This is a genomic window from Cytobacillus kochii (assembly GCF_020171845.1).
GTDB classification, from domain to species: domain Bacteria; phylum Bacillota; class Bacilli; order Bacillales; family Cytobacillaceae; genus Cytobacillus; species Cytobacillus kochii.
Genome location: NZ_JAIVAM010000001.1, coordinates 57,672 through 115,342, shown reverse-complemented (window position 1 = coordinate 115,342; position 57,671 = coordinate 57,672). Strand labels below are relative to the sequence as shown.

Annotated in this window: 57 protein-coding genes (1 of these 57 only partly in view); 14 read left to right on the top strand and 43 right to left on the bottom strand. The window is 36.1% G+C overall.

Annotated features, from left to right (window positions below; genetic code table 11):
• The 3 genes from LCM23_RS00545 to LCM23_RS00535 form a co-directional block, all read right to left on the bottom strand.
• Positions 1 to 869: the 5' portion of an NtaA/DmoA family FMN-dependent monooxygenase gene (locus tag LCM23_RS00545; RefSeq protein ID WP_224934575.1), read on the bottom strand. It extends 442 nt beyond the left edge of the window; the window shows 869 of its 1,311 coding nt (coding positions 1-869); its start codon is at positions 867 to 869; its stop codon lies off the left edge, out of view.
• Between the two features lie 240 nt (positions 870 to 1,109).
• Complete coding sequence (locus LCM23_RS00540; protein WP_224934573.1) at positions 1,110 to 2,015, bottom strand: ABC transporter ATP-binding protein; 906 nt, start codon at positions 2,013 to 2,015, stop codon at positions 1,110 to 1,112.
• A complete protein-coding gene (locus LCM23_RS00535; RefSeq protein ID WP_224934683.1) occupies positions 2,016 to 2,693 on the bottom strand; it encodes an ABC transporter permease in 678 nt (225 codons plus the stop codon).
• A gap of 145 nt (positions 2,694 to 2,838) precedes the next feature.
• On the opposite strand from LCM23_RS00535, the gene LCM23_RS00530 reads away from it, so the two are divergent.
• Both LCM23_RS00530 and LCM23_RS00525 read left to right on the top strand, forming a co-directional pair.
• Positions 2,839 to 3,546: a response regulator transcription factor gene (locus tag LCM23_RS00530; protein WP_095370469.1), complete on the top strand. Its 708-nt coding sequence runs from the start codon at positions 2,839 to 2,841 to the stop codon at positions 3,544 to 3,546.
• Entirely contained in the window at positions 3,543 to 5,246 is a 1,704-nt protein-coding gene (locus LCM23_RS00525) for a sensor histidine kinase (RefSeq protein WP_224934571.1), read from the top strand. The genes LCM23_RS00530 and LCM23_RS00525 overlap by 4 nt, the downstream gene beginning before the upstream one ends.
• Before the next feature lie 94 nt (positions 5,247 to 5,340).
• Here the strand turns inward: LCM23_RS00525 and LCM23_RS00520 are convergent, their stop codons facing one another.
• The gene (locus LCM23_RS00520) at positions 5,341 to 6,102 is read right to left on the bottom strand and encodes a TerC family protein (RefSeq protein ID WP_224934569.1); all 762 of its coding nucleotides are present in this window, start codon (positions 6,100 to 6,102) and stop codon (positions 5,341 to 5,343) included.
• A 389-nt stretch (positions 6,103 to 6,491) separates the two neighbouring features.
• The gene (locus LCM23_RS00515; protein ID WP_224934566.1) at positions 6,492 to 8,174 is read right to left on the bottom strand and encodes a YrzE family protein; all 1,683 of its coding nucleotides are present in this window, start codon (positions 8,172 to 8,174) and stop codon (positions 6,492 to 6,494) included.
• A gap of 130 nt (positions 8,175 to 8,304) precedes the next feature.
• Between LCM23_RS00515 and LCM23_RS00510 the strand changes: the two genes are divergently transcribed.
• Positions 8,305 to 9,009: a polysaccharide deacetylase family protein gene (locus tag LCM23_RS00510; protein ID WP_224934564.1), complete on the top strand. Its 705-nt coding sequence runs from the start codon at positions 8,305 to 8,307 to the stop codon at positions 9,007 to 9,009.
• A 185-nt stretch (positions 9,010 to 9,194) separates the two neighbouring features.
• On the opposite strand, the gene LCM23_RS00505 is transcribed toward LCM23_RS00510, so the two are convergent.
• The 3 genes from LCM23_RS00505 to LCM23_RS00495 all read right to left on the bottom strand — a co-directional run bounded on the left by LCM23_RS00505 (position 9,195) and on the right by LCM23_RS00495 (position 12,750).
• Positions 9,195 to 10,151: a hypothetical protein gene (locus tag LCM23_RS00505; protein ID WP_224934562.1), complete on the bottom strand. Its 957-nt coding sequence runs from the start codon at positions 10,149 to 10,151 to the stop codon at positions 9,195 to 9,197.
• Between the two features lie 204 nt (positions 10,152 to 10,355).
• A complete protein-coding gene (locus LCM23_RS00500) occupies positions 10,356 to 11,273 on the bottom strand; it encodes a macrolide 2'-phosphotransferase (protein WP_224934560.1) in 918 nt (305 codons plus the stop codon).
• Positions 11,274 to 11,286: 13 nt separating this feature from the next.
• Positions 11,287 to 12,750 (bottom strand): Msr family ABC-F type ribosomal protection protein, encoded by a 1,464-nt coding sequence (locus LCM23_RS00495; protein WP_224934557.1) that lies wholly within the window; start codon positions 12,748 to 12,750, stop codon positions 11,287 to 11,289.
• A 390-nt stretch (positions 12,751 to 13,140) separates the two neighbouring features.
• Here LCM23_RS00495 and LCM23_RS00490 point away from each other — a divergent pair, with 390 nt between their 5' ends.
• Complete coding sequence (locus tag LCM23_RS00490; protein ID WP_224934556.1) at positions 13,141 to 13,524, top strand: nuclear transport factor 2 family protein; 384 nt, start codon at positions 13,141 to 13,143, stop codon at positions 13,522 to 13,524.
• 32 nt (positions 13,525 to 13,556) lie between these two features.
• Here the strand turns inward: LCM23_RS00490 and LCM23_RS00485 are convergent, their stop codons facing one another.
• The gene (locus LCM23_RS00485) at positions 13,557 to 14,081 is read right to left on the bottom strand and encodes a dihydrofolate reductase family protein (protein WP_373370937.1); all 525 of its coding nucleotides are present in this window, start codon (positions 14,079 to 14,081) and stop codon (positions 13,557 to 13,559) included.
• A gap of 175 nt (positions 14,082 to 14,256) precedes the next feature.
• Between LCM23_RS00485 and LCM23_RS00480 the strand changes: the two genes are divergently transcribed.
• The 3 genes from LCM23_RS00480 to LCM23_RS00470 all read left to right on the top strand — a co-directional run bounded on the left by LCM23_RS00480 (position 14,257) and on the right by LCM23_RS00470 (position 16,790).
• Positions 14,257 to 14,670, top strand: a complete 414-nt coding sequence (locus LCM23_RS00480; protein ID WP_224934552.1) for a VOC family protein — start codon at positions 14,257 to 14,259, stop codon at positions 14,668 to 14,670.
• Positions 14,671 to 15,067: 397 nt separating this feature from the next.
• Positions 15,068 to 15,598 carry a TetR/AcrR family transcriptional regulator gene (locus LCM23_RS00475; protein WP_224934549.1) on the top strand — a complete coding sequence of 177 codons (531 nt, stop codon included), beginning with the start codon at positions 15,068 to 15,070 and terminating at the stop codon, positions 15,596 to 15,598.
• Positions 15,599 to 15,665: 67 nt separating this feature from the next.
• Positions 15,666 to 16,790 carry an MFS transporter gene (locus LCM23_RS00470; RefSeq protein ID WP_224934547.1) on the top strand — a complete coding sequence of 375 codons (1,125 nt, stop codon included), beginning with the start codon at positions 15,666 to 15,668 and terminating at the stop codon, positions 16,788 to 16,790.
• Between the two features lie 936 nt (positions 16,791 to 17,726).
• On the opposite strand, the gene LCM23_RS25790 is transcribed toward LCM23_RS00470, so the two are convergent.
• From LCM23_RS25790 to LCM23_RS00440, 8 genes are all read right to left on the bottom strand, one after another.
• Complete coding sequence (locus LCM23_RS25790; protein WP_263624072.1) at positions 17,727 to 17,852, bottom strand: hypothetical protein; 126 nt, start codon at positions 17,850 to 17,852, stop codon at positions 17,727 to 17,729.
• 280 nt (positions 17,853 to 18,132) lie between these two features.
• The gene (locus LCM23_RS00465) at positions 18,133 to 18,375 is read right to left on the bottom strand and encodes a hypothetical protein (protein ID WP_224934545.1); all 243 of its coding nucleotides are present in this window, start codon (positions 18,373 to 18,375) and stop codon (positions 18,133 to 18,135) included.
• Positions 18,376 to 18,408: 33 nt separating this feature from the next.
• Positions 18,409 to 19,041 (bottom strand): HNH endonuclease family protein, encoded by a 633-nt coding sequence (locus tag LCM23_RS00460; RefSeq protein ID WP_224934543.1) that lies wholly within the window; start codon positions 19,039 to 19,041, stop codon positions 18,409 to 18,411.
• Between the two features lie 446 nt (positions 19,042 to 19,487).
• Positions 19,488 to 19,979: a GNAT family N-acetyltransferase gene (locus tag LCM23_RS00455; protein WP_224934541.1), complete on the bottom strand. Its 492-nt coding sequence runs from the start codon at positions 19,977 to 19,979 to the stop codon at positions 19,488 to 19,490.
• A 12-nt stretch (positions 19,980 to 19,991) separates the two neighbouring features.
• Positions 19,992 to 21,659 (bottom strand): FAD-binding dehydrogenase, encoded by a 1,668-nt coding sequence (locus tag LCM23_RS00450; protein WP_224934539.1) that lies wholly within the window; start codon positions 21,657 to 21,659, stop codon positions 19,992 to 19,994.
• Between the two features lie 34 nt (positions 21,660 to 21,693).
• Positions 21,694 to 22,086 carry a hypothetical protein gene (locus tag LCM23_RS00445; protein WP_224934537.1) on the bottom strand — a complete coding sequence of 131 codons (393 nt, stop codon included), beginning with the start codon at positions 22,084 to 22,086 and terminating at the stop codon, positions 21,694 to 21,696.
• Between the two features lie 322 nt (positions 22,087 to 22,408).
• Positions 22,409 to 22,543 carry a hypothetical protein gene (locus LCM23_RS25785; RefSeq protein ID WP_263624071.1) on the bottom strand — a complete coding sequence of 45 codons (135 nt, stop codon included), beginning with the start codon at positions 22,541 to 22,543 and terminating at the stop codon, positions 22,409 to 22,411.
• A gap of 120 nt (positions 22,544 to 22,663) precedes the next feature.
• Complete coding sequence (locus tag LCM23_RS00440) at positions 22,664 to 24,676, bottom strand: methyl-accepting chemotaxis protein (RefSeq protein ID WP_224934535.1); 2,013 nt, start codon at positions 24,674 to 24,676, stop codon at positions 22,664 to 22,666.
• A 225-nt stretch (positions 24,677 to 24,901) separates the two neighbouring features.
• Between LCM23_RS00440 and LCM23_RS00435 the strand changes: the two genes are divergently transcribed.
• On the top strand, positions 24,902 to 25,774 hold the full coding sequence (locus tag LCM23_RS00435; protein WP_224934533.1) for a glycoside hydrolase family 73 protein: 873 nt from the start codon (positions 24,902 to 24,904) through the stop codon (positions 25,772 to 25,774).
• Between the two features lie 162 nt (positions 25,775 to 25,936).
• Here the strand turns inward: LCM23_RS00435 and LCM23_RS00430 are convergent, their stop codons facing one another.
• The 6 genes from LCM23_RS00430 to LCM23_RS00405 all read right to left on the bottom strand — a co-directional run bounded on the left by LCM23_RS00430 (position 25,937) and on the right by LCM23_RS00405 (position 32,026).
• A complete protein-coding gene (locus LCM23_RS00430) occupies positions 25,937 to 27,100 on the bottom strand; it encodes a Ger(x)C family spore germination protein (protein WP_224934530.1) in 1,164 nt (387 codons plus the stop codon).
• Positions 27,097 to 28,539, bottom strand: coding sequence for a spore germination protein (locus LCM23_RS00425; RefSeq protein WP_224934528.1), 1,443 nt, complete (start codon positions 28,537 to 28,539; stop codon positions 27,097 to 27,099). Before LCM23_RS00425 ends, LCM23_RS00430 begins: the two co-directional genes overlap by 4 nt.
• Positions 28,517 to 29,617, bottom strand: a complete 1,101-nt coding sequence (locus LCM23_RS00420; RefSeq protein WP_224934526.1) for a GerAB/ArcD/ProY family transporter — start codon at positions 29,615 to 29,617, stop codon at positions 28,517 to 28,519. The genes LCM23_RS00425 and LCM23_RS00420 overlap by 23 nt, the downstream gene beginning before the upstream one ends.
• A gap of 563 nt (positions 29,618 to 30,180) precedes the next feature.
• Complete coding sequence (locus LCM23_RS00415; protein WP_224934524.1) at positions 30,181 to 30,498, bottom strand: hypothetical protein; 318 nt, start codon at positions 30,496 to 30,498, stop codon at positions 30,181 to 30,183.
• 300 nt (positions 30,499 to 30,798) lie between these two features.
• Positions 30,799 to 31,677, bottom strand: a complete 879-nt coding sequence (locus tag LCM23_RS00410; RefSeq protein ID WP_224934522.1) for a hypothetical protein — start codon at positions 31,675 to 31,677, stop codon at positions 30,799 to 30,801.
• A gap of 13 nt (positions 31,678 to 31,690) precedes the next feature.
• The gene (locus LCM23_RS00405) at positions 31,691 to 32,026 is read right to left on the bottom strand and encodes a hypothetical protein (protein ID WP_224934521.1); all 336 of its coding nucleotides are present in this window, start codon (positions 32,024 to 32,026) and stop codon (positions 31,691 to 31,693) included.
• Between the two features lie 415 nt (positions 32,027 to 32,441).
• On the opposite strand from LCM23_RS00405, the gene LCM23_RS00400 reads away from it, so the two are divergent.
• A complete protein-coding gene (locus LCM23_RS00400; protein WP_224934519.1) occupies positions 32,442 to 32,747 on the top strand; it encodes a putative quinol monooxygenase in 306 nt (101 codons plus the stop codon).
• 88 nt (positions 32,748 to 32,835) lie between these two features.
• Here LCM23_RS00400 and LCM23_RS00395 read toward each other — a convergent pair whose 3' ends face one another.
• Both LCM23_RS00395 and LCM23_RS00390 read right to left on the bottom strand, forming a co-directional pair.
• Positions 32,836 to 34,329 carry an FAD-dependent monooxygenase gene (locus LCM23_RS00395; protein WP_224934517.1) on the bottom strand — a complete coding sequence of 498 codons (1,494 nt, stop codon included), beginning with the start codon at positions 34,327 to 34,329 and terminating at the stop codon, positions 32,836 to 32,838.
• Between the two features lie 14 nt (positions 34,330 to 34,343).
• A complete protein-coding gene (locus tag LCM23_RS00390; RefSeq protein ID WP_224934681.1) occupies positions 34,344 to 35,507 on the bottom strand; it encodes a YhgE/Pip domain-containing protein in 1,164 nt (387 codons plus the stop codon).
• A gap of 159 nt (positions 35,508 to 35,666) precedes the next feature.
• Here LCM23_RS00390 and LCM23_RS00385 point away from each other — a divergent pair, with 159 nt between their 5' ends.
• Both LCM23_RS00385 and LCM23_RS25780 read left to right on the top strand, forming a co-directional pair.
• Positions 35,667 to 36,281 (top strand): TetR/AcrR family transcriptional regulator, encoded by a 615-nt coding sequence (locus LCM23_RS00385; RefSeq protein WP_224934515.1) that lies wholly within the window; start codon positions 35,667 to 35,669, stop codon positions 36,279 to 36,281.
• An 80-nt stretch (positions 36,282 to 36,361) separates the two neighbouring features.
• The gene (locus LCM23_RS25780) at positions 36,362 to 36,493 is read left to right on the top strand and encodes a hypothetical protein (RefSeq protein WP_263624069.1); all 132 of its coding nucleotides are present in this window, start codon (positions 36,362 to 36,364) and stop codon (positions 36,491 to 36,493) included.
• 10 nt (positions 36,494 to 36,503) lie between these two features.
• Here the strand turns inward: LCM23_RS25780 and LCM23_RS00380 are convergent, their stop codons facing one another.
• Entirely contained in the window at positions 36,504 to 37,349 is an 846-nt protein-coding gene (locus tag LCM23_RS00380) for a GNAT family N-acetyltransferase (RefSeq protein WP_224934512.1), read from the bottom strand.
• A gap of 1 nt (position 37,350) precedes the next feature.
• Positions 37,351 to 37,899 carry a GNAT family N-acetyltransferase gene (locus LCM23_RS00375; protein ID WP_224934510.1) on the bottom strand — a complete coding sequence of 183 codons (549 nt, stop codon included), beginning with the start codon at positions 37,897 to 37,899 and terminating at the stop codon, positions 37,351 to 37,353.
• 981 nt (positions 37,900 to 38,880) lie between these two features.
• Here LCM23_RS00375 and LCM23_RS25775 point away from each other — a divergent pair.
• A complete protein-coding gene (locus LCM23_RS25775) occupies positions 38,881 to 39,012 on the top strand; it encodes a hypothetical protein (RefSeq protein ID WP_263624068.1) in 132 nt (43 codons plus the stop codon).
• Positions 39,013 to 39,150: 138 nt separating this feature from the next.
• Here the strand turns inward: LCM23_RS25775 and LCM23_RS00370 are convergent, their stop codons facing one another.
• The 5 genes from LCM23_RS00370 to LCM23_RS00350 all read right to left on the bottom strand — a co-directional run bounded on the left by LCM23_RS00370 (position 39,151) and on the right by LCM23_RS00350 (position 42,567).
• A complete protein-coding gene (locus tag LCM23_RS00370; protein ID WP_224934508.1) occupies positions 39,151 to 39,525 on the bottom strand; it encodes a permease in 375 nt (124 codons plus the stop codon).
• Position 39,526: 1 nt separating this feature from the next.
• Positions 39,527 to 39,739: a helix-turn-helix transcriptional regulator gene (locus LCM23_RS00365; RefSeq protein ID WP_095370514.1), complete on the bottom strand. Its 213-nt coding sequence runs from the start codon at positions 39,737 to 39,739 to the stop codon at positions 39,527 to 39,529.
• 121 nt (positions 39,740 to 39,860) lie between these two features.
• Positions 39,861 to 40,088 (bottom strand): helix-turn-helix domain-containing protein, encoded by a 228-nt coding sequence (locus LCM23_RS00360; RefSeq protein WP_095370515.1) that lies wholly within the window; start codon positions 40,086 to 40,088, stop codon positions 39,861 to 39,863.
• 9 nt (positions 40,089 to 40,097) lie between these two features.
• Positions 40,098 to 40,571, bottom strand: coding sequence for a DUF2975 domain-containing protein (locus LCM23_RS00355; protein ID WP_224934506.1), 474 nt, complete (start codon positions 40,569 to 40,571; stop codon positions 40,098 to 40,100).
• Positions 40,572 to 41,274: 703 nt separating this feature from the next.
• Positions 41,275 to 42,567: an acyl-CoA thioester hydrolase/BAAT C-terminal domain-containing protein gene (locus tag LCM23_RS00350; protein WP_224934504.1), complete on the bottom strand. Its 1,293-nt coding sequence runs from the start codon at positions 42,565 to 42,567 to the stop codon at positions 41,275 to 41,277.
• A gap of 470 nt (positions 42,568 to 43,037) precedes the next feature.
• Here LCM23_RS00350 and LCM23_RS00345 point away from each other — a divergent pair, with 470 nt between their 5' ends.
• Both LCM23_RS00345 and LCM23_RS00340 read left to right on the top strand, forming a co-directional pair.
• Positions 43,038 to 46,124 (top strand): hybrid sensor histidine kinase/response regulator, encoded by a 3,087-nt coding sequence (locus tag LCM23_RS00345; protein ID WP_224934501.1) that lies wholly within the window; start codon positions 43,038 to 43,040, stop codon positions 46,122 to 46,124.
• Positions 46,125 to 46,336: 212 nt separating this feature from the next.
• The gene (locus LCM23_RS00340; protein ID WP_224934499.1) at positions 46,337 to 47,452 is read left to right on the top strand and encodes a response regulator; all 1,116 of its coding nucleotides are present in this window, start codon (positions 46,337 to 46,339) and stop codon (positions 47,450 to 47,452) included.
• Positions 47,453 to 47,467: 15 nt separating this feature from the next.
• Here the strand turns inward: LCM23_RS00340 and LCM23_RS00335 are convergent, their stop codons facing one another.
• The 11 genes from LCM23_RS00335 to LCM23_RS00285 form a co-directional block, all read right to left on the bottom strand.
• Positions 47,468 to 47,599: an anti-repressor SinI family protein gene (locus tag LCM23_RS00335; RefSeq protein WP_224934497.1), complete on the bottom strand. Its 132-nt coding sequence runs from the start codon at positions 47,597 to 47,599 to the stop codon at positions 47,468 to 47,470.
• A 314-nt stretch (positions 47,600 to 47,913) separates the two neighbouring features.
• On the bottom strand, positions 47,914 to 48,717 hold the full coding sequence (locus LCM23_RS00330; protein ID WP_224934495.1) for a nucleotidyltransferase: 804 nt from the start codon (positions 48,715 to 48,717) through the stop codon (positions 47,914 to 47,916).
• Positions 48,718 to 49,022: 305 nt separating this feature from the next.
• The gene (locus tag LCM23_RS00325; RefSeq protein ID WP_224934493.1) at positions 49,023 to 49,172 is read right to left on the bottom strand and encodes a hypothetical protein; all 150 of its coding nucleotides are present in this window, start codon (positions 49,170 to 49,172) and stop codon (positions 49,023 to 49,025) included.
• 26 nt (positions 49,173 to 49,198) lie between these two features.
• A complete protein-coding gene (locus tag LCM23_RS00320; RefSeq protein WP_224934491.1) occupies positions 49,199 to 49,351 on the bottom strand; it encodes a hypothetical protein in 153 nt (50 codons plus the stop codon).
• 694 nt (positions 49,352 to 50,045) lie between these two features.
• The gene (locus tag LCM23_RS00315) at positions 50,046 to 50,696 is read right to left on the bottom strand and encodes a protein kinase family protein (protein WP_224934489.1); all 651 of its coding nucleotides are present in this window, start codon (positions 50,694 to 50,696) and stop codon (positions 50,046 to 50,048) included.
• A gap of 252 nt (positions 50,697 to 50,948) precedes the next feature.
• Positions 50,949 to 52,082 (bottom strand): M20 family metallopeptidase, encoded by a 1,134-nt coding sequence (locus LCM23_RS00310; RefSeq protein WP_224934487.1) that lies wholly within the window; start codon positions 52,080 to 52,082, stop codon positions 50,949 to 50,951.
• Positions 52,083 to 52,102: 20 nt separating this feature from the next.
• Entirely contained in the window at positions 52,103 to 53,101 is a 999-nt protein-coding gene (locus LCM23_RS00305) for an ABC transporter ATP-binding protein (RefSeq protein WP_224934484.1), read from the bottom strand.
• A 7-nt stretch (positions 53,102 to 53,108) separates the two neighbouring features.
• Complete coding sequence (locus LCM23_RS00300) at positions 53,109 to 54,086, bottom strand: ABC transporter ATP-binding protein (RefSeq protein ID WP_224934482.1); 978 nt, start codon at positions 54,084 to 54,086, stop codon at positions 53,109 to 53,111.
• Between the two features lie 15 nt (positions 54,087 to 54,101).
• A complete protein-coding gene (locus LCM23_RS00295) occupies positions 54,102 to 55,010 on the bottom strand; it encodes an ABC transporter permease (protein ID WP_263624067.1) in 909 nt (302 codons plus the stop codon).
• Between the two features lie 15 nt (positions 55,011 to 55,025).
• A complete protein-coding gene (locus LCM23_RS00290) occupies positions 55,026 to 55,943 on the bottom strand; it encodes an ABC transporter permease (protein ID WP_095370522.1) in 918 nt (305 codons plus the stop codon).
• Between the two features lie 80 nt (positions 55,944 to 56,023).
• On the bottom strand, positions 56,024 to 57,586 hold the full coding sequence (locus LCM23_RS00285) for an ABC transporter substrate-binding protein (protein ID WP_224934480.1): 1,563 nt from the start codon (positions 57,584 to 57,586) through the stop codon (positions 56,024 to 56,026).
• Positions 57,587 to 57,671 lie beyond the last annotated feature (85 nt).

Below are 57,671 nucleotides of genomic sequence, written 5' to 3'. Positions count from 1 at the left end.
GCAAAAGCAGCACGATAAAGCGCATTTGCTTCAGCAGTTGTATTTCCTAAGAAAAGTGATAATCCTGGTAATACAACAATCTCATCAGCTTTTCTACCTTTTGACTTTGCACGATTGCGCAAATCTTGACGATAACTTATCGCTGATTCGATTGTAGGTGTGGCAGCAAAAATTCCTGATGCCACACCAGAAGCAAACTCACGCCCAGTATCAGAAGCACCTGCTTGAAATAATGGTAATTCTCCAGCAAGGTGAGCAGGTAAATTCAGTGGTCCTCTCACATCATAGAAATCACCTTGATAATCAATTGGATGAATTTTATCCTTATCAGCAAATATTCCTTCATCCCGATCAACTAATAAAGCTTCAGCAGGGTAACTCCTCCACAACCTACGAATAACATCTACGCTCTCTTTCGCACGATTATATCTTTCCTCTGAAGAAGGCATATTCTTATGGCCAAAATTATCTCCACCTTCAATGGAAGTGACAATGTTCCACCCTGCTCTTCCTTCACTTAATCGATGAAGTGTCTGTAATTGCCTTGCAATCACGTATGGTGGGTTAAAAGTAGTCGAAACAGTTGTGACTAATCCAATCTGACTTGTGTGCTCTGCCAGCATTGTCATCAACAATGTCGGATCTAATCCTCCCATCGCTGGTGAAACATTGACTCTTTCTGGATGCAAAAATAATGCATCTGGTTTGAATACAAAGTCCAACTTTGCTTCTTCTGCCTTTTTCGTCAGATCTATGTAAAAATCAGCAGAAAATATACGTTCTGCACTACTATCTTTTTTGCGCCAACCCCAGCCATTTAACCAAGTAGGTGATAATGATAAACCTATACAAAGGTGCTTCTCACTCATTACTATTCAACCTTCCCTGCAGTTGCTGCTACTAACATTCTCATATAAAAAAACGATTTTCATTCAGAGATTTAGTTTGATAATGAGAATCATTTTCATTATAGGATGGAATGAAAAAAAAATCTAGTGTTATTTTGAAATTATTTGTTAATTTTTTCTTTAGCTCAAATGTAAAAAATAAAAGGTAGCCCGAACCAAGAATGGTTTTATAGGCTACCTTTATGATACTTAAAATCTGGTCTATCCTTCTAAGAATACTTCCTCAAGGCTAGGCTCATCTACCTCAATACGAAAAATATCAATTTTATATTGGTTAAAAGCTCTTACAATTTGAGCAATTTGTTCCTCCTTTTCTAAAGTTATTATTGTTTTCTCATCTTCTCGTTGTATCTCTTCACTCATATTATTTAACCATTGGATGACCGTATGTTCTTGATCTTGCGGAAAAATTGAATGTTTCATTGTCACAATCAGCTTCGACCGGTAATACGCTTTAAGTTCAGCAATTGTACCAAGTTTCTGTAGCTTGCCATCTTTCATAATTCCAATTCTGTTACAGAGCTTTTCAACTTCATATAAATTATGTGAAGTTAAAAATATCGTTTTCCCCATTTCCTTTAACTTAATGATTAATTGTTGAATTTCTATCGCAGATTCAACATCTAATCCCGAGGTTGGTTCGTCTAAAAATAATACTTCCGGATCATGAATAATCGCTTGAGCTATCCCTAGTTTTTTCTTCATCCCAAATGAGTATTTACCCACTCTTTTATTCGCATCTAAACCAAGTCCAACCCATTTTAAGACACGTAAACATTCTGCAGTCGTCACTTTTTTTCCAGAAATATTGGCAAAATATTTTAAATGAGCAATTGCATTCATATGATGATAGAATGCCGTATAGTCAGGCAATACTCCGATTCTTTTTTTCACTTCTTCATTTGGTACCTTTTCTCCTAGAATACTAAATGAGCCAGAAGTTGGTCGAAGAATACCTGTTAATATATTTATAAAAGTAGATTTTCCTGCCCCATTTCTACCAAGAAAACCGAAAACCTCTCCTTCTTCTACTTTTAAGTTTATCCCTTTTACAATATCGACTTTACCAAAGCGCTTTACTATATCTCTCGTTTCTATCACATTCATTTAACAATCCGTCCTTTTAAAAATAAAATAAGTCATACTATACATAACAGCAGCTTGTAAAAAAACGATAAGAAACTTAAAATCTTCGTCTTGCATATAGAATAGCGGCATCAAATATTTTAGATAGCTATACCATGCTGTAGATTCTAATATAACCATTTGAAAGATTGAAAAGGCCATCCCAAAAATCACACCAATAAACATTGTATATTGTGGACTCTTAATGACACTTGATAACAATAATGTAATAACGACAAGGTAAGTTAATAAACTTACTGTTTCCAAAAATAATCGCCCATCAAATGACTTAGAATAAAACAACGTTATTACATAACAGACAGTAAAACAGACAAACCAAAAAATCCATACTCCTAAAAATTTACCAAACAGAATATTTGCTTTGGATGTCTTCGTGACAAGAAAGCGCATCGTACGCTCACTCAATTCTCGATTTAAGACATCATGTGATAATGACATCACGAATAATGGACCAAAAAGTAGCAAGATTATTAGTAGACCACCCGCATACCAACTTGAAGTTTGTTCTAACTCCAGAATTGGTACTAATTGCTCCGTATACTTTGCAAAATAATAAGAACTGACTAAAAGAACAACAATCATAATAATCGATTTCACACTTTTGAATAATTGAAAGAATTCCTTCTTTGTAATTGCCATCAATGTTATTCCCTCCTTACGAACTACTATAATAGACTCACCTTACCTAATGAGTAACATCACCTTAATTCTACCTTAAATTTCCACAATCGCCTCTTAAAAATGATATGATATATGCGGAATACTAGCTAGGGGATGATAGAAATTGTATGATAGCAGACTATTAATAGTAGACGATGAACAGTCAATCTGTACGATGTTAGTGACGATTTTAAAAAAAGAAGGCTTTAACCATATACATACGACTGGCACAGCAGAAGATGCTTTATCATTATGTGAAAATAACGAGTATGATTTAATCCTTTTAGATGTGATGCTTCCATGTAAAAGTGGTTTTGACATCTGTCCAAGTATACGTGCGATCACTAATGCACCCATTTTTTTTCTAACGGCGAGAGCATCCGATCTAGATAAGTTATCGGGTTTTGCCTTAGGCGCTGATGATTATATTACTAAGCCCTTTAATCCACTTGAAGTCGTGGCACGGATACTTGCCCATTTACGTAGACAACAAACTCATTTACCATCAAAAAAATTAAAGCAATTCAACTTTGGCTCCCTTGAGATCAACATTCATTCAGGTGAAGTATATAAGAACAAGACAAAAATCGATCTCTCAGCTCAATTATTCCAATTACTCGTTTTCTTATGTAAGCACCCTAATCAACTATTCAGTAAAGGACAGCTTTATGAGCAAGTTTGGGGGGAGCCTTACTTAGGAGAAGATAATACGGTAATGGTTCATATTCGAAAGTTAAGAGAGAAAATCGAAGACAATCCTAGTGATCCAAAATGGATTGTGACTGTACGAGGGCTTGGCTATAAGTTTGTTAGTAGGGATACCCCAAAATGAGTATTCATCGACGTTTTATTACTCAATTTCTTTTGCAGTTGTTTTTTTATTTTATCTTCATTTCTTTTATTCTTTTAACCTTTACTGTTTTCTTTGGTTATCATTTATCAAAGGCGGAGATTGAAGGGAATGTTGGTAAAGCTGACGAACTATTTTTAGAGGATCAAATACAACTAAACAATGGGCATGTCACCATCCAATCAGAGTTAAAAGAGCTAGTAAAAAAGCAATCTGGATGGTTATTAATATTTGATAATAAAGGGCAGCTAATAAAGCATTTATACTCGCCTAAAGAGTTAGAAATGAACTTCTCAGCTTTGATAGATCATAAGGAGGATTACGATCGATATTATAGTTGGCAGTTATATAATGATAGTGAACAGCCACTCATTGTCATGTTTGGGCAAAGAAATGAAGCTGAGAAGCTCATTGATGAAATCGCCTCACATATGAACTGGACAACAGATGAATTGCAATTACCAAGGGATCTTCAACATGAAGTAATGAGTGTAGATGGATCCGTGTTTTTATCTACACTGGATGGGACAGTCTTGAATACCTTCAACAATGAGCAGAGACTGTCTATTAAAGAACTTTATCAATTAGGTAACAATAATAGCTTTTTGACAAAGAGTATTTCCAATCAGGAATCTAATAAGACACTCATTGTCTCTGTCCCTAATCCGATAAAAGAGGATGTTGAAGCAACAACGTTTATATATCAATTAAAATATCCACTGATTGCTCTCCTAATCGCTTTATTACTCACTTTTATTATTAGTGGATTTTTATATTCGCGTAAGTTCGCATCACCTGTAACGACAGTGATCCAATGGATTGAAAATTTAGGGAATAAACAATATACGTCTCCTACAAATATTAGACATCAACAAAAGCTCTATCATAAGTCTGGAGTTATTAAGCATAAATATAGACTTTATAAAGAAGTAATGGAAACACTCTCTGCTGTAACCATCCAACTAGAAGAAAATGAAAAAATGCGAAAAAAACAAGCTAAAACAAGAGAAGACTGGATTAGTGGCTTATCACATGACTTGAAAACACCGCTTTCTTCTATTGTAGGTTACACAAAAATGTTAAATTCCGATCAATATCAATGGAGCCTAGATGAAAAAAAACATTTCATTGACACAATCGATGAGAAATCCCATTACATGATGGAGCTTATCGAAGACCTAACTTTAACTTATCGTTTACAGAATAACAGTTTACCTATTATACAAGAATCAATAGAATTGAACGAAACGATACGTAGGACAATTATTCAGACAATGAATATGCAAGATGAGTATGCCTATACTTTTGATCTGCAATCAGAAACAAAGCAATTGATTATTTCTCTCGATCCTAAATGGTTCCAAAGAATTTTAGATAATCTCATTATGAATGCTGTGAAATACAACCCAAAAGGAACGACTATAACGATTACGACGCAGACGTTAGAAGAGAGATTGGTCATCATTACCATTGAGGATAATGGAATTGGTATGGACGATGAAACATTAAATAACCTGTTTGATCGCTACTATCGTGGGACAAATACGACTGATTCTTCTACTGGTACCGGATTAGGAATGGCAATCACTAAACAACTCGTCAAACTTCATGGAGGGTCAATTAAAGTACACAGTGATGTCGGTATGGGGACAAAAGTGAGGATTATCCTTCCCATTAATTAAGACACAACAAATTTCTTAGTGGATATGAATACTTCATTATATCCACTGCTTTTCTTTTTTAGCATCTACTTAAAACATCCTCTATAAACACAACTCATGCTGGGTTTTTACTAGAAGAAAACCAACCTATTACTGCGATCGCAAGTAATATGCCATAAAATATGATTTGCCAAAGGGCTGAATGGGCAAATCCTTCAGGTAACCAAGCAATGGCTTCGTGTGAAAGGACCATTACGAGTAGCTTCACACCTACCCAACCGACAATCAGATAAGCGGCACCCTCAAGGTTCGGACGTTTATGAAGTAAATCAACAAAGATATTAGCAGCAAAACGCATGAGAAGGACACCGATTAGTCCACCAATAAATACAACAAGGAAATGACCTGTGTTCAGTCCACCAATATGACCCCAATCTGTTTCAGGTAAGGTTACACCTAAAGCAACGGCAGCTAAAATAGAATCAATCGCAAAGACTAAGTCTGCACATTCTACTTTAAATACAGTCCACCAGAACTCTTTCTGTGTAGCGTCTTCTATGATTTCTACCTGTTGTTGAGAATGATTGTTCTTTTTCATTCTCAACCAAGTATATAGATTTTTAATTGACATGATTAATAAATATATCGCACCTAATGCTTGAACTTGCCAGACGTTCACTAAGAAAGAAATAATAAATAATGACCCGAAACGAAGGACCATTGCACCAACTAAGCCATAAAATAAGGCTTTTTTCCGTTGTTTCTCAGGTAAATGACTGACCATTAATGCTAATACGACCGCATTATCAGCAGCAAGTAATCCTTCAAGACAGATAATAACGAATAATACACCTAAATATGGTAATAACAATTCCAATCCTTTCGACTCCCCTTTTTTGCATTTGCGTAACAAGATTTTGTTCACAGATGAAGCAGTAGCAAAACAAAGAAATCCCATAGCGAGATATTCAGGATGGGCGGAGTCCCATGTTCTCTCCCCTAAACGGCAAAATGTCTCAGGCAGTTACTGCATACTTATTTTTCCTAAGTTCCTCGATTTCAACCTATTAATCCTCTATAAATTTGTTATTCATAAAATAATTTAGTAATTAACGGGTGAAATACCCTCCTCAGAAAAGAAAGAGTAAAAAATAGTTAGGCAATGGTTAAATAGATGAAAGATGGCTACCAAAAATCAAAACAATAAAAAACGCACCCAAATTCTGTTTTCATAACAGAATGGTGCGCGTTTTAAGTAAAGCATTGTTATTCTAATCCATTAATGGTCATTTCTTTAACAGGTAAAAACATTTCACCTGTATTTAAATAGGTCATCTCTACCTCATCATCTTCTTGCAAATAGATCGCTAGCGGATTGTTTTCAGTAGAGGCAATGAAATTCTTACCATCTTCCAAAAGGAAGGATACGTTTGTCGATTCTCCTACTCTTTCTTTATATACCCTAACTACTTTTCCTGTTAATTGGACTTCTTCTGCACTAGAGCTTCCTTCAACACTTCCACTTCCACGTTGTAGAGCTGTTTTATATTGCTTCAATGCATCATTTGGTGTACTAGCATAAACAGCAATTTCCGGGTTAGCAGCTGAAACGATAAAATAGTTTTGCAAGAAGCCATTTGTATCTAATACCGGTGTTAACCAGCTTGCTTCACCATAGAAATTATATAGTATTGGCATTTTACCATACCATTTTTTCTCAATGAATTTCTTTTCGATAATTTGTAATGCCCCTTGTGAATCCATATAAGACTCTTCAAGATTACCCGTATAATAAGTCGCTTCACCTGTTCTAGAATTCGTCAAAGAATATCCTAGCATAGAGTCAACGCCCTCTTTCGGACTGGTGAAATCAGTGAAATAATACATATCGCCTTTTTCATCAAAAATAGGACTCACATTCGCTTCTGTACCTTCATCTGATGGTAACTTCACATCAGATTTTCCAAATAAACTATTCCAGTAGCCATTCACATATTTTCCGAAGTAGCTATTATGCAAGCTAACTGTCTCCGGCGAAACAGCTCCGTCAATAAAAGCAGGTACATCTTTTAATTTATATTGCTTAGCAGCTCCTGTTAACGGGTCAACCATCACTATCCCCAATGGATTAAAACCGTTTCTTGCGCTAATAAATTCACCATACGTGCGAATATAAAAAGGCTTACCATCATCATCAATTTCTAATTGCACATCACCATAGAAAATATAATCAGGGTATTGCAATCGAATTTGGCGATAAATATCTTTATTTAAGAAAGAAGATGGTGTATAAGCCATTTCCGATTTAATAAACTTTGGATTGGCACTAGAGTCTGTTGCACTTACAGTAAAATATCCTGGTGTAGTATCACCTTGAATCCATTTAAAGAAACCGGAAAATTCAACTGGTGCAATATACACATATTGACCATCTACTTTTTGTATTTGTAAACTCCCTAATTCATAATAGCTCGTGTTTGGCACTTGCCCAAAAGCTTTCTTCATTTTATTACGAGCAAAATCAGGCGGCACACTTGCTGGTGTCTCATTTTCATCAAATGTTTCAATTTCTTCTTCGACCTGCATTTGTGCTTTTTCAAATTTTTTATCTGCATTAAAGACAAATGCGAAAGACATATAAGCGATAGCTATGATACCTATTAAACCTAATACTAATTTAACCTTACGTTCTATACCTTTAGCAAAGAAACCGCCTAGTACAGCTAACACTGTTAAACCGATAACAAGACCATTCATGTTGCGATCTAAATTAGTGAAATAATAAATACTAAAGATAATAATAAAGAGGAGAACGAAGATAAAAAGGAACCCGTTAAATGAAGGGCTTTTTTTCTTTTCTTCCCCCTTTTGAAATAAAGATAAGACTGGAAACAAAATAACTGCGCTTACCACAGCGATTATGAGTGAGAATATAAATAGTTCTCCCATGGAGTATCCCCTTTCGTTATTGCAATGTTCTACTATGTTATACGAATCTACACAGAAATAGTTTCAGTCCTTTTTCATTTTTTTGTTATAATCAAGACTAATGAAATCTAAAATGTGAGGAAATAGTAATGTGAGAAAAAAAACATACCTTAAAATCATTTTGTCGTTACTGTTACTTTGTCTGCTTTTATTCGGTAGCTATGAATTAATGAATGCAAGATCCTATCAATTATTCGGAAACATAACAAATAGCATTGAAACCGATGAAAAAGTAGTTGCCCTTACTTTCGATGATGGTCCAACTAAAAATGTGGAACAGGTTCTTCACTTATTGCAACAATACAATGCAAAGGCCACTTTCCTTCTGATTGGTCAAGATATAGAGAAGTTTCCCGAAGAAACGAAAGCAATTATTGAAGCTGATCATCAAGTTGGTAATCATACATTTTCACATGCAAGAATGATTTTTAAGTCACCGATATTTATTAAAGAGGAAATTGATAAAACCGATGCGCTCATCCATGAAGCGGGGTATAAAGGCGAAATAGACTTTAGACCACCAAACGGCAAAAAATTAGTTTTCTTACCTTATTATCTCAAACAAAAAGAAAAAGAAACGATTACATGGAATATTGAACCTGATACTTTTTTCACTACACCAGAGGAAAAAATCGACTATGTATTAGAAGAAATCCACCCTGGTTCTATTATTCTCCTTCATCCAATGTATGATCAATCTGGTGACGAACTTCAAGTGATCGAAGAAATTTTAAAAGCTTTAACAGAAGAAGGCTATCGATTTGTTACTGTCGATGACCTACAAGAATTAGAATAAAGTTTATAAAACTTTCGCTTCAAGAAGTTTTTTCACCTTTCATTCTATCTATGAAAAAACTTGTACTAAAATAAAGGGCTGGTATACCAATGACTAGATAAAGCCAGCTCTTTGGCATCAAAAGGTTATAGAAATAACTAAATAATACAACCCAGCTAAATAAAAGAATAAAATAAGCTAACTTTTTAAAGACTGTTCTTACCTCCTGTCCTTAACCCTTTCAACATATCTGTATGTTGACAATATAGCTTTCTCCCATATTGACAGATTTCCTTATAATGTATATTCAACCATTTATTCATATCTTTTTGTTCATTTTTCCTGAAAAAGTATGTAGATAGCTGCTGCATGATTTGATAAGATGCATAGTTATGTGGAATATCATTATTTATGGCTTGATGGATTAACCTTTCTAGCAAACGATGGTCTTTGTAATAGATGAGCTCGATTAATTTTGCGCGATATTCCAGCTCCCACCCGCTTAAATTCGGGTAATGTTTATAATCGTTGATATGTTGAGCTTCATGCTTTAATAAAGAAACGAGGAACTGATCTTCATTTAAATATTCTCTATAGCGAGGAAGTATACAATAGATTCCTTCCTTGGATGCCCATCCACCTGCTCCTATTTCTCCAAAAGTGGCATAATCTAGCCAACCCAGCATCAAAAAATCATCGAGGAAAAATACTTGAACCGTTTCTATATCATTTAAAAGTTCAACATCTACCTTTTTACTTTCTGTAGTTTGCCAAATATATGGACCATAATGTGGTAATGTCCTTCCTCCGACGAATGAATAGCCTTTCTCTTTAAATAGTTGGCTCAGCTCTTCTTCTATTTCTTCCATCGACTGCGCTTGGCTAGATGTTGATTTACCTAAACCTATTAATAGGTCACTTTCCGCTTGGGAAACATCTTTTCTCCTGGTTAAAACATCTATAAAATAGCTTTGATAACAATTAACTACATACGCTATCCACTTATCAACATGTTGAAAAGGTTCATTCTTCTGAAAGAAGCGCTGTTGATAACTTTTCAACATGGCTTCCTCTTCTGAAGTACGTTGCTCCTTTTCTATTAATTGTTGATAGATTTGTGTGATCTCACCCTGAATACAGAGTTGATAGAGTAAATGTGTCACCCGAAAACCTCCATTTGCTGTTCTTCCTATGTGGATTCGACATTATTCTTCTATTACCTTCAATATTCTTAACGGTTCAACTATGTATCACCTACGGATAACCGTCGTATGATTGCTTCACCCTGTTTTCAAAACGAATGATAGTAAAAACAAACGAGCAAATCTTTTCACAGTCTTTGCTCGCTTGTTGAGTATCTCTAGGATTTATTTGCTGCTCTCCTCATTATCCCCATCTACACCAAGCATCGTTTTTGCCATCTTCTCCATTTCCTCCAAACCAGAGAGTTGAGCAAATTCAGCGACTCCAACGGCTGCTGCACTGACAAGTTCGATGATATGCTCTTTCATAAATGGCCATGTCCTGCCGCCCGCTTTTTCATAAGCTGAGAGGACTGCATCTAACCCCTCTTCTCCAAAAATTAAATAATGAGAGGTAAAGTCTATAGATACATCACCGACAGCTACTTCAGTCCAGTCTATCAATCCTGTTACCTCTTTCTCTTTATTCACAAGAATATGCCCTGGATGCACGTCACCGTGAAGCAATCCTGTATGATTGGGCCATAGACGATCATTCGCCAACCACTTCTGCCAACGTCTCCAAAGTTCATCGCTTACCCCGTAAATTTCCTTTACCTTATTCATTCTTGAACTCATTTCCTCTTTTGCTTGGGAACTATTAAAAATTTTAATACCAGTATCTTCCACATAGGGAATCGGCGTTCGGTGAAGTTCTGCCAGTATTTCACCTAAAGTTGTGTGATAACGTGTCAAATCACTTTCCTTATCGAAGCTCCAAACATAGTTTTGTATCTCATGATCGATTGTGCCAGCTGGTATACCGTCTAATTGTTTGTAGGCCATACACTCATTCGTGAAAACCTTCCAATGCGGTGCTTTAATGCTCGTATGTTTATAAAGTACTTCAAGTACCGCATGCTCCTGTTTTGAACGAGTCATGGAATCTTCACGCCGTGGTATACGTAATATCCACTTATTATTTTTTTTATCCACAACATGTGCAACTAAGAAATCCATACCTGACTCATTTATTTTAATTTCTTCTTCATCAATCATTAATCCATGTTTGTCAGCTAGTCTTTTCACTTCTTTTTTATCCATTTTTTTCTCTCCTTTATTTCACTTGTTTTATTTGTTGCTCTTCAATTTTAAATATATGATCCGCCACTCTTTTCACGAAAGTTCGGTCATGACTTACCAACAGTACAGTCCCTTCATATGCATGAAGAAAACTTTCCAATGCTTGTATGGCTTTTATATCTAGAAAATTGGTTGGTTCATCTAAGATGAGTACATTATCACTTCCTAAAAATAGCTGACATAATACAAGTCTGGTTGATTCTCCACCACTTAAGGTCATTACCGATTTCTGCAAGTCATTCCCTTCAAAACCCATAGAATGAAGGACTGTACGAACTTTACTTTCAGCATATACACTGTTTTCATTCATAAATGCTAAAACCGTTTGTACACCTTTTAATAAATAATTATGCTGATGATAAACACCAAATGATACATTAGGAGATAGAACTATTCCCTTCCCATTGGAGACGATATGTTTAAGTAAAACCGTTTTACCGGAACCATTCCTTCCCTCAATGGCAATGATCTTTCTTAATGGGAACTGGAAACTGGCATGTGTTAATAATCGTTTGCCATCAACAGATAAAGAGACTCTATCTCCCATTATTGGGTATTTATTATGCATTTGCAGAATTTTTGATTGTGGGAAGTGGTGCACACGATCAACTTCCGGTGTCTTTACCTCTCCTAACTGATCTATTCTTTGTTCTATTGCCTTCGCCTGACGATGAATATTCCTTTGACTTGTATCTTTTGATTTCGTCATGAACATTCGGTTCGCTTTTGCTTTTGCCTCTTTTTTCGACATTGAATGATTGGCTTGATTCACTTTTTCTGCTTGCTTCATTTTTTCATCCGCTGCTTGAATTAATCTTTGTTTTTCTTTCTTATATTGTTCAAATGCTTGAATATGCTGATTGTGAGCTAGTTGTTTCTGTGACTCATAGTCAGAATAGTTGCCCACATATTCTGTTACCGTTCCATCTTCAACTTCCCATATTTTTGTTACCAATTGATCGAGCAAGTATCTATCATGACTAATAATAATAAGCGAACCGTAATAATACATAAGCTGATCGATTAAAAAATCTATACCTTCACTATCCAGATGGGTTGTCGGTTCGTCGATAAGCATTCCTTCATAATAGGTGGAAAAAAGTTGAGCAAGTTTTAATCGTGTCTGTTCACCACCACTTAAATGATTCACATCCTCATTTGGTACGAATAACCTTGATAATAACTCACCGTCTGCTTGCCTCGTTTCCGGCACTTCTTTTTGCTCAAAGTAGCCAAAGTCAATCTGTTTACTCACACTTCCTTTTAAAGGATAGATATCCCCATACATAAGCTTTAATAGGGTCGTTTTACCACTACCATTCTTCCCAACAATCCCAATTCGATCATACTGGTAGACTGATAAATAAGGAATCTCTAAAATAATACGATCTAGATATGTCACCTCAATACTTTTCATTTCTAATGTTAATTGTTCCACGTTTCCACTTCCTTTAGTTGAGTGATTAAAGGAATGTGATCATAAAAAAACACAGACGCGCTCGGTTGTCTGTGTTTAGGGTAAACGTATATGGTGGTATTTGTTTTAGAAATAACAAAAAAACACAGACAATCTGCGTTTTCTGTTCGAAATTATCACGATGAAAACCATTAAAAATGTGCAGACTACTCCCGTTTACCCTGTTTATGAAAACAGAGCCTTTGAACATTATTCAATTAGCTGTTCAAAGTAACGTGGCGTAATCTCATACTTGCAGTCATTTTTAATGATCCTCCCTTCTTTTATTAATAATAACTATATTATGTTCTCCATAGATTTGTCAATCAGGCAAAAAATCCGGTAAGATAAATAAAAAGGAGTGAAAGTATAATGGACTTTACCTTTACTTACCCAAAAGATTGTAGCAATGCACCAAAAAAAGAGACGATTAAAGAAATGATACATGCTTTTGCTCGTAAGGATCCCTCCCAAGTTTCTCACTATTTGTCAGAGGATATCCAATGGCAACGGGTGAACCATCAGTCAATCATTGGCAAAGAGAGCCTATTTCATTTCTTTGCTAACACTGAAAATAATCATGTTTTATCTCTACATATTGAGCGAATTATCACCCATGGAAAACTAGCGTCAGCGGATGGCACTTATACTATGTCAGATGGTTCATCATTTTCTTTTTGCCATATCATTACCTTCATTAGTGCCGGAAAAAATACAATGAATGCTGTCAAAACCTTTTTAATTAAACACGATTAAATGATTTTGACAGCACATTAATTCTCGAAACATTACCTTTTCACTACATAATGTAATTCAACAAATTGATTAAAGGTTCTCGTGCTTTTTAAAGAAAGATTGAATTGATAATCACCTGCCTTAAAAAGGGGAATGCCCTCACCAATGATTCTTGGTGCAACAGTAACAATCATTTCATCTACAAGATTTTCCTGTAAGAATGTATAGAGTAAGTCACCCCCACCAATTAGCCATATGCTTTTTCCCTCACCATTTTTCAAATGATTGGTAAATGCTTTAATATCTGGATGAATAAATTTCACATATTCCGTATCTTCATTTACTGATCGGGAAAACACAAAACATTCCTTATCCTTGTATGGAAAATCCCCCTTCTCTTGTTCCATTACCCAATCATATGTACGCTTTCCTATTAAGATTGTATCCACACCGTTGATAAACTCACCGTAGCCATTATCTCCTTCTGACTCCACACTAAATAACCACTCTAGCGAATCGTCTTTTGTTGCGATATAACCATCTAAACTTTGAGCAATATATAGTACTACTTTTCTCATCATAACCCTCCTAAAAAGAACAATTGTTCGTATATTTTAACATACATCTTCATTTATATCATCTACACCGAATAGATAATCATACATATTTAAATCCATTGATATTTAAAAATTTAAAATATTACACTTTTTATATTATTATTATAAGGAAACCAATTTTTTAAGGAGGAAACCTATGTTTAAAGTCGGTAGCATTTTTATTCCTGTGTCAGATATTGAAAAATCTTCTTCATGGTACGAAAAATACTTAGGTGCGACGAAAATTGATGTTTGGGAAGATGGTGCGGGATTTTATTTACCTACTGGGTCAACTCAGTTAGCTTTAATCAAAGTGAATCGTCCACAACCGACGGAATTCACTATACAAGATAAACAAAAAAACGCCTATTACAATTTTGTCGTGGATAACATCGTAACAGCCCATCAGTTTTTTAATAATAATGGAGTAATAACGACTGATATTCAACATATGGGAGAGATGGCGTTCTTCGATTTTTTCGATATAGACGGTAATCCATTTAGTGTAGTAAATGAAGTAAAAGATTCACCGTATCATTCAGAGAATGTTAAAAGAATGCAAGAAAAGTAAGAAGGAAAAGTGGTCAGGATATAAGTATGCTAGATAAGGATTTATATCGAATGATTAGGTATATCTAACAGCTAATCATTCGAATTTTTTATCATTTATCTCCTTATATGAAGTAAATAGTGGAATGGAGCGGAAGACACTCGCCTCCTGCTGGAAATAGAGGGGGAGCTTGAGACCCCGAGAAGGCTCAGCCCCTCCCCGCGGAAAGCGAGTGTAACGGATTTGTTTTGTAAATAATATTTTTTAGACCATAATTTTTTATTGTTCGTATTTGAGTTTAGCTCATTTGGTTATGTCCCAGCCACCTTTATCCAAAAAAATTAGCTTAATTGAAAAACCCCTTTTAATGGTTTACTATTTATATAATGAACGTTATATCTAAAGGATGTGTGGGTAAATGAGTAAAAAGAAAGAGCAATTACTTGAAAAATCGGAGAAATTATTTGATCAGCACGGCTTTCATACAGTTGGCTTAAAACAAATTATTAAAGAATCTAATGTAGCTCTTATGACAATGTACAACCACTTTGCATCGAAAGAAGCGCTTATTTTAGAAGTGTTACGTAGACGAGAAGAAAGATATTTTGACATTTTAGAAAATGCATTATCCAATCAGGGCAACTTAGCTATTCGATTAGCCGAGGCACACATCCATTGGTTAAGAAGAAACGGTTCAAATGGTTGTATGTTTCTGCGGGCTAGAGAGGAGTATTCTTTAGAACCTTCATTTAATAGTGAGATTGTCGGTTTTACTGAACAACATAAAAGACGGCTCATTGATTTTTTCACAAGTAAAGGATTGAATAGCAACGAGGCACTAAGGCTTGAATTGTTATTTGAAGGAGCTACCGCTTTGGCAGAAGTATTTGCTATAGAGACTGTAGCAACAGAATTTCATCATTCAGTATTAAGTTTGTTTTCGGAATAAAGGGTCTCGCTCTTTATTTCAAAAAAATATAATGAACGTTATATCTATTTGAATGAGGTGAATAAACATGAGAAAAGTAATACTACCTGGATTAGCAATGATTGCTATCACATATGCACTTGCCCGCTTAAGTTATGGCTTATTTCTCCCAAATATCTCGAATACATTGGGCATGAGTGAAGGTGAAGCTGGGCTAGGGAGTTCCATTGCATTTATCGCCTATGCACTTGCTTTATTACTTTCAGCCTTATTGATTAAACATTTTGGCTACCGGAAAGTGAATCTCTTTGCTGGTTGTACAGCCGTTTTTGGACTACTAGGGATGGCTAGTGCGCCATCTATTTTATACTTAAATATAAGCCTATTTATAGCTGGTTTAGGTAGTGGATTAGCTTCTCCAGCATTAAGTCAAATGGTGCAAAACACTTTATCAAAAGAAAAGCTCGACCAAGGAAACACATGGATCAATAGTGGAACCAGCTTTGGTATTATTTTGACCGGACCCATCGTTATTTTATTGACTGATCATTGGCGATTAGCTTACTTACTATTTGCTGTTATTGCTGCTCTTGTATTGATTTGGAATCATTTTTCTCTTCCTCCTGATGAGAAAAAGGAATCGGTATCAGATAACAATATTAAATATCTATCTGCTATAAAAACAGCAAAATATTTATTAGTTGCTTCCCTTTTAATCGGCGGAAGTTCTTCAATTTACTGGACTTTTTCAAGAAGCTTCATAACTTCAAGCTATGGACTAGGAATCAATGAAAGTGTGATATTCTGGATTATCATAGGATTGGCTGGCATACTTGGAGGCGTTTCAGGAAACTTTATTCAAAAACTGGGATTGTCCCTGTCTTACCGATTACTTGTCTTTTTACTAGCAACGTCTATCTTTCTATTAACAATTCCAAGCGCTGTGGCTATTTACCTTTCAGCTGGTCTATTTGGCAGTACCTACGTTTTCCTCACGGGACTATGTATTGTCTGGGCCACGAGGATTTTTCCCGTTTTGCCAGCTTTAGGAGTAAGTTTATCCTTTTTCGCACTGGGAATCGGGCAATCATTAGGTTCCTATCTCGCCGGTAAATCCATTGAAATGACTTCCTATCCTGTTAGTTTCAACATATTTGCCGCCTTTTGCTTAATCTCTTTGTTTGTCACTACGAAGAAGAAGTCAACGTCATGAACAGGATTTGCCTTTTCATGGCTAATCACCGCTACACAAATAAAGAATAAGCATCAGTTATTGTTTCCTCAAACAATAACTGATGCTTATTCTCTGTTCAGAACTTTCATTTAATTTCAGAGTTGCTTATAGAATGAATGTAACCATTCAAACAATTCACTTTTAAACTCGCTACCCTTTGTCCCTTAGATTCTTCCAATAAGCATTCCTTATAAATTGGGTTATTTTTAAATTGTTCTAAGACTCTATGAAAATCTTTCTCCTGCTCGTATTCTATACACTCAACTAATTGCTCACTGTTGTTGGTTATTTTTATCGTATGCATACTCTTTGTTGTTTCCCCCACCTATTCTTATTTATTAATATTTATACTGTATAACTGTATATTTTAATTTCCTCTTTATACAGTAACACATTCAACTTTTACTTGAAATTACATTTATAAGACAATGTTAAGATAACGTTAACAAATCAATCAACTAACTTCCACATGCATATATAATGAATGATTATACAATTCCTGAGAATACTAGGGTGCTATAATAATCCTTTCATCGAAGAGGAACTATTTTTTATTCATTTCCTTTTAGAACATCTACAAAAACACTTCTATAAGCAATAACTATCCTTTTTTTCTGTATAATCCTCCAATCAAAAGGAAAAGTAAGGCGATCAGAATAATCTACTGATTGAATGTCCGTTTATAACCAACCACCTGCAAAAACAATCAATTATTTCTCCTCTCGCATTCTCAGAGGCTACAGTATAGTTATCACTATTGTACCTATGATTGAGTCAAGATTGCCTTCGTTGTACAACACTTAAGCGCTCTCTGTTGTTTCCCAACTATCGACATGAACTTTAGCCATTCCTTGGGCATCTTCTTTTCATTTTACTCTTATGTTTATTTCTGCCATCCTCTAGTAAAAAAACCTATTATCCATGAAGGTAATAGGTTATATCAAACAAATTATTTTCTTCTTCTTCGACAGCTAACTCATAATGAGGAGCCTTCTCCATCACAAGCAATCTCGCCTGTTCATTAGGTATTGGGTAGACCATCATACTAAACTCTTTATTAGTGATATCCAAGGCGGCGAATAACTAACAAAGAGCGCTCATCGTTTCCGGACTTTCTTTACCTTTATTTTCCTCATTCTGAAATCTTTTATTTCTCCCTCATCTATTGAACAAGGATGTCCTTCTATTTCAGTTAGCCTCCAATTAAACATCGACTACTCCTTTTCAAGGTTGATTGAATATAGTCTTGATTTAATTAAAGCTTGAACACCTTAACCCCTACTTCCACACTCAAGAACGCCACATTACATTACATTTATGATTATTGCCTGTTTAATACTGCAATTAACATTCGGTGTATCACATCATGATCCCGAGTGTCATGTAACTGATAGTTTCCCCCTGGAAGTGTGTACCATTCTTCCGCATCTACATAGGTAATCGCAAGAGTGAGGTTACCTTCTTTGTCAGATGTCGTTCGTAATTCAAGATCCCCACTGATGACACCAACCTCACTAGTCATTACACCATGAGTTGCCTTAAACACAGATGAGATTGTATTCATTTAATTGACTCCTTTCATTGGTTGATTGATTGTTTAATAGGAGCAACTATTGAGCATTCCTTGAAGAGCTGTTTTTTCAGAACTCTGCAAATGCAAACCCCAATTGTATTTTGTATTGATCCACATTTTAGCATAAGCACAATTTGCCCCTGCACGAGGTGGTTGCCATGTGGATGGATCTTGGTCACCTTTGGATCGATTTGAGCTGGCTGATACTGCGATGAGCTGTGGTCCATTGAGGTCATTGGCGAAGTCCTCTCTTTTAGCAGTTGACCAACTGCTTGCCCCAGAACGCCATGCTTCTGCGAGTGGAACGACATGGTCAACATCTAATTGTGAAGGGTCATTGAAAGTGATGCCATCATAATAGCTATACCATTTACCTGAAGTTACTGGACAATTACCACTATAATTGTCGGCATCACGCTTTAGGATCACTTGTCTTGTATCACAACCATCCCCTTGACTAATCCAGTGAGGGAATTTTTCTCGACTATAGCCACTCATTGATTCTTCATTTTGTACATTTAATGAATTAAGTTGGGCTTCGGTAGTAGATTTGGATGGCAAATCTGGAGGCAAAGCAGAAGCTGATAATAAATCATACTGAAAAACAAGCAATGATAAAACAAACGACAAAGAGAACAGCAACGACTTTTTCAACATAGAATTCCTCCTCATTATAATGGCTGTCTATATCAACACTCTAATAAGAGCTGCTAATACCAATCTTGGATAGGACTTTCTATGAGTTTCAGCAAGCATTAAATCACTTTGAAATAAGTTATGTATCTACTTATTAATGGTATATCATAATTAACATAGATTGAAGTTACAATATTATTAATATTTTGTTAATTAAACTTTTAGAAAGAGGTGATTTTCCGGAAAATAACAACATACTTGAGTTAAATTTTTTTGCTATTGGTATTACTCCTTCTATGTGTATCGCTCTCGGATTCTCTTTATCTGAATGCTCCCTTGAAAGTTGTTAATTTTCGTTTTCACGCCGCTCTCAGGTTCGCTTTCTCCTTTGAGAACATTGATTCCTCTTTGTCCAATGCCCTCACTCCTATTTCTCCACAAACATGTGCCGTAATCTTCCCTCTCATCTAGTAACTTGTATCCAACTTCCGATCCCACTGATAGTAAATAAAACTTCCCTCTACTCCTTGCATGCCAAAGTCATTTCTTTCTAATACTTTTTGAGAGGAAATATTATCTTTCGTTGTTTTGGCCAAGAGGTGATTGATTTCCTTATTTTGCTGGAGAAGAATTTGCAGTGCATGAGTCGCTATCCCTTTCCCCGTGTATGCCTCACCTATGCGATAGCCAAGATAACCCTTTTTCTCTCGCCAGTCTATATCTACAATATTTATTCTACCGACAATTTCATCTGTTTCATTTTTAATAAGATAGAATAAAGATTTATTTTCAGCTTGCTCCTCTAATAATCCTATTAAGACTTGTAGAAACTGCTCATATATCTCATAACTTACAGGTCTAGGTGGAACACTTTTCTCAAAAAATTGTTTATTCACTTTTTCAAATTTGAACAGTTCTTTTGCGTCATCATTAGAAAGTCTTGTCAGTCTATAAGTCATCGTATAAGCTCCTCATATCGTTTCTTTATCTAATGCTGCAACGATTGCTTGGCCAGCCACTTTTCCTGTAAAAAGACAGCCACCAACAAACGTTCCCTCTAATGAGCGATAGCCATGCACTCCACCGCCACCAAAGCCGGCTACTTCTCCTGCTGCATATAAGCCAGGAACAGGAGAGCCCTTTTCATTTAACACCCTTGCTGATAAATCGGTTTGCAGACCACCTAGTGTTTTTCTACTTAGGAGATTTAAACGAACGGCAATGAGTGGCCCGTTTTTTGGATCAAGAATTTTATGAGGCTTAGCCACTCGTATTAACTTGTCCCCCAGATAGTTTCTTGCTCCTCTAATAGCTGTCACTTGCAAATCTTTTGTAAAAGTATGATCAATCTCACGGTCTCTTGCTTGAATTTGTCTCTCAATTTCATCCACCCGCAACAAATCATTGCCAGAAAGTTTATTCATTGCAGTGACAAGATCACCTAGTTGTCTAGCAATAACAAAATCTTCCCCTTTATCCATAAATGCTTTTACAGGCGTTGGTACACTTTTTAATGCTCTGCCAATCACTTTACTAATGCTTTTACCCGTTAAATCTGGATTTTGTTCAGAACCAGATAAGGCAAACTCTTTTTCAATTATTTTATGAGAAAGAATAAACCAAGAATAGTCATAGCCTGTTTTTTTAATTGCCTCAAGTGTACTAAGTGTATCAAAACCTGGATAGTTAGGTGCTTGAAATCGTTTTCCATTTGCATCAAGCCAAATAGATGATGGTCCAGGAAGAATACGAATCCCATGGTTCTCCCATACAGGCTGCCAATTCTTAATTCCCTCTGTGTAATGCCACATGCGGTCACGGTTCACAATCCTTCCGCCTGCTGCCTCTGTAACCGAAAGCATCCTTCCATCCACATGTGCCGGAACTCCAGAAATCATCTGTTTAGGTGGCTCTCCAAGTCTACTTGGCCAATTTTTACGAATCAGCTCCATATTTGCACCGATTCCGCCACTAGCGACTAAGACGATTTTTGTATCATAGTTAAAGCGACCAACTACTTCTCTATTACTTCCTTCCCCACGTTTCGCTTGGCTAGCCTTTAATACGGAACCACTTACTCCAACAACCATACTACCGTCTGTTATTAATTGCTCCACACGGTGACGCGGTTGATATTGGACCAAGCCTTTTTTCATATGTTCTCGTACTCGGCGTTCAAATGGCTCAACAATGCCTGGACCTGTTCCCCAGACAATATGAAAGCGTGGTACTGAGTTACCAGGGCCATCAGCTAACTGTCCCCCTCTCTCTGCCCAACCGACTACTGGAAAAAAACGAACCCCCATCTTGTGTAACCATGCCCGCTTTTCTCCCGCTGCAAATTCAACATAAGCTTTAGCCCATTGCAACCCCCAATAGTCCTCATCTTCTATCCGATCAAAACCAGCTGTCCCCTGCCAATCCTGCCATGCTAACTCCTTTGAATCCTGTATTCCCATTCGACGCTGTTCAGGGGAATTGACTAAAAACAGTCCTCCAAATGACCACCATGCTTGGCCACCTAAGGATGCTTCTGGCTCTTGGTCTAAAAGTAATACCCGCTTCCCACCATCCGCCATTTCTGCCGTTGCCACCAAACCTGCTAATCCTGCGCCAACCACAATCACATCGTAATCCATTGACCTTTCCTCCATTCATCCATTTATTTAGTTATCATGACTGTTTATTGTTTGTAGGGCGGGTTAACATACTTTTTTGTTTCACTTCATTTAAATCTATCTCGGGATACGCTCTTTCTATTAATCTATATGTTTCTATTAATAGTTTTTCGAGTTCTTGTAGATCTTTCATAGTTAATTGCCCTATATGAACTTTCTCTAACCTCTCTAGAAAATTTGATGGTTTAACCTTTAATGCGTTGACAGATTTCCTTAACCATTTAAAACCAGGGTGTTGTATGAACTCTTTATTCAATGCAAATAATAATATTAAAATATTCTTTTCAACTGAAAAAAGAACTTGTAGTAACAAATACCAATCATTTCGCTCTAGTAATCCATATCTACTATGCCAGCTATTTGTTACTTCTTTATACTTTTTAATCAAATTTATTGTGAGTTCTGTTGGATATATATCTATCCATTTGTCTTCTTAAACCTTTAAATATGTCTTTACCAACGAGTGGTATACCACTTTGTAGGCTGGCAAGTAATACTTGTTTTTCAATATCTGCTTTTAGCTTGATTAGAAGGTCATCGATGATCCGCTGAAAAGTTCTCGTGCGAAAATTACTTATTTCATATTTTACGTTAGAGACTATATACGATTCGGACCATTCTTCACCTTCAAATGGATAAAAGTCGAGAATTTTACCCCCTCTTTCCTTTATTGGGTAAAGTCGTTCATCCTCCGTAGGGTCTTTATTCCATTAAACATTGATTTCAATATCTGAATACTCGTCTTCCCAACCACGGGAAACAGATCCAGAAATATATACTATATCAACATTAGTATTACTTCGATAATATTCAGTTACTTTCTTAGCCTCATCGATTAAAATCATGCATACCAACCTTTTACATATGTTAAATAATGAACCTTAAAATACTACACCATATACCAACCCCTAACATTCGTTAAAAAAAGAAAAAAATCCTGCTTTCACAGGATTTCTTCGTCTATGTTAAAGTTTAAAGCGACCAATTAATGATTGAACCTTTGTCGCTAAGTTATTTAAGTGTTGTGCACTTTCCGTCACATTTTCCATCGAACCGCTTACTTCTTCTGCCGATGCAGATGTTTCTTCAATGCCTGCTGCTGATTCTTCTGTCACAGAGGCAATCTCTTCAATTGTACCGTTCATTTCTTGACTATTTGCTGTAATATCGTTAAGATTTTCTGCAATTTGAGCAATACTTTCTCCCATTTCTTGCAGTGATAGGCGGATATCATCAAATGTTTGATTGGTTTCATCCATTTGCTCTTTTCCTTTTTCAACCTCTGTATATCCCGTCTGCAAGGAAACAACGACTTCTTTTGAATCAGATTGGATGGTCATGACAATAGATGTGATATCTTGGACAGATGCTGCCACCTGTTCTGCTAGTTTACGAACTTCTTCTGCAACAACGGCAAACCCACGACCATGTTCTCCCGCTCTCGCTGCTTCAATAGCAGCATTTAATGCAAGTAAATTCGTTTGCTCAGCTACTTCTTTTATCACAGCAACCAACTTTGTGATATCTTGTGTTTGCTGATCCAATGTTTTCATTTTTGCTGTTGTTTGGCTGACAATGTCATGAATTGTCTCCATTTGTTTCGTTGATTGTTGCATATTTAACGTGCCTTTTTCCGTCATAACAAAAACATCTTTTGTCTTTTCTTGAATCCATTCACCATTCGCATTGGTCTCATCAATCTTTACAACAAAATCATTCATAAAGGAAGAAATGTCACTCGCACTTTTCGCTTGTGCTTCTGAACCATACGCAAGCTCCTCCATTGTTGTAGCAATCTGTGAAGTACCTGCTTTTACTTCTTCAGAAATTAATTTCAATTCCTCACTTTTGGCTGTTACTGTGTGAGATACATCTTGAACATCAACGAGAAGCGTTTTTATTTGTTGATTCATCTCATTCGTTGCTATTACAAGGTGACCAATCTCATTTTTATGTTTAATAGGAAGTGGTTCATGAGTAAAATCTCCATCTGCCATACTTTTCATTCTGCCTACTACATCATGCATCGGCTTTGTTAAAGCTCGGGTAATGAAGTACGAAGTAACAATTGCTAACAATAAAACCACACCAATAGTAATTAAATTAGGTAATACGATTGCTTCCCCTTGTTTTTCTAAATCCCTCGTTTTGACTATACCGCCTATAGTCCATCCGGTTGTAGGATTCTCAATATAATGAACAATTTCCTCCTCTAACTCAATACTTCCAAGTGATTGTTCATTAGACTCTGCGGACAAATCTAATGAAGCGGCTTGTCCAATAAGTGCTGAATCAGGATGAGCAACATATTTACCAAAAGGATCGACAATCATGCCATATCCTGTGTCACCTACGTCCATTTTATTGACCATCTCAATTAATGTGTCAACAAGTACATCAGCCCCAACAACACCTACTAATTGATCATTTTGGTAAACGGCTTCAGAAATCGTTATAATCGTTTCCCCTGTACTACCATCTTTGTATGGTGCTGTCCATACGGGATCACCTTTTGCATTAACTGCCTCCTTATACCAATCTCTTTGCTTTGCAAGGAAATCATTCCCTAAATCAGCTTCAGGATAAATCACCACTTCACCCGTACTCTCACTAGCTGAATAAAGGTTGATAACAGAGTCTGTTGTTTCTTGTGTTTCGCGGAAATAGGCTAATACCTCGTCATTGTCACCTTCTGAGGGAATGATGTCCTCATTCATCGTCATTCGAGTCATGATTTGATGTTTCTGAGTAAAGAACATCTCAAAAGTATCATTTAAACTCGTTAATTGTTCTTCTACTTTTTGGTTGAGGATCGTTGTCGTATTTTTAATACTAAAATAATAACTAACATAACTTACCGTCATGACTGCAATGATAATTAGCGCTAAGAACGGCAGCAATATTTGAAATTGAATAGTGGATGTTAAGCGGTTTAGGAATGAGTTTTCCTTCCCCTTTCGATCGAATAACTTGCCCATAAATATTCCCCTTTTTATCTAAAATGCGTGATTAATGACCTATCAAAAATAAATAACCACATCTTTTGTCCTGTTATTTTTATCGGCAGACTAGGATAACCTTTCATGTTTATCTATAATGGCAGAAAATTTAGTTTATTACTCTTATAAAGAGGTGTCACTGGAAGAATGAACATGATTCAAGTTATATTAGTAGAAAGTAATATGGAATAAGGGGACATTCGAATGAAAAAGAGCAAGTGGATTTTATTTACACTCGTTTTGTTTATAGTGGGCATCTACTTTATCGCTATGAATAAAGAAAAAAGTATCTCCATTGACCAAACAGGACAAGTTCAAGCAGTTGTTGACGAAACGAGTCGTGGGAAGGCTCAAGTTGATTGGCGCTATGTTTCAGCTATGGCAGAAGTGAAGTATGGCATTGAAGAAATAAGTAATGAGGAAATAAAACAACTGACAAATCAATTTATTACCGAAGAAAATGATGATTTTAAAATAAAAGAGATTGATAGAGTTTTAACCGAAAATGAGTACAGCCAAGAAGAAAAAGAAGAAGTGAAAAATTACTATAATCAATTAACAGATCAAATTGAAGCAGCAGACAATAATAACCTAAAAAAAATGCAACGAAACTTTATCAATGATATTGAAGCAATTGCAATAGAAAACTATGAAACCTATCGTATCCTGCCATCAATTACGATTGCTCAAGCCATACTTGAATCCGATTGGGGTAGATCAACCCTCTCATCCGAATATAATAACTACTTTGGCATCAAGAGCCATAATTGGGACGGAGAATCAGTAAACCTAGAGACGAAAGAGTACTATGATGAAACAATTGAGGATGCTTTTAGGGTATATGATCAAATGGAGGATTCCGTAAAAGATCACGGAGAGTTCTTAGCCACTCACGATCGCTACAAAAAAAATGGGCTATTCAATGGCACAACTTATATGGAGCAAGCAGTAGCATTACAAGACGCTGGATACAGTACAATTGAAAATGAACAAGGCGAAAAAATCTATAGTGACCAATTGGCACAGATTATTCAGCAACACCAATTGCAATTGATTGACAGTAAAGTATATCAATAAAATCCATTGAAAAAATGGATGGGCGAAAACTACAAATTCGTAAACTAAACAATCTATATTAGGTGTACGAATAAATATTGAAAAAACTCCCTTATAAGTAGCATTTTTACGATCCCTGTCTACTTATAGGGGAGCCAATCTACTTAAGTTTTAATCAGGTTCTTAGTCTGTCTTCCCTCTTTCTTTTACTTCTTCAAACCGTTTGTTTTTAAATGCACTTGCATGTTGAATTGTTACATCAGCATTTACTGCTACTTCACTTTTTTCTAAGTAAATCTCTTTGTCCTTTTCCCAACTTTCAAAGTCATTACGATAGAGAATATGCCCAAGGTCAAGAATGTCCACACCTTCCTCTACCCCTAATTGGAAAAGATCTTTAATTTCTTTCGTAAAATTTTTCTTTGTTTCCGCAAGTAATTTGTTATATTTTTGGTCATTCACTTTATTCCCTATACTCGCTTTCACATCCAGTTGAACTTCAAATTGATATTTCCCCCCCTCACTACCCAGCAACTTTTTCTTCGTTTTAATATTATCAATAATAATAATCGTATCCTGATTCTCACCATCTGGGACTTTTAATGAAGCTCTTTTTGTACCTGCTGACGTCCACCTAATTCCTTTGATTGCATCTAAACTAAAAAAACCTTTATAGTTCATTTCTTTTAAGAAAAAAGCTCCATTATAAGTCAACTTAGGTTCCTTCTTTTGATTATTCTCCCACTGATTTTCAGTAATCGTAATGCCTGGTAAAAATGTTGTCTTTCCGGGTTCAAATAACTCTCTAAAAAATTGATACAGCTTGATTGGTCTAATCATTGTACTTTGTTTACTTGATCTATCTGGATGGTGTAGTAATGTTTCAAGAGACGATTGTTTAAATAACCCTAGAGTTGACAGCACTTTATCAAGTGGATCCTTTGTAGCAAAAATCCACGGTGTGAGCCGGTACTCATAATACCTCGTTAATTCATCTAATACATGATTTAATCCTCGCTTTAAAATAGATTCACTAACAACAATCGTGGAGATATGAGAGAAAATAATGACTTCCTGTTCCGATTTATATAGTTCAAAATACGCATCTAATAACGTTTTACCTGAAGAAGTAGATACATATGTTTGCGCTTGACTTTTTTCTCCCTCAGTTTTTGCAACAGAATCGAGACCAACCAATTGAACATATAATTGGTATTTCCCATCTTTAAAATCCACACCCAAGGCTGTCGCAAAATTAAGGTTCTGGATTTCTTTCATGTCAGACTCACATGCTACACATGTTAAGAGGAGAACGAAACATAGTATGAAGTTTACGACTCTTTTCATTTTCTATTTCTCCTTATGTTTACAATGCCACTCACTTTTTTATTTATGCGAATTGGATCCACCAAAAATGCAAATCGAAACTCGCTTAAATTCAAAGAAGTCACCGGCTCCAAATAAGCCACTTTGAATGACTCGAGTCTTGCTAAGTAAATCACTATACTAATTAGGCTAAGAGCAAAACCGTAAACACCTAAAAAGGTAGAAAACAACATCGTATATATCCTTAAAATGGTCACTGTGCCGGTAAGAGATTGATTTACTAGTGTAAAAGTAGCGACAGCCGCGACAGCGAAAACAACTAGCAGTGTGGGAGAAGCAAGTCCCGCTCTTATTGCAGCATCTCCAATGATAATACCTCCTACAATTGATATGGTTTGTCCTAATGCAGTCGGCATCCGTACACCTGCTTCTCTTAACAGTTCAAATAACATTAGAATTAAAAAGGACTCTAACGGTAATGAAAATGGCAGACCATGCCGGGAAATAACAATCGTTGCTATTAAAGGATAGGGCAATTGATCAATATTGATATTAGATATAGCAAGGAAAAAGGAGGGAACAAAAATAGCTATAAATAAACAAACCACTCTTAGTAACCTTTGGAAAGCTACGATATAATATGGAAAATGAATATCTTCAGGAGATTTAAGCATTCCAAATAAATTCATCGGTCCAATAAGCACAGTCGGTGATCCTTCGACAATGATAACTAATCGCCCTCTTAACAAACATTCTGAGGCAAAGTCTGGCCTGGTGGTGTATTCTAATAGTGGAAAGACAGAAAATGTTTTATCTGAAATCCATTGTTCCAATTGGCCAGCGCTAATGAGACTTTCCACATCTACGTTTTCTATCCTTCTCCTCACTTCTTCTATTATATTTTTCTTTGCTTTCCCCTCTAAATAGACCAACACAGTTTTTGTTTCTGTTTCTCTCCCAATTTGAAAGACTTCACTCTTTAACTTTTCCGTTCTGATTCTCTTTCTAATAAGAGCCAAGTTCGTATGGAGTTCTTCTGTAAATCCGTCTCTTGCCCCCTTTAACGATACTTCTGTTTGTGAATCCTCTGGTGTTCGATGAGGAATTTGAGCGATATCAATGGCAACATAATTTCTTCTTCCATATACATAGAAGATGACATATCCTGTTAATAAATGATTCACCATATCCTTTGTTTGATGAATCTTCATAAATGTAGGCCATTGCGATAAGACTTCTTTTGAGCGATATCCATCATTCAAATAGGTCACAATCGCATGTACATATCGATTATATTGTTCTCTACTAATCATTCCATCAACAAATAAAGTGAGTACATTTTGATTTGTAATTAAGTGAATATCTGATGCTTGATTAAAAAATGCCTCTAAATTCTTCTTTTCCAGCTTTCCGGCATCTAAGAGTTTATCTAATTGTTTATATCGACTTTCCACGGTCATACTCTTTTTCACCCTTTCGGCTAGGAAGATAGCTAACGAACAATAAAATAAGGGTCATAAACACCCCAAAAGATAGGGCAACCTTGTAAAAATAATGTTTAATAATATGAAAAACAATGATATCGCTCGTCTGTAAGGAAACGATGCCATATAAGATAAGGGCTGTTAAAGTGATAAGAATAACCTTCCACCACTTTTTTTGAATATGAATTATTTCCGGAATAAGAAATAAACAAAGTGAGACTCTGATGGTTACACCACTTAATAATTGAAACACCGCTAAAGCATCCACATGGGATATTAAATCCCCAATTGAAACCAGTCTCCATTGTTCAAATGCAGGAAACCGCATATTAGCAGCCATACTTGGACCAAATGATGTTAATGAACCAATGGTTGGTCCCATAATAAGTATCGTTAATACAGTTAATAACAACATTAAATACCAGTATGGTATCTTCTTTTCAAAATAGTGATGAATGATAAAGAAGATAAGTAAATCCACACTCCCACCTAGCACGATGATTACACCTTCAATAACAGAAGCGTCTTTATCAGCAAATAACGGCAATAAGTATGAATAATCTTTTTCCTCTAAAGTCGCAATCGCGACAAACATACCTAAGCCCCATACAAAAGGCAAGAGAATGGTCGAAGTATAGATGATCGTTTTGATTCCTGAACTCGCTGCCCACACACATAACAAAATGAAGGGTAAAGCGACAATCCATATAGGTGTAAATGGCAAGAAAAAAATATGCACTGATTGGATTAAATCAAAAAATGAAACAAGACCAGCAACACTAAAATACAAGAGAAACAAACTCATAATACTATAAGCAACAAAATTACCTACTCTCTTTTTCAACCATATAAAGGTATGTTCGCCTTCCTTGTTTTTAGATAAAATAAGCTGATACAGAAATATCCAAACAAACATAATACCGTAGGCGATTAATACGCTTAACCAAGCATCTCGTTTAGCCCAACCCAACAAATGGGGTAAAATGAGCACATGATTAGATATGCCTATAAATAAAATAATGACAAAAGCAAGTTGAAGGCGAGAAAACTTCATTGATTCACCCTCTCTATCTTCCATAAGATATTGGTATTATTTGTTTAATCGGCTAGCTTATTCCTATTAACTTAAATTAATATTTAGTTGGAAGTTACCTGTTTTTTTGGGGGTTTAATTGTTTATTCACAAAAATACTGGAGTTAAATTGCAGAGTAGGGGTCGAAACAGAAGGCTAAATGCAGCAATAAATGAAATTACTTATGTGGCCGAAGGAAGTGATTTTTGAATCAGGACACGCGCAAACTACATTTGCAACGCTTTCGTTTCTGTTTTCGGATTTGTGTATGACTCGCTATTTCCTCTTGCTTCGCTCTCATTTTGGTTTACTTATTTGAGTGAATCGCTATCACCTTTTACTGCGCTCTCGTTTCGGTTTGCTCATCTGAGTGACTCGCTATTTCCTTTTCCTGCGCTCTCATTTCAGTTTGCTCTTCTGAGTGACCCGCTATCGCCTTTTGCTTCCCTCTCATTTTGCTTTGCTCATCTGAGTGACTCGCTCTCCCCTTTTGCTTCCCTCTCGTTTTGGTTTGCTCTTCTGAGTGACTCGCTATCGCCTTTTACTACGCTCTCGTTTCGGTTTGCTCATCTGAGTGACTCGCTCTCCCCTTTTGCTTCCCTCTCGTTTCGGTTTGCTCATCTGAGTGACTCGCTCTCCCCTTTTGCTTCCCTCTCATTTTGCTTTGCCCATCTGAGTGACTCGCTATCGCCTTTTGCTTCCCTCTCGTTTTGGTTTGCTCATCTGAGTGACTCGCTCTTCCCTTTTGCTGCGCTCTCATTTTGCTTTGCTCATCTGAGTGACTCGCTCTTCCCTTTTGCTGCGCTCTCATTTTGCTTTGCTCATCTGAGTGACTCGCTATCGCCTTTTGCTTCGCTCTCATTTTGCTTTGCTCATCTGAGTGACTCGCTCTCCTCTTTTGCTTCGCTCTCGTTTGAATTTTTTCTTCTGAGTGACATGCAACTTTCTTCTACTCGCCTTTCAATCTCTTTCTTCATTTTGAATAATGCGTATGCGTATATCTTAAATACCCATCTCTAACTTGTGTGAACAAATGATAAGAACGACTTACTATCTGTTAAATTCTTCAAATATTACTAATTTATCGCCACCTCTAAACAAATAAAAAACCGTAACAGAAACGTTTAATCAGTTTCTTGTTACGGTTATATTTCCTCTCTAACTAGTTCCTTTTCTTCATATACAAACCGACAACGATAAAAACGACAACAACAACTAATCCGATAAACAACCAATTGGCATAATGATTACCTTTCTCTTCTTCCACTACTTCAGCTGTTTCTTTCTTACTCTCTTCATCAATAGAAGATGTTTCTTCCTCCACTACTTGTTCTTGTACAGGCGGGTCTTCAGATATAGATAAGAACTGGGCCACCTCTTCACCGTTATCATGAGGGTCTTCCATTAATAATGAAGTTGTCACATACATTCCTTCCCAAACAGTAGGATCAACAGATGGTGCATCTACATATGGATGAGCAGCAAGTATGATTGTTTCATCACCTATTTGAATATGATATTGGTGAGTATCTTTCCCATCAACACTTATCTCTTTTTGTTCGACAGCTTCAACTTGACCAACTGGCCCTTCTGTAAAGCCAGCCTCCTCTATTAACGAACTTCCATGTTCACTAATAAACATAGCAAATGCTTCTCTTGTTAAGCTCTCAGAACCATTTTCAATTGCCAGTTCACCTGCAAAAAAAGCTTCATTTACATCAGCAAATGTCGCGTTCCCCTTGAGTGAAGAGATCCATCCTTTTTCCACTACTTGTTGGACCGTATTTTCCCCTTCAAGGTGGTAATATGCTGCGACAAACTCGGCCAATTCTTCCATCGCCAAACTGTCATTTGGTCTGAAAGTGGCAGTTTCGTCTTGGCTATTCGTCATCCCTAAAGCGGTAATAAACAATATCTCACCTTTTGCCTCTGTATAATTTAAATCATTATAAGCATTATCAGCATTCATCACATGTGCATGAGCTTGTGACGTTATCAGTATAAATAACACCGCACATATACTGACGATTTTCTTCCACATCTCTTTTCTCTCCTTATTTGGTTTGTAATTGTAGATAACCATCTTTTTGTGTAAGATATGGTTGTTCCACGCCATCTAAGTTTTTTAAAGTTTCATAGGATAAGGTAAATGGAATCAATTCTTCCAATAACTCTTTCGGTAAGAAAAATCCATTATAAAAACCTTCTTCTAATATCAAGCTTGCTGATTGCCCATCCTTATTCTGTAAGACTTGCCCGATTAAAATGACATGTCCCTCTGGACGCTCATACACCATATACACATGATCCGCCCGAAAATAATAGGATAAGTCACTTTCAGTATTTAACCATTCTCCCGACAATCGGTACGTACCATCAGGTTGAGCCACTACCCAATGAGTCAACTCCTCATTAATTCGCTTATTATCGCGCTCAATACCGGCAATAATATGATCCTCTATTTCAGCCGTCCAATCGATATCTAGATAGTTAGCGATCTGTTATTAGGTCATATTAGTCTTGCTGTATTAATGATTATCGCTGGATGCAGCTTAAAGTGATTTTAAATTAGTGAATAAACCTGATACTGAAACTCTTTATCATAATCAAGGATTCAAGTTCCTCTTTTTACACTTGATCTGTTTCATTTTCTGAAAGAATACCCCATTTGCTCCTATTCTTTTTTACCTACATAAACCTCAGGAATTGCCAAAGATCAACACAAATATATTTCCAATCTTTTCAAGGGTTTTGTTTTATGAAGGCAGAACTATATGAAGTATGAGACGATTAGGAGGGATATACATGAACCAGTATAGTCAATTTACGAAATTTATGACAAAAGATAACCAAGGTGAGGTATTAGTTGATCTTCTATTACAAGCATCTGAAGAAATGGAACGCCATCAGCCTTGTCAAATTTATCTTATCAATACGGCAAAAAAAGAGGAAAATATCGTTTATGTATATGAAGTGTGGTCAAGTAAAGGGGCCCATGAAGAGTCACTTACACTAGAATTTTTTCAAAACCTAATTAAGCGAGCGAAGCCAATTATTGTAAATATCGAAGTGGTCAGCACTTTTGAATTTGTTGCTGGAAAAGGGGTCTAACAATGATTTAATAAAATTACTATAGCCCCTCACCTTCTAGAAGCGTTAGGGGCTATACTATTTTCAATAAAACCTTTACCACGAGGAATCAGATTCTCACATGCCATTTTTTAACGTATGCGTTGATTGCATCCACTCCCTCTTCACAAGCTACTGCCACATGACCATCAGGTCGAATCAGAAGGACTGTCCCCTCTTTTATACCGGCTTTTTCCACAATCTTTGAATATGGAAAAGAAGTAATAGGTATATCAACAGACTTTGTGTTAAATATTACATCTCCATATACATGTATTTGCCAGTTAAAAGACTGTAACAGATCATAGTTAGTACCAGTAGCAAATGCCACCCATGGTAGGCGATCCCCAGCAGCTACTTTTCCAACTTTACCAGTTGAGAGCATAGAATCACGATAATGAATCCGTATTTGTGAAACCACTTTGAATAACATCTTTCTAACAGCAGCAAACCTTGTCAATTTAGGAATGAGCGTAGGTAGCACAATACTTCGAATCATCTGATTCCCCCTGCCTTTACCGACCATGATGGAGAATAAGCGGTCAGTGGTTGAGACTAATGTTTTTGCAAAAGCCATTCTCTCCTCTTCATACGAGTCAAGAACACGCGAATCCATTCTTCCATCGATGACAGCACCCAATTTCCAGGAAAGATTGATCGCATCACCAATACCTGTGTTCATCCCCTGTCCACCTGCGGGGCTATGAACATGACCGGCATCACCAGCAATAAATATCCGCCCTTTACGAAAATGCTCACTCATACGATGATGGACTTTGTAAGTGGAAAACCAGTTTACTTTTGTTATCACTAGAGATAACTTTTCTTGTAAATACGGAGCTATATCGGAAAATTGTAATCCGTCCTTCTCTTTCAATAGTTCTGGGACAATACCAATCAAACGAAATGAACCGGTTGTACGAATAGGAAAAATAATACAAAATCCTCCGTCAAATAATCGCATCTGAAAACCATTTGTTTCATTTGATTCACAATAGACATCTGCCACATAAAAGAGTTGATCATAGGAACCTCCAATAAAATCAAAACCTAAAGCCTTTCGCACTGTGCTATGCGCACCATCACAACCGCAAACATATTGAAACACTTCATTTGACTTCTGTCCTTCCTTATTTAGAAGAGTACTTACCTCATTTTTACCTTCCGTGAAAGATTCTAGTTTTGTTTGCCATGCTACTTCCACACCATTTTCAGCAAGTAACTCAATGAGTATCTTTTCATGTTCATCTTGCGGCAAGCTTAAAATATATGGAAAGGGACTTTGCCCTTCCCCCATATTTTCCACATTCAATTTTGCTTTCCGTTTAACACTTTTAAAGAATTGTAAATGTTTCATTTTCATTCCTTTATCAATAACATTCTCAGCAATACCTAATTGTTCGTAAAATTCAAGAATCCTTGCCTGAACGACCATTGCTCTCGATTCCTCACCAGGTCCCTTATTTTTATCGATAATCTTACATGGAATGTTTTGTTTAGTCAGGCCTAATGCTAAAGATAACCCCGTCGGACCTGCGCCTACAATTAACACTTGATTGTTCAAAGTACTCCCTCACCTCACAATTTTTTGGGCTTCAACTTTAGTGCTGTTAAGAAAATCACTATTATACTGACTAAACCAATCCAAAACTGGACGGAAATCAAATCCCATGAGAACGATTGCCCAAAATAGAATAACTCCCTCAATCCTTCTACTAGAAATCTCATTGGTAACCAAGAATAGATCCAAGTTTGATGGAATGAAGACATCATCTCAGGAGCCATAGATAATAATGGGGCGCCAAAGAATAATAGAAGCGCGAAAATAGCAATACCCTTAATGCCTAACAAAGATAAAACAGCTAAGATCATTAAAAAGAAACAGAAGGATGTAGCTGATAAAAATAACGCCGTATCCATAAATGATGGAATGTTCATACCAACTAAGTCTTCCGCTAACCATGGCAGACCAAATCCAATGATTAAAGAAGCAAACAGACCAATTACAATTTGGCCCACTTTTATAGTAATGTTTTCTTTAGGTGAATGTACGGTCATTTTGTTCACAGCAATAAACAAAATTGCTGCAATTGCCATGACTGCAATCCAAAGTGGCTGGAATAAAGAGACTGGTGCATTACCATTTGCGCTGTTTTCTCCAACCGCATTCACGTTCTGATGATTCACTGCAATCGGTTCAGCTAACACCTCTGCTTGTGAAACAGAGACAGGTGCATCTGCCGTTTTTAACTCCGCAAAAATTTGCTCACGTAACTGCTGATTTAATTGATCAACCATTTGATTAAGCATTTGATTAGCCATAGAGGAGGCAGCGGCATTCATCCCTTGATTAATGATGATATCGATTTCAGGATTTGCTGGATGATTTGTTTTTAATGAAGCTTGTTTTTCACTGAAATCTTTTCGTATGACAAGAGCAGCATAATATTCTTGGTTATCGAGACCTTCTACTACTTTTTCCTTGTTCTTTACCTCGACCCACTCCACTGCAGCTTCATCATCATCTGTACTACTACCCGCTTCCCTGATGTTTTCAACCATCGTCTCCCCTATATTGATAGATCCTTGATTAGGTACTTCCATCCCTTCATCCTCACTGACTATCGCAACAGGTAAGTTTTCAGGTGTGGGATTGACTGTTGGAAATAACGTCAGTGAAAAGATAAACAATATAACAAATGTGAGAATGGGTGTAGCCAATGTTAATTTATCTTTAAAAATTTTCATATGGTCGCCTTCCTTTTTAAGATATAATATTAAACAACACGTTGTTGGTTATAATTATAAATATCAAGAGGTTGGCCATTCAATAATCAAAAAGAGAGATTCTGTTCTTTATGGAACATATTCTTATAATCTGTCGCTTATGGAGGGATTTTTTTGACAAACAAGAATCAAGATTTACGGGTAACACGCACAAGACAAGCTATTCGAAAAGCAATTGCAGAATTAATTGAAGAAAAGGGTTTTGAAGCAGTAACAGTGAAGGATATTACAACAAGAGCCGGAATCAATAGAGGAACCTTTTATGCCCATTATGAGGATAAATACGATTTGATGAATAAATGTCAGGAAGAAATTATGCTTGGATTATCTGAGATTGCTCAGAAAAACATCCCTAAAGTATATGAACAAGTCAATCAATATCCTGGTGGTTCGTTTTCACTAATCATAGGTATTTTCCAATACATTGAACAACATAAAGACTTTCTTAAAGCCATTCTAGGACCAAAAGGTGATCTTTCTTTCCAAACAAAGGTAAAAAAATTTATGTTCAAAAAGCTATTCGATGACCCCAATGGGCCACTGATTAAAGAAGATCAACTACTTGTTCCAAGGGAATACTTAATATCTTATATAGCTTCAGCACATATTGGTGTCCTGCAACAATGGTTACTTGGGGATAAGAATGAAACGCCTGAAGAAATTGCTCATATATTATCCACCATTACCCTGAATGGACCATTCTATGCTGCTGGGATTAAAAAGCAATAACTCCTTACAAACCCTACCTTTTTCACTATATATCTAAACCTGTCCCATTATAAAATAGGTGTAAAAAAGGAGCAATCCATATGTTCATTGCCGTAATAGGGTTTATCTTTGTCATGGCTACTTTATTTTCTATAGAATGTAAATTAGCTAAATCTAATGAATTGCATGAAGAAATAATTACGTTATTGAAGGAAAAGGAAAAGAAAGAATAACCTAAATTATTTATCCAAAAGCCTGCGAGGCAATGGCAAATAGTTGACCTGTTCTTGTTGGTATCTTATCTGAATGTAACATCATCATTGGTGGCTCATTGATCAACTCAAAACCGCCTGCTACTAGCAGGTCCTGCAACTCGTTTTGTTGTGATAAAATATCTATCCTAACGCCCTTTCCTTCTCTTTTCTTAAGCTGACTGATGATTTGAAATGCTGACTGGGTATCTGGTGCAATGATGGGACCAAGAATTGTATAAACTTGACCAAAAATTGAAAGACCGTACCCGGTTATCTTTCCTTCCTTATTTTTAAGGACTAGGCAATCTTTACTTTGCCTGATTCGCTCCGAGAGAAACTTTGTTCGATTAGCACCAAAGGCTTTCTCATCTAGGGCAACCACTTCTTGAAAATCCTTTTGCTGAAATGGCACCACTTGTGGCGAGGATATAAGCGTATGATTGTTTAAAAAATGAGTTGGCGCAATCAATTTCTTTACTGCCCCTGCTATTTGGAAACCGATTTTTTCATACACTGGCCTCCCATTGGCAGTTGCGATTAATTGAATGATTGTTTGCTCATCTACTTGGCCAATACATTCCTTCATTAAGGCCATTGCTAACCCCTTTCCTCTGTACTCCTCCTGAACAATCACCATACCAATCGAAGCAGTCTTCTCCCCGTATGGAATAATTGCTGCAGACGACACTACCTCACTAGCCTCATTTTTATGTCCAAAAACCTTACTTGAATTTAAAATAGTCGTTACTTCAGCTTGATCATAATCCCAGCCAACAGATTGTGATAGTCGGATGATGCCATCAATGTCTTGGTGGGTCAACATGTGTAGTTTCATATTATCTTGTCATCCATTCATTTTTTAATAAGGAAAAAATAATAGCATCATGTGACTCTCCATTCTGATAGAGATATTGTCTCAGTATGCCTTCTTGCTGAAATCTGAAACGATTAAGCAATTCAATCGAAGCTTTATTTTGAGGAAAAGTAATTGCACCAATACGATTTAATTGTAATGTTTCAAATGTGTATTGTAATACCTTTTCTACAGTCTCACTTGCTATCCCTTTTCTCCAAAAATCTGGATGGAGCTCATAACCGATTTCTGCTCTAGACTGGCCTCTATTTAATAAGTTAAGGCCAACTGTACCAATTAGTTTGTCAGTATCTTTCAGTACAATCGCCCATCTGATTCCCCGCTGCTTCTGAAAAGTCTCCTGCATGAGTTTAATCATATTTACTGCTTGGTTATAATCCGTTAAAGTATCCATACCATAAAATCTCGTCACTTTTTCATTCGATAAAACCGCATAATATTCCCAAGCATATACTTCTTTTACTTCTAATAATTTTAAACGACTTGTTTCTAACTCAGGAAATCCTTCCATTACCATACCACCTTTCATTAAAGGTCAGACCTAACATAGAACCGAAAAGTAAACCGCATGTGTTGAAACTTGAGCCTTTGGCGTTAATAACGGCCCATCCTGTATTAATCCGTTTGCGATAAATTTCGTTTCATTAAACACATCAGAATTTTCTAGATATTCAAGCGGTAAACCGACTATATAATTTTTCCGCTTCAGCCCACCTGCCGATGCCAATAAATGAGGAGAACTTGAAATGCTCCCAATTTTATAGTCATGTTTAAAAAGCTTGTTTTAATCAATTGTAGTAACCGCTCTTCCTCTAAAACAATAGATATATCCAGACAACCTGGCAAAATGAGACTATCTATATCCTCAATATTAAGATTCGCGATTATATTGTTTGATTCACTACACAAACTAATCCGGCTTCACCTCGAACCGGTTCCTCGCTCACTCCCACAGTGATAATCTGTTTATTTCCTTGCATTAACACAGATTCACCACACTTAATTCGTATTCACTGAACGGCGGATACCATACAATCGTTGTTTTATCATTCTTACCTCCAGTTGATATCGAATAATAATATAATAGTACACTATGAAAATGATTGTGGCTCCGATTTCTAAAAATCTTTTATCGCTGCTAATTATCTAATTGATCTATTTCATCCATTTAGGGTTTTCATTGAGCATTTAGAAGACATTCACACTTCTTTAGCTCGAAACAAGTTGAGAAAAGGAACTGACCGCTTCGCAAATGAAGTTTGCGAGTCTCTCAGTAAGAGAAAAGAAACTGAGCGCTTCACAAATGAGGTTTGCGAGTCTCTCAAGATGAGAAAAGAGAATGAGCGCTTCGCAAATGAGGTTTGCGAGTCTCTCAAAAAGAGAAAAGGAACTGACCGCTTCACAAATGAGGTTTGCGAGTCTCTCAAAAAGAGAAAAGGAACTGACCGCTTCACAATTGAGGTTTGCGAGTCTCTCAAGATGAGAAAAGAGAATGAGTGCTTCGCAAATGAAGTTTGTGAGGCGCTCAGTAGGAGAAAAGAAACTGAGCGCTCCGCAAATGAGGTTTGCGAGTCACTTAAGAACAAAGAAAGCAACAAGAACAAAAATAACAGCTAAAAAATAAACTAAATTTCACCCGCCCCTCTTCGTTATTACTTTTGCTCGTTTTTATCTTTTCTAATTAAAAATGCGATTGAGAGGAAAGCAATCATAAAGACGAGAAACGGGAAAAAGACATTCATCGTTTCACCACTTTCATTGATTAATAGATTTTTGCAAAAATAACAAAGCTTAGAAAAACGGTAATAATCATGAGAGCACCTAGCAAGTTTAGCAATTGCATGGCTGTTATACTGATAACACTGAATTGCAATAATCCGCTAAAAACAAAATAGTATAGCAAAAGAGCGAAAAAAGAAGCTGATAATCCCTTCGTCCGGATTAAACGCATTCGTTCATCCTTTTGCTTCCATTCAGGATATAAATACCCTAAACAATAGCACATAATAGCCATTGCAAGGGGCATCAAAAAAGTCATGGTCAGTTCCTTTGCTAAAATCGAAACAGTTAGTAAAAATAACGAGATGATAAGATAAAAAGATCCAATAACAATAAATATTTTTCTTGATCCTTCCACTTTACTCCTCTCCTTTCAATGGCTTTTCATATATAAAAATATCTTCAATCTTTGCTTGAAATAAATGAGCAATTTCAAAGGCGAGTGGTAAGGAGGGGTTATATTTTCCTTTTTCAATTGAAATAATTGTTTGCCTTGAAACGCCTAAAGTGGAAGCTAAACGATCTTGGGAATAACCAAACTCTTTTCTATAGTGCATTAAACGATTCTCCATATGTACCACTCCTAATTATATCCATTTTATAGTAAAGTTACCTTAACGTCAAGTTAACTTTACATTTTCTTCTTCGAAAAAAAACGACTTTCCTTATGAAAAGTCGCTTGTGGTAGTTGCGTTATGTAGCAGAATCGGTCTGTTTATCTTCTTGATATTCAAGTATGTCACCAGGCTGGCAATCTAATGCTTTGCAGATTGCTTCTAACGTGGAGAACCTTACTGCTTTTGCTTTACTATTTTTTAGAATGGACAAATTCGCCATCGTGATGCCTACTCGTTCTGATAATTCTGTTACACTCATTTTTCTTTTTGCTAACATTACATCGATATTGACGATAATGGCCACATTCTCACCTCAGATGGTCAAATCATTTTCTGACTTTATTTTTAATACATTATATAAAAGTTCTTGAAGGACTGCGGAAAAAATCGAGAGAATCGTTGTTACAAATATAATAGCAAATCCCATCAAAGCCACTCCTGGATGTAGGGCATCTTGCGTAAATAAAAAGATCATACCAATTAGATAGATTACACTAATACTAGCACAGGAATATTTAATAGCTCTTAGTGCAGCTACGGAATGCTCAGAAAAACTTTCATTTACACTAATATATCTTAACAGCTTAAATCCTTGATACAAAGTAAAATAGAACGGGATTGCAGTTAGGTACATCCCAAATAATACGGGATATTTTAAATAAGCATGTGCTGGATTCAGCTCTGCTGTTTCTTTTGCTAAAAAAGGCAAGCCGATGCAGATCCCTAACACAATCAAGCCAAGAATCACAATCACCACTTTTAAAAAAAGAACTTTCCCTTGTCTCATAAACACACCTCACAAATTCTAATTATGCCTATCTTACCTCATTATTTATTGAAAAACAATAAATATTTATTTCTTACCGTCCTATGTTTTTGGAATATGAAATAGCTAAACATGAATATCCACTCATGCCAGCAAAAGTATTCAATGTATAGATATAATAAAGTTGTTTAAATTCAAGTTACAAGATAAGGGGTTTGGGACATAGGTATTCTAGCTAAGGATTTTATCCGAATAATTAGTAGTCCAACATCTAATCACTCATATTTTTGTAATTTATCTCTTGATGTGAAGTAATAGTGGAATGAAACAGAAGGCACTCGACTACTGCGAGTAATAGAGGGAAAGCTGAGGCACCGTAGGCAATGCCGAGGAGGCTCAGCCCCTCCCCGCGGAAAGCGAGTGTACGCGAGCGCAATGGAACGTTTTTTTTGCAATGATGTCTTATAGACCATAATTTGTTATTGTTCGTTTTTGAGGTTAGCTCATTTAGTTATGTCCCAGCCCCTTGTTAATGTTTTTTTAAATACTATTTATCTGTTTATATAATCCTTAAAAAATGAGTAAATAAATCTTTTTTGCTTTTTATACTCATTCACCCTATCATTTTATAACGCAACCAATCATGATGGATTGACTTTCATTTAAGTCTGGATTATTAGCATCAAGGTTTTTCCAAACTTCTGTTTCACTAAAGTATATCGCATTAAACGTCTTTAGACTCATTGAGAAAATCTAATATTTTTCTCCAAGAATCTTTTGCAGCTGCTGCATTGGTTGATTTAGTACCACCAAAAGTCATTGTCATGCCTCCCCCAACGTTCATTAATACATTAGCAGGAAGGTTGACGAAGCTGTACGGAAAAGATAAAAAGTGGCCTGCACCCTTATAATACAAATAACGATTCTGACTAGAATTATTTTTAGCGTGTTTTAACTTCTCTTCCATCATTTTTACATACCTTGCTGATGGCCATAGTTGATCATCTTCCCCTGAAATGAACATTACAGGGGCTTTTATATTCTCAACGGGAATTCTTGATTCCCTAATCCCATCCTCGTCATTCAACGTATTATCCCAAATCGAAAGATAGGAAATGGGTTGTTTTAATATCCAGTTTTTAAGTAAAGTGAACATGGTGGAAAAGCGATATTTAAACCTTATATATGGTAATGGCCGTTTTTCCATTGTCCATGAGGGTATCGGTGCAAAAATCCCATTTTTCATACCCGCAGTTACATAAGCACTAGGTGCACATGCAATGACTGATTTGTAGTAATCAAATGTAGCTCCCAAGAGTAAGGCAAGTTCACCACCTCTCGAATAACCAATTAAGCTTACCTTTCCCTTCACAAAAGGGTGTTCTTGCAGCCAAATAGTTGCTTTTTGAAAGTACTCTAATGGGATATGTTCTAGGTCCTTCGGTACACCTACTTCCCCAAAATAAGACAAGGCTAATGTTATATAACCTTTTGAAGCTAATAAAGCAGCTGCATGTTCCTTCGATCCACCATCGGAACCACTTAATATAATAATAGCAGGATATTTTCCTTGTGATTCAGGACGAAATAACGTTCCTTTAACTTCTTCAAACTGGATATCTTCTTTTTTTATGCCAGATTTATAAAAATATCGGAAAATACTTAATGAATCTACCTCTTCCCCATTTACTATTAAAAACAAATTGATCGTAACTTTATCCATGTTGCTTTTCTCATAATAATCATCCAATTTTGAATCAGCGTGTTTCATAGACCAAAACAAACCAGAACCATCCACTTCATTATATGTCCCTTCCATTGGCTTCTGAGAAGTTACGTCGATATCACCTTCATTATTAGCTACAAATCTAGCATACGAATAAAACATTTTTCCTTCTTCATCATATGTTATTGCTTTTATAAGGACTTCTGCATCGGCCGAACACCCAGTTACTTTAATCATTACATCTTCATCAATATACGAATCAATTGGGCTAATTTGCAAAGCTGGTCCCATGTAATCCCCTCACTTCACTTTATTAGACTAAGATTTCAAAAGAACACTTCAAAACAATTTACACCCTCATATGTTCGAGAGCGTTCATTTCAAATAGATGAACAATAAACCAAATATTCTTCTAATCTGACACCTATCAAAACCCTCATTGACATCCCCTATAGCAGTAGTATTTCATAGTTGATTTATTACACCTTATAAGTCTTTATTCCTCAATTGTGGTTTCAATGACAGTAATAAATAATAACCTTCGAAATTTTTATTAAATATTATCTGTGTTTTCAAAATTATAAAACAACTAAATGACTACAATTAAATCCAAAATAATGATTTACTTCATTAAAGAATTGTATGATAATAATTGGAAAAAAACTCTATAAATGGATAGAGAATATTTTGTTTTTCAAATCTCATTTTCTATAGATTGATAGATTCATTTTAATAAATTTTCTGTGTGAAGGATGAAATAAATGAAGATACTAACAAAGAGAAAATGGATTTTTATTATTTTTTTTCTCATAGTTATTACAATTATCCGCGTGTCTTGGATGAACTTCATAGAGAAATTAGATTATCCATCGGCTCCTACCGCAAACCAAGGGGAATTAGATTTACGGAGTTGGGATTTCTCTAGTAAACAAACATTTATGTTAAATGGAGAGTGGGAATTCTATCCAAATTCTCTCGCAACATCAAACTCACTTCCCGAACATAATAAAAAATATCTGCGCATTCCTTCCATTAATTCCTGGGATGAATCATTTGAAGGGCAGGATGACTTCCGGTATGGCACATATAGGTTAAAAATTTTGATTAATGATACGGATATTCCTACTCTTGGATTACGGCTAAATTCTGTCAAAGATGCAACTTCAATCTATGTGAATGGACAACTTATAGGGGGCTCAGGGACCCTAGCTATAAAAGAAAATCAGCATGAAGCAGATACAATACCTTATTCCGTTAGTTTTGACACAGATCAGAGTGAAATTGAATTGCTGATTCATGTATCGAGTAATCTAAAAGAAGCAGGAATTTTAAAACCCATTCGTTTGGGAACGATTGATGCCATTAACCACCGCGTTTACATTTCAAACAATTTACAATTGTTGCTTTGTGTTGTTTTAACTTTACATCTAATATATGGAATCATTTTATTCTTTATTGGATCAACTCAAAGAAAAGGTATGGTTTATTTTTCACTATTATTATTTTCTGCAGTTATTAGTGTATTAGTATCCGATGATAGATTGTTATTTACATGGTTGAGTATCGATTATGAACTTCAGGTAAAAATCACCTTTTTATCATATATTGGTGTTGCGGCTTTTATCCCGCCCTTTATTCACAATCTATTTCCTAACCCGAGAAATAAACGAATGATAAGATACTTTTCTTTATATTGTATGTTGGATATAGGTTTTGTCTTAATTTCATCATCCAAGGACATTATTAATCTAATCCAGATTGTACTTGGTAGTGTGCTAATACTATCTGTAATGATATCCATCAATATCCTTCGAAAGTTTATAAATGAAATAGAAGGAATCATCTTCCTTATCATAGGCTGTTTAAGTATAGCTGTTAATTTAATATGGACAAGTAATTTGAGCGATGCTTCCATTGATATGATGCATTATCCTTTTGATCTTATTTTTGCCATATTATCTTTTACGGCATTTTGGTTTAAACGTTTTTTTATCGCTACATCAGATGCAAAAAAACTGGCTGTGCAATTACAGCTCGAAGATCAACGGAAAGATGATTTCTTAATAAAAACTTCTCATGAATTAAGGAACCCATTACATGGAATTATGAATATGGTTCAAACAATACTAGATGATAAAGAAAAACCACCTAGTAACGAGCACAAAAAACATTTAAGTATAGCCATTGACATAAGTAAGAGGCTCTCCTTACTTTTGAATGATCTACTTGATGTCACTCGTTTAAAACAAAAAACTATTCAACTGAATATGAACAGAGTTCATTTGCAAGTCGTAACAGCAGGGGTCATTGATATGTTGAAATTCCTTGGAGATAAAAAACCGGTTAAATTTAAAATCGAAATATCAAACACATTCCCTCCAGTCCTAGCAGATGAGAATAGACTCATTCAAATCTTGTTTAATTTATTACATAATGCTTTGAAATTCACCGATGAAGGTACCATTATAATTCGTGCTTCAAGAATAAATGGAATGGCTCATATTGAAATTGAAGATACGGGAGTAGGAATGAATCCTGAAGAAATAGAAAGAATTTTTAAGCCTTTTGAACAAGCTAGTGAGAATAATAGAACGGATAGTAGTGGCATAGGTATTGGTCTTAGTATTTGTAAGGAATTAGTTGAACTGCACAATGGAGATTTATCCTTAAAATCAACTTCAGAAAAAGGCTCTATTTTTACATTTACTCTTCCCATACTAAATGAGAGTGTAGAAGCAGAAGGCACTTCTCCGTCAAAGATAGAGAATCAAATGATAGGTAAAGTTGCTGCAACTATCGAACATGTTCATCCAGATCAATTTTGTGCTTTAAAAGATATTCATCTGAATAAAAGAATGAAGATACTAGCAGTCGATGATGACCCCATTAATTTATATGTTTTACAAAATGTCTTAAAAAATGATGGTTATGAAATAACGACAGTATCAAACGGTTTTCAAGCAGTAGCTAAACTTGAAATTGAATCCTATGACCTGGTCATTTCCGATGTAATGATGCCTCAAATGTCTGGTTATGAACTTACCAAAATTATTAGAAACCGTTTTAGCTTAATTGAACTTCCTGTACTTTTATTAACTGCTAGAACACGATCTGAAGATATCTTGACAGGGTTACAATCAGGAGCAAATGACTATATAACAAAACCAGTTGATAGTTGGGAGTTAAAAGCAAGAGTGAGGGTTTTATCCGAATTAAAATTGACTTTTGAAGAAAGGCTACGTATGGAGGGAGCTTGGTTACAATCCCAAATCCAACCTCATTTTATATTTAACACTTTAAACTCAATTGCAGCCCTTAGTATGATGGATACACCAAGAATGCAACTACTACTTGAAGAGTTTAGCAATTATTTACGCCTAAGTTTTGACTTTAAAAATACCGAACCTACTGTTCCACTTGATTATGAGCTTTCCCTTGTTCGTTCTTATATTTATATCGAAAATGAAAGATTTAGCAACCGTCTAACGGTTGTTTGGGAAATAGATGACCCTATTGATATACATGTACCGCCACTTTCTATCCAAACACTTGTGGAGAACGCTGTGAAACATGGCATCCTTAAAAAAACAAGTGGAGGTACGATTCGTATACAAATAAGAAAACAGAATACTTTTACTACTATCTCTATAATTGATAATGGCCAAGGGATACCTGAAGATAAACTTCAAGATATTTTTAATCAAAATGATGATTACTCAAAAGAACAGGGCATCGGCTTACTTAATACAGACCGTAGATTAAGACAACTATATGGAAAAGGGCTAGTGTTGAAAAGTAAAACTGGTCAAGGAACCGTTGTTAGTTTTTCTATTCCTAATAATGAGTAGTTTGATTTTAACAACTTTATAAAAATCAATGATTCTACTGAAGCAAAGTAACCTAGATTACAATTACTAAGTTAAGTATCTTAATCCTATAAGACAAATACTCTAGGTCCACTCGGGAGAATGAAAGTTTCAATTAGTTGAAAACGCTATAGTTATCCCTATTTTTTGTTCATTGTATAATATCACCAATAATTTCTCAAAGGAGTCGTTAGATGATTAAAGCCATTTTAGTAGATGATGAGAAGCTTTCTCTTGATTTATTAACTAAACAATTGCATGCATTTCCGGAAATTGAAATTGTTAAGGCTTATTCGCAACAGACAAATATTCTAGAAGATATAAAACAAGAAATGATAGATGTTGCTTTTTTAGATATCGAGTTAACTGAAGGCAACGGCTTAGATTTAGCTGAATCTATTTTATCGATTGATGAATCCATATTTATTGTTTTTGTTACAGCCCATGCCCAGCATGCTGTCAAAGCATTTGAAATTAATTCTATTGATTATTTATTGAAACCTGTTATGCCCAAAAGATTAAAAACGACGGTTAACAGATTAATAGAAAAAATTAAGAAAAATAGAAAGGATGAAGCTCCAAAAGAAAAAATACCACTTTTTATTCAATGCTTCGGCGAGTTTAACGTTTTTCTAAATAAGGAGCCACTTCAATTTAAAACAGCTAAAGTAAAGGAATTATTTGCATTCCTCTTTACTTATATGGATACATACGTCCACCGAGATTATCTAATTGAAAACATATGGCCAAATCAAGATAGTAAAAAAGCCAAGATAAACCTTCATACATGTCTAACATACTTAAGAAAAATGTTAAACACTCTTGGTTATTCAAATTGTATTAAGTTTGCCAATCAGAGCTATATCTTATCCATTCCGGATATCCATTCAGATTTAAAAATATTTAATGAGGCTATACATAGTTTCAAAAAGAATGATATTAAATCCATTAGTAGTGCAGAAGAAGCAATAAGTCAATATACCGGTTCATACATGCAATGGAATTATTACGATTGGGCAAATGATATCGCACAGGAAAAACTTACTATTACTATGTACTTGTTAGACAGTATTATTGAGTATTATTACATTAACCATACAGATAAAGCCCTGTTTTACCTTAGCTTGCAACGCAAATTGAATCCTTATATGGATAAAAATATTCAGCAAACCATGAACCTTTTAATAAAAAAAGGAAATCGGAATGAAGCGATCCTATTATATAAAAATTATAAAGCCTTACTCTCTACCGATCTAAATATAGACCCGGACCCAATTTTAATTAATTTATACCAAGAAATTAATAAATAAAGAAAAGTCGATTATTTACTTGGCTTCAGTCTTGACCGTTTTTAAAAATGTCTTTACTTCATCTATCGTTAAACCAATCTCTTTCGCTTTTAATATTAGATGAACCCATTCAGCGTCTAATTGTTTATCATCCTTGCACATACTCATTATACCGTTCACCCACTTCATAATTTTTTGTTTATATCCTTTATATAATCATTCTCTTAAAACTCTCTTAAATTTTTAAAAACTTGGAGTGAAAATAAGCATTTCATGAAGTGAATAGTATAGGTAAAATAAAAGAAGTGAACAGAGCCTGCAAATAAGGCTTTCTTCACTTCTTCTTTTATTTCACCCTTAAATCATATTTAATCAGAAACCAAATTGATTCAATAGTAAGGATAAATAGGACATAAGTAAGAGTTTGAGTTAGTTGAATCATTTAAAAAAAGAGCTCCCTAATGTTTAGGAAGCTCACTGAATTAATCTATTAAAAGTGTATGAAGCTGGGATAGTAGTCGTTGTTCAATTCCTACTGTATACTCTTTTGATAAATCTACGTGTAAACTCTCGGCTAATATAATTGAATTAGTATATGCTTGTTTTATACTTTTCTCATTAAGATTAGCAGTAATCGCCCTAAATTTTTCATATGAACGTTTACTCAAGTCTTTTTCAAGATTTTTAGTGGCATTTAACCAACGTTCTACAGTATCTTCTTGTATTCTCATGAGTTGCAAAATTTGTTTTTGAACACCATTGAGAATTTCTAGTGATCGAGCATATTCCCCTCTTTTTAGCACGTTCATACCAAATATCCAATTATTAACAAAACTATTAAAAGCAAAATTTATATTTTCATCTGTTTTTCTTATTGGATCGTCTCCATTAAGGTATTCTAAAAGAGGAAACAGTTTATTGGTGCTATCATAAATAAACATTTTCTCTGGATTTGGAAATACCCCTGTAGGTTTAAAGTCTTTAATGACACCCATCTTTTGTTCAGGTAGAAAGTGAAATTCTCCACGCACAAGGTTACTAAATATAGCTACTTGTGTACCATATTCATTGAAGAATATTAATTCGACTGGAAATAATTCTTTAATCCAATTATTTGAATCAAAATTAGCGTTCATGTGATTTTTAATGAAGATATAAAACTCAACATCAGAATATTGATCACCTTCACCTTTGGTAAAAGAGCCGTACATCAGTGCAGAAGCTATATGATTGTCTAACTCACATTTATTTTTAACACGCTCAATTAATTTTTTTTGAAATAACATATAAACCCCTCTATCTATTGTTTATTTTTCAATTTAAGATAGAGTGTTCTTTCACAACTGGAAAACATGCACAACACATAAGTAATGCTCCTTCCATCCTTTAAATCAATTTAATAATAGCATTTATACATTAAAACATCACTACCAGCTTCGTAAGTTCTCTCATTGAACATATAAAAGTAAATCATCTACAGCAAAATTCCTCATACTGAAAAAAGAATTGGTCTAATTCAAGAAAATGTAAATACTCCTCATTTTCATGGTATAAATGCGTTTTGACATCGAAACCCTAAATAGCCATTACGTTATTCATCATTTTTTTTAAAGCGTGGCTTAATGAAAAATAAACCGATAAAAAAGAATGCAAGCCCAAGCATCAAGCCCCAAAAATGCTTATCTAAGAATGCAAATAGGCCTACACTGAATGCTGCAAGCAAAAACATGATTTTCATCATTCTTATCACCCTAACTGTTTAGTGAATCAACTACAATCTTGGAAACAGTTAAGAACTGTTGTAGCTCCGAGAATACCAGCAGTGTTTATACATGCATAGCAAGCTGTTCCTGCTGCAGCTGAAACAGCAGCGATACAAGCCACTCCACAAACACCCACAATTGCTGCAAATACAAACACCTTAGACGCTACACAAGACTGAGTACAATCCCATCTTTCGCCTAAACTTGCTTTAGCTACTATTTGATTGTCAGATTTATCTTTTCCAACTGTACTTAAACCCTGGCTTTCACGTTGTTCGTGAACTGAGCTTCATACTTCTTCTGTAGAAGCATGTTCATTAACATGGACTTCTTCACTAATGTCTTTTTTATACTATTGAACAATAGTCCGTCAAGCCAAACCTTGGATGCAACAAAATGGTTTTCGTCCATATTTCCGCTTCATTCAAAAACACTTTTATATTCCCTGTCTACTGCAAAACTATATACAATGAGTCAACATCTTCTACGACATCTTCATTGTTCATCTTAACAGATTTGCAGGAAACTGAATATTCAACTTCATCCTTGAACAGTTCCTTTGTATGATATCGCATCTTAAAAAGATTCCGTCTTCAATTCACCTGATTTCAATAAAGCTTTTCTCTTCTGTTTTGCTCATCTTAACTTTATTTTCATCAACATACATAGTCTTAGACATTACACTGTTTACAGATCTAACAATTTCTTTTCATGGCTTTCAATTTCACTTGGTTTCGCTTGGGCTTCAGGTGTCCCCTATGACTCCAGAACCAATCCCACTTTCTATAAAAACAAAAAAACATGAACACTCCTTTTTGCAGGAGTTGTTCATGTTTGATTTTATCATTCTATTATACATGTATCCCATTTTTATCCTGAAAAATCACTTTTCTTACAGACATTGGAAGAAATCTCTTTTTATATATGTCGGCTATGAAATTCAAGATGACTGTAGGGATTTTTTTCGGGAACCATTTGTTGGCGTAATATCGGTAGTACGCATTCTGTAAGTCTGTCCATTGTTTATCGATGTTTTTCGAATTAAAACGAGCAATATCAATTAGTTTTATATTACCGTTTCGATCAATCATAATGTTGCGCAAATGTATATCTGACGGCTTCAGGCCTGCTTCTGTAGCTGAACGTAAGGCTAATTGGACAGACTCTATATGTTCTGATGTTATATGAATACCTTTCTCTAAGCATTGGAAGAGCGTAAAGCCTTCTATATAGTCGATGACAATATAAGCATCCCCATAATCATAAAGATGTGGATAATAGGGATTACCTTGAATTCGTTGATAATTTGCCGCTTCCACCTTAGCGATATCTTCCATTTGCGGGAAGTATACTTTTATAGCAATCGCTTGCTTCGTAATTTTGAAAACAAAAGCGCTTCTTCCAACACCAATCAGTTCTAGCTGGTCACTATATGATTTTAAAGAGGGGCGTCCCTCTACCATTTCAATTACTACGCTGCTCGCTAGCTGATTAAATTCCATTCTAATCACCTCATTTGAAGGAACAACATAACTTTATGATGTTCGCTTTAGAGTAGTTTAGTATAGATTGGGCATCACCTACAAATTTTAAGGTCCCTTCGAGTAAAAATGTATACATATAGAGAAGAAAATTACTTTACTGTAATAATTGATACAAAAAATTTACAACTTATACTTCTGAATGACCTTTAGGATATGACCTCACAACTCCATAATGAAAGCTACCAAACGAGTGGTAGCTTCCAAAAAAAATCATCGGGACAAACGCTCAATTGTCTTTGCAAGAAGAATGGTTCTTTCTGTTAATGTGTCAATTTCAATATACTCCTCTTTACTATGAGCATTCCCACCAACTGGACCTAGACCATCAACCGTAGGCACACCCGTTGCTGAAGTGAAAGAGGCATCACCACCCCCACCCGTTGCAGTATTATGGACATGAAGACCAATTTCTTCGCCTACTTCTTGAATAATGTGTAATAGCTTTTCTGTTTGCTCGTTGTATTCCATTGGTGGTCTGCTAATTGCCCCTTCTAATTGAATTTCCGTTCCTCTCACTTCTGTATTGGCACATATTCTTTTAATCTTCTTTTCTAATTCTTGTGCTTGTTCTTTCTCAGTGATGCGAATATCAATATGAGCGACGGCATTATCAGAAATGGTATTAACAGAAGAACCACCAGAAATGATGCCTACGTTAACGCTAATGCCTTGTTCATGATTTGTTAAATTATGCAGCTGGATGATTTTATAAGCTAGTTCTTCAATCGCACTCCTTCCCTTTTCTGGTTCAATACCTGAATGGGCGGCTTTGCCTTTAATCATTAGCTTATATCTTCCCCCGCCTCTTCTTGCTGTCACAAGTGAACCATCTTTTCTGGCCGGCTCCATAATCAGTGCATATTCTTTTCCCATAGATTGTTCCTCTATTAATTCACGCGATGACGGTGAACCAATTTCCTCATCACCATTTAAGATAATTTGCACGTTCTCACAGGCATTTGACCCACAGTGAACTAATGCTTTCATTGCATATAAAAGCTCAACTAAACTCGACTTCATATCAACGACACCAGGTCCATAAGCTCTGCTTCCTTTCATTTGAAACGGACGCTTCTTCACCGTACCTTCAGGAAAAACCGTATCCATATGGGCCACCAGTATAATTTTGGGGTGCAGACTATGCTCATGTCGAATAACAAGGTGATTGCCGTATTTTGCTTCTGTTTTCACCTCTACAACAAATCCAATTTCTTCGTATTTTTTCTGTAAAATTCTCCCGATTTCATCTATCCCTTTCTTTACATATGAACCACTATCAATATTGACCAGTTTTTCAATTAATTGCAGCATTTCTATTTTTCGCTGTTGTATATATCCCTCCACCTTTTATACATCTCCTTTATCTATTTTTCCAACACACCAACACCCTCTTTTAATGGAAAATGGCAGGCAACATAGTGTTCTTCCTCATGGGCAATAAATGTTGGTTCCTCGTTCTTACATTTTTCTTGTGCATGTGGACACCGTGGATGAAAACGACAGCCGGAAGGAATATTTGTTGGGCTTGGAATATCACCCTCCAAAATAACTCCGTCTTTTTTATTCCTTAACATCGGGTCAGGAAGGGGAACTGCTGATAAAAGTCCCTCTGTATACGGATGCAGGGGTTTTGAAAAGAGTTTTTCTTTTGTGGTTAGTTCAACAATTTTCCCCAGATACATGACCGCAATTTTATCACTAATATATTTAACCGCTGGTAGGCCGTGTGCAATAAATATAAAGGTTAATCGTAACTCTTTCTGTAGTTTAGACATTAAATTAAGGATTTGTGATTGAATGGAAACGTCTAAAGCAGATACAGGCTCATCACAAATAATGAGCTTAGGTTGTAATGCAATGGCCCGAGCAATGCCGATTCTTTGTCTCTGACCACCACTAAACTCATGGGGGTAGCGGTGAATATATGAACGATCAAGACCTACCTGATCCATTAACGACAAAACTTCTTCCTTCAATTTTTCACTACTTAAGTTCAGATGGGTCAATAACGGTTCTGCAATAATATCAAATACTTTCATCCGAGGATTTAACGAGGAAAAGGGGTCCTGGAAAATCATCTGCATTTCCGCCCGTTTCTTTCTTAGCTGTTGTTTGGATAGAGTGGAAAGGTCTACTCCTTGGAATATGATTTCTCCTTCTGTTTTTTCTAACAGCTGCATAATCAAATTACCTGTTGTTGATTTCCCACACCCAGACTCCCCAACAATCCCTAATGTTTCTCCATGGTTCACATCGAAGGATATGTGGTCAACTGCCTTTAAGTATTGTTTTTCCTTCTTCCACCACCCTTCAGTCACATCAAAATATTTCTTTAAACCCCTTACACTTAAAATAACTGTCATGTCTTTGTCACCCCTCCTCTTCATATAACCAGCACTTCACTTGATGACGGGTATGGATATTTGTAAGTACGGGCTCATTGTTCATACATTTTTCCATTACATATGGACAACGTGTATGAAAGCGACATCCACTTGGCATAGCATTCGGATTGGGTACAGTTCCTTCGATGACTTGCAGTTTTTCTGTTTGTTCGTGGATTTTAGGCGTACTAGCTAATAAACTCTTCGTATAAGGATGAGCCGCTTCCTTAAAAAGTGTAAACACATCCGTATATTCAACAACTTGACCGGCATACATAACAATCACTTGATCAGCCATCTCAGCTACCACGCCTAAATCATGTGTAATAAATAGAATAGAAGTTTGCTTGTCTTTTATCAGCTCTTTCATTAATTGGAGTATTTGCGCTTGGATAGTTACATCGAGTGCGGTTGTCGGCTCATCTGCAATTAATAGTTTCGGGTTACATGATAAGGCAATTGCAATCATTACACGTTGACGCATGCCCCCACTTAATAGATGAGGATAAGAGTGATATACCTTCTCCGCACGAGCTATGCCTACTTTTTTTAAAATCTCGATACTTCTCTTTTTCGCCTCTTTTTTATCTACTTTTTGATGGATTTTAATTGCTTCAGAAATTTGATTACCAACTGTAAATAAAGGATTAAGAGAGGTGAGTGGTTCTTGAAATATCATCGCCATCTCATTTCCGCGTAATTTCCTTCGATCTTTTTTTGATAGTTTTGTTATATCATTACCTTCAAATATGATGGTGCCACTTTCAATTTTTCCAGCAGCATCTAGCAACCCCATAATAGATAAAGATGTTACACTTTTACCACTGCCTGACTCACCTACAACAGCAACAGTCTCGCCTTTCTTTATCGTAAATGACACACCGTCAACTGAAGGAATCACACCATCTTCCGTATAAAAATAAGTCTTCAAATTACGCACTTCTAACAAGCTCTCTCGGCCCAACGCATTTCCCTCCTCCTACACTTTCTTTTCTCTCGGGTCTAACACATCTCTTAGCCAATCACCTAAGAAAATCATGCCTAGGACGGTGATCGTTATCGCTAAACCAGGAAATGCCGCCAACCACCAACTGGTTGCTACATAATCTCTACCATCACTTAAAATGCCACCCCAAGAAATGGTCGGTGGTTGAATTCCTAAACCTAGAAAACTTAAAGAAGCTTCTAATATAATCGTGGTTGCTACGCTTAATGTAGAAATGACAATGAACGGGGATATCACATTTGGCAATAAATGTTTTAGGATAATCTTATGATCCCTCACTCCCATAGACCTTGCAGCCCTGACGAACTCTCTTTCTTTTAAAGACAGCACTTCTCCTCGTATTAAACGAGCGTACTGCACCCAATTGGTCACACCTAATACAACAATCAACGTAAGCGCACTTGGACCAAAAACAGTCAAAATGACAAGCGCAAAGAGGATGGTTGGTATCGCTAGAAAGGAATCAACTATTCTCATTAAAATATTATCTAGGAAACCACCATAAAAACCTGAAACGAGACCGATAAAAATACCAATAATGCCTGCCAAAATGACAGAGGCAACCCCAACAACTAAAGAAATTTGTGAGCCATATATTATTCTGCTTAAAATATCTCTACCAAGATTGTCTGTTCCTAAAATATAGTCAGTATCCCCACCTTCTACCCAAGCCGGGGGTTTCAACATCATTGCCGCATTAATCTGGTTCGGATCATGGGGTGCTAATAACTTTGCAAATATCGCTATAAAAATAATGAGTAATACGATTAGTAAGCCAATAGTACCGGTCTTACTTTTTAATAATAATCTGAGCCACCGCTTGAGGTGACCCTGCTTACTTTTCACTAAGACATCTGACCATTGGTTTTCCTTTGATTCCAAAACAACCACTCCTCCTTAGCGAAATGTAATGCGGGGATCCAATAATTTATAAAGAATATCTGCTAGTAGATTCATAGCAATAACAATAAATGCAATAATAAACACACTAGCCTGTACGATTGCCATATCCCTTGTATTCACTGCTTGAATGAGTAGTTGTCCTAATCCTGGCCATGAAAATACGCTCTCGGTTATTAATGTGCCGCCAACAACAGTTGAGGTTTGTAGCGCGGTAATCGTAACAACTGGAATAAGGGCATTACGAAAAGCATGCTTATGGATAACAAAAAACTCTTTTAACCCTTTACTTCTTGCCGTACGAACATAGTCTTGGTTCATAATTTCTAACATACTTGAGCGAATAAACCGTGTCATCTCAGCAGCAATCCCTGTGCCAAGCGTAATTGCCGGTAAGATCAGATGACTCCATGTACCCCGCCCTGAAACCGGGAACCATCCTAACATGACTGAGAAAATTAAAATGAGCATAATCCCTAACCAAAAATTCGGCATCGCCTTCCAAATGACCGCTCCCCCTGTCGCTACGACGTCGATAGCAGAATTCTTCTTCGTCGCCGACCAAATACCAAGAGGGATAGCTATCATTATGGCCACAATCATAGCTGCTACAGCTAATTCAATTGTCGCCGGTAAGCGCTCCAGCACAATAGGTAAGGCACTCGTGTTATAACGAAATGATTCACCAAAATCAAGTTGAGCAAGTCCGACCATATAGTTGAAATATTGAATATAAAAAGGCTCATTTAACCCGAGTGATTCACGAAGTTGTAATATATCCTCTTGACTCGCATCTTCAGGTAACATTAATGCAACAGGATCGCCTGCCACATAAACAAGGCAAAACACGATAAAAGAAATGATAAACAACACCGGTATAATTTGAAGTAATCGTCTCATAATATATTTGCCCACTATTGTCCCCCTATAGCGAAAAGTAATAGAGATGGGTAAATGGATGGAACCACCCATTCACCCACAAATATCAGCTTTTTTTATTCACTTGCTTTCCTTTTAATAGTTGGTGCATAAATCATTTCATCTGGGGTAGGAACAAAATCAATCGCATCATTTACACCGATATTGATTTTTTCCTCATGAAGCATAATATGTGGCACCTCTTCAGCCGCAATCGCTTCAATTTCTTGTATTTGCTTGGCTCGTTCTTCCTCATTCATATTGACGGCAGAGGTAGCGAGTAATTCTTCGATTCGATCATTCTTATAATCTGTATGGCCTTCAAAACGTTCAGCACGATACCAATCGACCGAGTAAGCACCGTCAAACATGGAATTACCTAGACCAATTAAATAAGCATCCTTATTCTCGTTAGCCGTACGCATTTCAACAAAATTACTCCATTCCATGAACTCGATATTTACTTTCACATTAATTTCCGCAAGCATACCCGCTATCATTTCTGCCACTTCTGCATCTTGTAAATAGCGCCCTTTCGGTGAATGCAAAGTCATTTCAAAGCCATCTGGATAACCTGCCTCAGCTAGTAATGCTTTTGCTTTTTCAATATCATAATTGTAAGTATCATAAAGGTCAGGATGATGCCCGAAATTACCTGGACCTACTCTTGTTCTTGTTGGAATACCTCCACCTTGCAAGACATTATCGGTAATCGCCTTGTTATTAATAGCAAAGTCTAGTGCCTGACATACACGGACATCAGCAGTCGGAAGCCCTTCTGTCGCCCGCAATATTAGCATTACGACTCGGTTTGACCTTTCTTGTACAATAGATGTCCCCTCATTACTATTCACTCGTTCCCAATCAGACGGAGGAATATTAACAGCCATATCAACCCCACCTGTTAAAAGCTCTGACACTCTTGTCGAGTTTTCTGGAATAACTCGGAAAACAAGCTCATCCCATTCTTCTACTTTTCCTGCGAAATAATTCTCATAGGGTGTGAAAACGATGCGATTATCACGTTTCCATTCTTTGAATTGAAATGGACCTGTACCAACGGGATTAGATAGAAAATGCTCCCAACCATTCTCTTCAATATAGTTCTTAGGCAAGATACCTGAACCAAGTCTGGATAAACGGTGGAATAAGGAAGGCTCTGGTGATTGTGTCACAATATTGAAAGTGTGCTCATCAATCACTTGAATTTCTTTTATCTGCTTATAATTGGGGTACTCCTGCAAAGTGTCATCTTTCGCTACTCTTTCTAACGTAAATTTCACATCCTCCGCTGTGAGAGGATCACCGTTATGAAAAGTGACACCTTTTTTTAGTTTTACCTGATAGGTCAAGTCATCGATTTTCTCATAGCCGGTGGCAAGTTCTGGATGAATATTGCCATCCTTATCTTTTTTAAATAAATAATTAAACATATTCACATGAATCGCTTCCGTCGACGTATTATTATGGTCATGAATATCAAATGTCACCATATCCGTTCCAACTGCCACTGTTAATACACGATCATTTCCCTTCTCTGTGACAGCACCACCTACCTCTGAGCCACCTCCAGAACAACCAGCTAGAGCGATGGCAACAACGACTAACAGGACAATCTTCCTCCAAACACTTCGCTTCAAATTGTTTCCCCCTATACGCTTATTTTTTTATAGGCAAGCCCTTTTCATCAGTTTATAAACGTATAAGCAAAACTATGATAAAAAT

Excerpts from the sequence above, each read along its gene's own strand:
- LCM23_RS00475 (WP_224934549.1), top strand. The coding sequence starts at position 15,068 with ATGAGTAAAAAGAAAGAGCAATTACTTGAAAAATCGGAGAAATTATTT.
- LCM23_RS00450 (WP_224934539.1), bottom strand. The coding sequence starts at position 21,659 with ATGGATTACGATGTGATTGTGGTTGGCGCAGGATTAGCAGGTTTGGTG.
- LCM23_RS25785 (WP_263624071.1), bottom strand. The coding sequence starts at position 22,543 with ATGATTTTAATCGATGAGGCTAAGAAAGTAACTGAATATTATCGAAGT.
- LCM23_RS00480 (WP_224934552.1), top strand. The coding sequence starts at position 14,257 with ATGTTTAAAGTCGGTAGCATTTTTATTCCTGTGTCAGATATTGAAAAA.
- LCM23_RS00420 (WP_224934526.1), bottom strand. The coding sequence starts at position 29,617 with ATGAAGTTTTCTCGCCTTCAACTTGCTTTTGTCATTATTTTATTTATA.
- LCM23_RS00350 (WP_224934504.1), bottom strand. The coding sequence starts at position 42,567 with ATGGGACCAGCTTTGCAAATTAGCCCAATTGATTCGTATATTGATGAA.
- LCM23_RS00455 (WP_224934541.1), bottom strand. The coding sequence starts at position 19,979 with ATGACTTATAGACTGACAAGACTTTCTAATGATGACGCAAAAGAACTG.
- LCM23_RS00305 (WP_224934484.1), bottom strand. The coding sequence starts at position 53,101 with ATGACAGTTATTTTAAGTGTAAGGGGTTTAAAGAAATATTTTGATGTG.
- LCM23_RS00525 (WP_224934571.1), top strand. The coding sequence starts at position 3,543 with ATGAGTATTCATCGACGTTTTATTACTCAATTTCTTTTGCAGTTGTTT.
- LCM23_RS00540 (WP_224934573.1), bottom strand. The coding sequence starts at position 2,015 with ATGAATGTGATAGAAACGAGAGATATAGTAAAGCGCTTTGGTAAAGTC.
- LCM23_RS00500 (WP_224934560.1), bottom strand. The coding sequence starts at position 11,273 with ATGGATAAAAAAGAAGTGAAAAGACTAGCTGACAAACATGGATTAATG.
- LCM23_RS00535 (WP_224934683.1), bottom strand. The coding sequence starts at position 2,693 with ATGGCAATTACAAAGAAGGAATTCTTTCAATTATTCAAAAGTGTGAAA.
- LCM23_RS25775 (WP_263624068.1), top strand. The coding sequence starts at position 38,881 with ATGAGTGCTTCGCAAATGAAGTTTGTGAGGCGCTCAGTAGGAGAAAAG.
- LCM23_RS00470 (WP_224934547.1), top strand. The coding sequence starts at position 15,666 with ATGAGAAAAGTAATACTACCTGGATTAGCAATGATTGCTATCACATAT.
- LCM23_RS25780 (WP_263624069.1), top strand. The coding sequence starts at position 36,362 with ATGTTCATTGCCGTAATAGGGTTTATCTTTGTCATGGCTACTTTATTT.
- LCM23_RS00400 (WP_224934519.1), top strand. The coding sequence starts at position 32,442 with ATGAACCAGTATAGTCAATTTACGAAATTTATGACAAAAGATAACCAA.
- LCM23_RS25790 (WP_263624072.1), bottom strand. The coding sequence starts at position 17,852 with ATGGTCTACCCAATACCTAATGAACAGGCGAGATTGCTTGTGATGGAG.
- LCM23_RS00460 (WP_224934543.1), bottom strand. The coding sequence starts at position 19,041 with ATGTTGAAAAAGTCGTTGCTGTTCTCTTTGTCGTTTGTTTTATCATTG.
- LCM23_RS00465 (WP_224934545.1), bottom strand. The coding sequence starts at position 18,375 with ATGAATACAATCTCATCTGTGTTTAAGGCAACTCATGGTGTAATGACT.
- LCM23_RS00345 (WP_224934501.1), top strand. The coding sequence starts at position 43,038 with ATGAAGATACTAACAAAGAGAAAATGGATTTTTATTATTTTTTTTCTC.
- LCM23_RS00340 (WP_224934499.1), top strand. The coding sequence starts at position 46,337 with ATGATTAAAGCCATTTTAGTAGATGATGAGAAGCTTTCTCTTGATTTA.
- LCM23_RS00485 (WP_373370937.1), bottom strand. The coding sequence starts at position 14,081 with ATGAGAAAAGTAGTACTATATATTGCTCAAAGTTTAGATGGTTATATC.
- LCM23_RS00425 (WP_224934528.1), bottom strand. The coding sequence starts at position 28,539 with ATGACCGTGGAAAGTCGATATAAACAATTAGATAAACTCTTAGATGCC.
- LCM23_RS00490 (WP_224934556.1), top strand. The coding sequence starts at position 13,141 with ATGGACTTTACCTTTACTTACCCAAAAGATTGTAGCAATGCACCAAAA.
- LCM23_RS00435 (WP_224934533.1), top strand. The coding sequence starts at position 24,902 with ATGAAAAAGAGCAAGTGGATTTTATTTACACTCGTTTTGTTTATAGTG.
- LCM23_RS00325 (WP_224934493.1), bottom strand. The coding sequence starts at position 49,172 with ATGATGAAAATCATGTTTTTGCTTGCAGCATTCAGTGTAGGCCTATTT.
- LCM23_RS00410 (WP_224934522.1), bottom strand. The coding sequence starts at position 31,677 with ATGTGGAAGAAAATCGTCAGTATATGTGCGGTGTTATTTATACTGATA.
- LCM23_RS00315 (WP_224934489.1), bottom strand. The coding sequence starts at position 50,696 with ATGGAATTTAATCAGCTAGCGAGCAGCGTAGTAATTGAAATGGTAGAG.
- LCM23_RS00380 (WP_224934512.1), bottom strand. The coding sequence starts at position 37,349 with ATGAAACTACACATGTTGACCCACCAAGACATTGATGGCATCATCCGA.
- LCM23_RS00515 (WP_224934566.1), bottom strand. The coding sequence starts at position 8,174 with ATGGGAGAACTATTTATATTCTCACTCATAATCGCTGTGGTAAGCGCA.
- LCM23_RS00335 (WP_224934497.1), bottom strand. The coding sequence starts at position 47,599 with ATGAGTATGTGCAAGGATGATAAACAATTAGACGCTGAATGGGTTCAT.
- LCM23_RS00440 (WP_224934535.1), bottom strand. The coding sequence starts at position 24,676 with ATGGGCAAGTTATTCGATCGAAAGGGGAAGGAAAACTCATTCCTAAAC.
- LCM23_RS00415 (WP_224934524.1), bottom strand. The coding sequence starts at position 30,498 with ATGAGAGCGAAGCAAAAGGCGATAGCGAGTCACTCAGATGAGCAAAGC.
- LCM23_RS00355 (WP_224934506.1), bottom strand. The coding sequence starts at position 40,571 with ATGAGACAAGGGAAAGTTCTTTTTTTAAAAGTGGTGATTGTGATTCTT.
- LCM23_RS00365 (WP_095370514.1), bottom strand. The coding sequence starts at position 39,739 with ATGGAGAATCGTTTAATGCACTATAGAAAAGAGTTTGGTTATTCCCAA.
- LCM23_RS00330 (WP_224934495.1), bottom strand. The coding sequence starts at position 48,717 with ATGTTATTTCAAAAAAAATTAATTGAGCGTGTTAAAAATAAATGTGAG.
- LCM23_RS00375 (WP_224934510.1), bottom strand. The coding sequence starts at position 37,899 with ATGGAAGGATTTCCTGAGTTAGAAACAAGTCGTTTAAAATTATTAGAA.
- LCM23_RS00430 (WP_224934530.1), bottom strand. The coding sequence starts at position 27,100 with ATGAAAAGAGTCGTAAACTTCATACTATGTTTCGTTCTCCTCTTAACA.